The sequence below is a fragment of the Thainema salinarum CENA647 genome (genome assembly GCF_057732415.1).
This window is the reverse complement of the sequence record NZ_JBYJZJ010000002.1, coordinates 1-57,671: the sequence shown is the minus strand read 5'-3', so window position 1 is coordinate 57,671 and position 57,671 is coordinate 1. Positions and strand designations below refer to the sequence as shown.

The window sequence follows — 57,671 nt, the reverse complement described above, 5'->3', positions numbered from 1 at the left end:
GTCCGCGGGAAATAGAACGGCGGTTTTCACCAAAAATGCGCGAGTTGAACTGGAAATTGTTGGCGCTGACAACATTCGACGTTATGTAAACAATATTGAAGTAGATGCCAACATCAATGTGGAGTTCATTGATCTCACAAACACCGGCGAAGAACTTTATTTCACCAATGAAGTTGATTTGCATGTGGGTTCTAATTCGAATTTTACCATCAAAGGCAGGTTGCGTGGTCCTTCGGGACTGCTCAAACGAGGCCTGGGTACCTTGGTGTTGGCGCCGCTCGCCAACTACGTTAACTCATACCCAGGCACGACGGTCGTACAGCATGGTACGCTGGCATTGGATAACGCGTATGCCATGAGCGGCAGCGGCGCAGACGTGGCGGAAGGAGCAACGCTGGACCTTAGGTCTATAACCATTTCAAAGCCTGTTGTGTTGGCGGGGACGCTCTCAGGAAGCAACGCGAGTACCAGTGGGACTGTTAATCTATCCGGCTCGGCCAGTGAGCTTCGTTCAAATGGGTCTTTGACGCTCTCTGGAACAGTTACAGGCAGTGGGCCACTACATAAGGTGGGTTCAGGCACTGTTGTACTTTCGGGAAGTGCGAACAATTACTCAGGTCTTACCACTGTCACAGAGGGCGCACTTCGTGTGACCAGTTCCGCAGGTCTAGGGGCAACAAGTATGGGGACGGTGATTGCCTCTGGTGCCACGCTCGAACTGCCAAGTGTTTCACTCGCAGCGGAGCCGATTAGGCTCGATGGGGGCACGCTCTTGGCGAGTGGAACCTCATCAGCGCTTGGCCCCATCTCCCTTGGCGCAGACAGCGTCGTGCAGTCAACGGGAGCGTTGTACCTCGACGATATAGTGTCTGGAGACTTCACTCTTACAAAGACAGGCACCGGGATTCTCTACAAATCAGTAGGTGCGACCAATGCACCTGGTCCAAAAAAAATTGTGATATCGGGTGGTGAATTAATCGGTGCTAGCAGTCCTGAAGGATGGCCAATCAGCACAGCACTGTCTGTCGCGGCTGCGAGAACATATAACATGGGTTCCGGGATGACGGCTTGCCGATTCGCCTCAATCGAGGGGGCGGGTGCAGTTAACTGTGGTACTGCCACATTGACGCTTGGAGCGGTTCAAAGTGCCGCTTTGACTCCTGGTGTGGTTCCCCTTGCAGATTATCAAGGCACGCTGACTGCGGGGTCCATTCGCAAGACGGATAGCGGCATTCAATTGATCAGACTGGCTAGCACTTATAACAGTGCCACGGTTTCTGGCGGGACGCTGCGCCTTATGGGCACGGTGACCGCGCTTGGCAGTAATTCGGCACAGTTCACCGTTGAAGGCGGTGCAGCGCTCGACCTTTCTGCACTCGACGCAGGCACAGCCGCACGCCCGCTCGCGCTGAAAGGCGCGGGCGCTACATTCAGCGCGAGCAGCGGCACCAATTTTTGGTCCGGACCCGTTTCTATAGACCCAACGGCAACAAATGCGAAATTTGACGTGCCAGCGAGCGGAGTCAGCTTGACCATCTCGGGAGCTCTTTCCGGTTCGGTAAGTACTAGCAAAACCGGCGCTGGATCGCTTTGGCTGAATCATGCGTCCAGCAATTACAGCGGGACGCTGACTGTCGATGCGGGAACGGTGGGTGGTCTAGGCTTGCCCGATGGCAGCGCTGTTCTGAAAACCGGCACAACGCTGCAGCCCGGCGGACTTAGCACGGCAGGTACTTTCCGAGCTCACAATCTGACCCTCGAATCGGGAAGCACCGTTGCATTCCAGATGAGTGGGCCCGGCGAGGGTGGCACCAATGATCTTGTGACGGTCAATGGGAATCTGCAGCTGGCTACGGACACCAAGATTGTGGTGGCACCTGTTTCCGGAAGCCTGAGTACTGGCACATACACCTTGTTTACATTTTCCGGTGCGGCTCCAAGCGTACCGTCCAGTGAGGCGCCGAATCTGACATTACCTGCCGGGCTCAAGGGCACCATTGCAGTGGTGGGTAACAAGGTCACACTGGTTGTGGAGCAAGGTCCGCTGTACTGGACTAACAGCGCTTCCGTTTGCACCAGCTTGGGTGGAGCGGGTACGTGGAATACCACGTCTTCCAACTGGTGCAACAAAAGCTCGGGTGGCACTAACGTTCTGTGGGACGCCGGCAGGGATGTGAGTTTTCGCGGGGTAGGTGGATCGGTGAGCCTTTCACAAGTACATACCGTTGGCAACATGGAGTTTGCGCCTACAACCGCGCTGACCCTTGCCGGGGGCGGACTGAGTTTTTCCGCTCCTCGCACTTTGACGTCGTCTGGGTCAACTGTCGTAACGATCGTCTCGCCCATTAGTGGGGCCGGCAGTCTGACGAAGGCCGGGGGGGGCACGTTGCTGCTAAGCGGAAACAGTAGTACCTATGCGGGGTCGATCACCGTCAGCGAAGGGACGCTGGCAGTCGAGACGAGCTCGACCGCGCTGGGTACCTCTGCTGGTAGCACGACAATTATGGGAACGGGCACCCTTGATATACGAAGTCTTAGCATTGCTGAGCCCGTCACCCTGAGTGGTGATGGTACTTTGGTTGCGAGCACTGGCAGCAGTACTTTGACTAACGCATTGGCGATCACTGGGACAGAAAGCAAGATTTCTGTGCCCGGCACCCAGCTCACCATTTCAGGAGCGCTTTCGGGAAGCGGCGAGGTAACCAAGACGGGCACAGGCATCCTGTTGCTGAGCCCTTCTAGTACCACCTACGCAGGTACGCTAAATCTGAAAGAAGGCGAGCTGATAGGTGGCTCTCAGAGCAGCACGGCCGCTCCAAATGTCTCCCTGATTATCAACTCCGGCGCGAAGCTCTCCCCCGGGACCACTGCAGCAAACACCAATGCGACTTTTTACACCAAGAACCTCGCCGTTGAGAGCGGGGGCACGATTTCGCTCCAAGTTCCCGAGACCACGGAAGGCAGCGCCGCTAACGACTACGTGGTCGTGGACGGAAATCTTACCCTTAAGGCGGGTGCAAAACTCGCGCTGGATATTACGAAGGAAGGCACATTTCCCCTTTTCAAGTACACGGGCGACTACGTTGGGGGCATCCTAGATTCGGACATTACTTTGCCAACTGCGATCACGAACGCTGGCGTGGTGGCAACGTTGGTTCACGACGTTACTACCAAGAAGTTGAGCGTTTCTGTCCAATCAATCTTCTACTGGGCTCCTGGCGGCGGCAACCCTTGCAGTGCCACGGGCGGTACGGGCGCATGGGCGAACACATCATGGTGCACGAAGGCGTCAGGTGGAACCGCTAGAGTCTGGAAAGATGGTGCCTCCGCCGTCTTTGAAGGTCCAGGTGGCACTGTAATGATGCCCATGGCCACGCAGCAATTCCGCGAATTCAGGTTTGCGAATACGTCGCCCTTGACCTTTACGGGAGATGGGTTTTCAGTATCATCGCAGAGCACACTGACTTCGTCGTCGAGTCATGAGGTCCAATTTAATTCACAGATTGAAGGCTCCGGCACGTTAACAAAAGCGGGGCCGGGCACCGTTGTGCTGAACGCATCGGGCGGCTCGTTCAGCGGATCGATGGTCGTGAGTGGAGGCACTCTGGCAGTTTCAACTTCGACGTCCCTCGGTACCACGTTAAGCACCACCACCGTCCAGCTGGGCGGTACGCTGGAACTTCGAACTGCGCTGACCCAGAACAACCCCGGTACTATCGTTCTCGATGGCGGTACTGTACTTTCGAGTGTTAACGCGCAAGGGACGAACGTTATTGCTTCCCTCGTGAGAGTGGACCGAGACGCCACTCTGCGTGTAAATCATCCGACTTCATTGCGTGCCTTGTCTGGAGCGAACTCAATTCGGAAGTTGGGAACGGGTGCGCTTCAACTGATGCCGGTCGATAGATCGAACTACTCAGGCACATTGACTGTGGAGGAGGGTACATTGGCCGCAGTGGGAGCGGGGGCAATTAACGTCACGGTCGCTTCAGGTGCAAAGCTGGCACCAGGCCAAACCGAAGCGGCCACCCACGTTGGCACGCTACAGGCTAAGAAGCTCACTGTGAACGCCGGTGGGGTAGTTGAGTTTCACATTTTTAGCAACGCCGACGGACAATACGATCAGATTTCTGCCACGGATCTCGAGCTCGCGGCAGGCACCAAGATCAACATCAGCGCTGCAACGGGCGGGTCCTTGGCGCAAGGCACATATCACCTCTTCCAATATACGGGGTCGTTTAGTGGTGCGTTTCCTACTGCTGCAAACATTACCGTTCCGTCGGGATGGGAAGCCACGCTTCAACACGACCAGACAAACAAGCAAATTACGCTGACGTTGGCATCCAGACCACTTGTGTGGAGTGGGTCCGCAAACTGCAACGCGTTGGGTGGGTCTGGCAGCTGGACCGGAGGCGCTACATGGTGTACTTTGCCATCCGGCGGAGCTTTGACACCTTGGGTCCCAAACGCGGGCGCGAGTTTTACGGGTGCGGGCGGAATCGTAGATGTCAGCCAGAATGTGGCAGTCGGCAACATGACATTTGCGGCGACCGGTGCGTTGGCAATCACCGGTAGCGGAGGATTGAACCTGACCGCAGGGCGGACATGGACTTCGACAGGAAGCGATGAGGTGACGATCGGCACTACGCTGACAGGCAGCGGCGCGCTTACAAAGCGAGGCGGGGGCACCGGGGCGGTTGTACTGGCAAGTGACAACTCTTCGTACATGGGCGTGGTCACTCTTGACGAAGGGACGCTTGCCGTTAGCCACCTCGGTGGCCTGGGCGACTCCTCCCATGACACCGTGGTGAATCCAGGTGGCACGCTGGAATTGCGTGCTATCGCGGGACTAAGTGAGCCTGTCAATCTGGCAGGCGGGACATTGAGGGGCACCGGTGTCAGCAGCCTTGCTGTTGCGCTCACGATTTCCCAATCTAGCACCATTGAGGTGCCGTTGAATGGGCAGTTGACCTCGGCTATGCAGGGCTTAGGAACCGTTACAAAGACCGGCCCCGGCGGGTTGTGGCTTAACCCCGGTGTAGGCTTCACCGGGGCGCTGAACGTGGGGGCTGGTGCTGGCGTTCTCGGAGGGAGCGGGACCGCGGGCGCTGTGACCATCGGTGCATCCAGCAAGCTTGAGGTCGGTCTTGTTGATGCGGTGGGCGTTTTCGACACTGCCGAGTTGACGCTGGCGTCCAACAGCCTCGTAACATTCCATTTGGGTGAGCCCGGTATCGAAGGTGGGAGCAAGAACGACCTCGTACGCGTGGTCGGCGCACTCACTCTTGCCGCGGACACACAGATCAGCATCAACGCCTCTGCAGGAAACACGCTGAGCGTTGGGACTTACACGCTCTTCACTTACGGGAGTTTCTCAGGCGTCCTGCCAAGTGGCACCATTTCCGGACTTCCTCCTGGATACAAGGGAACGTTGCAGCACGCAGGGGGGAACAAAGTTCAGTTGGTTCTGAGCTTAGATCCAATTGTCAAAGTCGTTCGCAAGACGCTAACAGGCAGTGGAGCGGGCAATTTTGTGTTTGACTTGACTGGCCTGTCTGCAAGTCAGGTGACGGTGAATGTGCTGACCGCGGGCACTTCTGCCGAAAGCGCATCGCTGACAGGGACCGCTGGCGTACAAGTGTCGATCAATGAGACGCAGCGACCAGCCAATTGGCCTGTGGACAAGCCGCTTGTGGCGAGCTGTGAGGATACAAACGGATCGGTCAGTGGCAACGGGTCCACGGCTTTCGGTGTGTTGAGCGGGACGACACTGACGGTGCCGGCGGCCAACTTGCGCGCTCATTCGACGATCGTGTGTACGTTCGAAGAGCAAAGCGGAGCGACGATCACCGGCGTGCTTTTCAATGATGGCGGGGCACCCTCGGCAGGCGTTAACTCAGTTACGCCTAACGACGGACTGCGAGGCGCCGGGGAGGTCGGCCTGGGTAGCGCGACTGTTCGGCTGACCGACTGCGGCAGTAACGATCTGGTGGCGACCACGACTGCCTCAGATGGCGGCTGGCAACTGACAGTTCCTGCTGATCGAAGTGGCATGCCGGTGTGTGTGGTCGCAACGCCACCTACGGGCCATCTGGCAACCGGCGCGAGCGCAGGGGCGGCAATGGAAGGCATATCTCTGCCCGATGAAACGCCGACCACTGTGAACGCTTTAAGTTTGACATTCAGTCGCAACCAGAACCGGATCAGTTTTCTCGCCCCCGCCAGCGGCGGTGCGCTAATATTCAACTTTGGTGCTGTCCCTCACAGCAAACTGGAGCCCTTGGGTGCCTTGAACCAGTCGGGCGCGCCCGCCGGGTCCGTCTTTTACGCACAGAAGTTCATAGCTGGTACTGGCGGTACCGTGACCTTCGTGACAGGGGCAGGGGTGAACTCTGCACCTATGACAGGATGGAACGAAGTTCTTTTCCTTGACCAAGGATGCACCGGCACGCCGGCCGGTCAGCAGCCGCTTCCGAGCTCGAAAGCCATGGTTCAGGGCGAGGTGATATGTGTGCTGATGCGTCAGGACATTGCACCCGCCGCTCCAGATGCAACAACGCGTTCCGTGCCTGTGGAGGCGACCTTCACGTTCGTCACAACTCAAGTGGCTGAGACGTATGTTCTTACCCACACGACCACAGCCATGTCCTCGTTGGTGAGCGTCGAGAAGGAAGTTCGTATGGCCAACTCCAGCGGTGTGGGGAGCGGGGTATGGGAGAAGAACAATCAAGCAAAGCCTGGGTCTACTCTCGAGTATCGGATTAGGGTCACCAACAACGGCAATTCACCTGTGGGCAATCTGAAGTTGAGTGACCACACCCCGGCTTACACCACCTTCCGCAGCGCCAGCCTTGAGGGCGAGCTGCCGGCGGGATTGACCAGTTGTGTCAAGAACACCCCGTTGGCTGATAGCAGCGTGGATTGCACCTTGGCCCAAAATGCGGGAAGCACGCCAAAAACCGGCAATATCACATGGACCTTTAACGGGAAGCCTTTTTCCTGCCAAGACCGTAGAGCTTCGGTTTGTCGTGGATGTCGCGCCATGACAAATGCTCCGGAGAGCTTCAGCACCACGTCATTCGTTGGCATCGAGGGCGCCGAATTTTTCGACAAACACTTAAAGGAAGGTCCGGTGATCAACGTTGAACAGGAGACGCGCCGGAATGGGTCTGGACCACGCAAGGCACGCGGCGCACGCCGTGGATCGTCTGTTCCTGGAGTCGTGGAAGCGCTGCCATTCAATGTACCTGCGCAGGTCTTGGAACTGGCCATGTACGCATTTGGGGATTTGCCCTCCGCGCAGGCATGGCTCGACGAGCACCATCCTCGATTGCGTTCAAGCCCGACCAAGGCCTTAATGCGTACTGACGGCCTAGTCGTAGTTATGCAGATGTTGCAGGCGATCGCAGAAGGTTCCGAGCTGTGATGAGACGAGATGCATGGTGCTGGGCAGACTCATCTCCTGGGGGCCGTGACTTAACCGTTCGGCGGGCCCCGCAGAAAGCGAGCGCGCATGCGGTTCAAGCCTCTCGGCGGGAAGTGCGGCCCTCCCATGGGAACGAGGAGGGATTCTGTGATTAACGGTTATGCATGGCGCCTGGTGCGCCCTTTGCAAGGATTCAGCTACAAGCGATTGGTGCCTTCCTCGGTCGCAGGTCGTTTTCATGAAGTTGGCGACAAGGTGGCCTACGCTTGGTCTTCAAGTGAGATCGCGTTCCTGAACATGCTCGAGCTAACGGGCTCACATCCTCCTGCCCAACTCATACGGGAGAAGCTGCAGCTGCCATGTGGGAGCCGGATACCCACCTTGGACGCCTGTCTCGCAGATGGCACTCTGCGTCGTGCGGATGTATTTCCAACTTCGCAGCTCGTGGGGCGGCTCAGAAGAGCAAATCTTCCTGGTGTCTGGATCGAAAGTAACCTCGTTTCCGCTCAGCACATGCTGGTGCTCAACCTGGACCATTCTGAGGTTTCCCAGATCAGCCTCCTTAGCTCGCGAACGATGGACAGAAGAGAATTGTTCTAGTTCAGAGCAGTGCTCACAAGACTGGACTGCCCCTAGTCCGGTAGACAAACCCCGCCTATCCTTTGAGCATAGGAGGGAGTGCGATGAGCACCCAGAGGTTTACACCGGAATTCAAGGAAGAAGCAGTCAAGCAGGTTGTCGAGCGCGGATATACCGTGCCCGATGTTGCAGGCCGTTTGGGCGTCTCGGCGCACAGCTTGTACAAGTGGGTCAAGGCGGTGTCGCCGGACAAGTCTGAGCAGCAGTCCAAGGAGCTGCTCGAAGCCAAGAGCGAGATTCTTCGGCTGCGGGCCCAGATGCGCCGAGTTGAAGAGGAGCGCGACCTGCTAAAAAAAGCCGCGCGGTACTTTGCCAGGGAGCCCGAGTGAAGTACCGCTTCATGAACGAGCATCGCCATGAATATCCGCTGGCCCTGATGTGCAGGGTGCTACAGGTGGCACGCGCGGGCTTCTATGCCTGGCTGCAGTGCCCACTGTCCGAGCGGGCCAAGGACGATGCCAGGCTGCTGGAGCTCATTCGGCATTCCTACGCTGCCAGTCACGGCGTTTATGGCGCTCGGCGTGTCTTTGGCGACCTGCGTGAAGCGGGAGAGAGTTGCGGCCTGCATCGTGTGGAGCGGCTCATGCAGCGCCACAAAATCAAGGCCGTGCGTGGATACAAGAAGCCACGCGCGATTGCGGGAAGGCCGTCCATCATTGCGCCCAACCATCTACAGCGCGAGTTCACCGTGGACGCACCCAACAAGGTCTGGGTCACCGACATCACCTACATACGGACGTGGCAGGGCTGGCTGTATCTGGCGGTGGTGTTGGACCTCTACGCTCGTAAAGGTAGTGGGCTGGTCCATGAAGGCCTCGCTGAGCAGGGAGCTGGCGCTCGATGCCCTGTTGATGGCGGTGTGGCGCCGCAAGCCTGCAGGGCGCGTCCTGGTTCACAGCGACCAGGGCAGTCAATATGGGAATGATGACTTCAAGCGCTTCTGTGCAGCCCACAACCTCGAACCCAGCATGAGCCGGCGCGGCAACTGCTGGGACAATGCTGTTGCCGAGTCCTTCTTCAGCAGTCTGAAAAAGGAGCGCGTCCAGAAGCGCATCTACAAGACCCGGGACCTGGCGCGCGCCGATGTCTTCGACTACATCGAAGCGTTCTACAACCGTACCCGTCGCCACAGTCATCTGGGCGGCATCAGCCCCGAGGCGTTTGAACGCGCCTCGGCTTGAGGCGTGGGGGTGTCTACTAGACCGGGAGCAGTCCATCCACCTTAACAAGGTGTCGATGAAACCGGCAGCAGCCCACGAGTACCAATCACATGCATACTTAAATCGACGCCAGACATGCTGAACCACAGTTGCCGATGCTTTAGTTCGCGACGATGCCCGTGTGCCTCAATTCGCCGTCACGCGATGCCTAGTAATCAGTGTGGCTGTAGTCCAGCGTGTCAGTCCCCGCACCACCGGAAACGGTGTGGCTAACCATTTCGATGTCCTGCAGGATGTAATCGTCGCGCGCCCCACCGTCAAGTCGGTCAGCGCCCATGCCTGCGGCGAGGAGGTCGTTTCTATTCCCACCATACCAGGTGTCATTCCCATTGCCTCCGCCAAGGTACCAGTGCACTGGTGTGTCCATTGGGAAACATCTGCGTCGCTTTTTTTGGTTGGAACAGGGGTTGTTAATGATCGGAGGAGTGCAGATCGTAGAGCTGTTGCTGCAACTGGTGTCTTCGCGCCCCGGCTGCTGCGGACCTGACGCAGACTCGCATCACTCAAAAGTGGCTTCCACTTTTTTCTGCGAAGCCAACTGACCACTGTATGAGGGTGTTCCCGCCCTGGGAAAATTGCGAAGGATTAACTATGTCGTTGTTCTCAAGTATTGCCAAGGCGGTAAAGGCGGTCAAACAGACCGTGGTGAAGGCAGCGGTTGCGGTGACAACGTTCATGTCGCCCGTGACCAACGTGATCTCGAACGTGCTGAGCGAAATTCCTGTGGTGAGCACGGTAATGGATTGGTTTTCCAACGTGATGTCGGGGCTGACGCCGCTGTCGTCGCTCTCGCAAGCAAATTTCAACGAACTCAGCGCCTCCAAGCTCAACACCCTAGCGAGCAACATGGTTCTCAGCGTGAGACTATCGACGGCCACAGACATCCAATTGAGCGAATGGCTGCGAGCGAATGCAACGCAGGCCAGCTCCCTTGATGCGGCCTTGGGCTACATTTCGTCCAAAGCGATGAGTAACGCCAGCGATGCGCATGCAAAGATGGGCGAGAAGGCGCTTCTGTCATGGCTGAACGCCGAGCCAAACAAATACTCTGACTCTGCAGAAGAGACGCGGACCTTGAGCGCGATCAGTGAGGCGGGTGTGGCAACCTTCTCTCGGTCAACGATGCAGACGCTTTATAGCGAGGGCCGACTCGGGGAGCTCAGTGGTGAGCAGCTCCAAGCCTGGCTGATTGCGAGTGATACCAGAATTTCCGAGTTGCCCGATGAGTGGTTCTCCACGTGGTCTGTTTCTGTCATCAATGGACTGAGCCTAGAGAAGTTCCAGACACTTTCCGTCAGCCAGTTCAGGAACTTGAGCACGGAGACGTTTGGCGGCTTGCGGGCCGCGCTAGTGGAGTCGGTGGCGACAGATCCGGCAAAGATGGCGGTACTCAGTCAAGCAAAATTGCTTGCGATTTCGCCATCGACATTTGCAGGGCTTTCCGCCAAGTTCATGAGCGCTCTTCCCGAGAAGCTGCTGGCACAAGTGCAAGGTGCGCAGATCGAGCGCCTGAGCACGGGGGAGTTCGCCCAGCTTGGAGCTGCCTTCATCAATGGAATGCGCGCAGCCTGGGGTGGGATCACGGCAGAGCAGGTTGCGGCACTTGGCGATGCGCAGTTTGCCGGATTGAGCAGCCAGGTTCTTCAGGGTCTGGGCAAGCATGCAGGGGCCGGAATGAGTGTGGCTCGACTCCAGTCCATGCAACCAGAGCGGGTGGGTCAGCTGACCCAGGCGTTCAGCGGACTGACGGATTCGGTGGCTGCGAGCCTCAATCTGGCGCAATGGGGCGGGGCCACCAGGGAGCAGATCCGGCTGCTCAATGCACACCAGATCCAGACGTGGCTGACCGATGCGGTGATCATCAACCTGAGCGATGCGGTGGTGGGCGGCTTTACGGCGGCTCAGGCGCCGTCCTTCAGTGTGGAGCAGGTGTACAGCCTTGGCGCACGTATTGCGCTGCTCAGCAGCGAAGCGTTTGGACAGCTTAGTGGGACTGTGCTGAAAAGTCTGACCTTTGCTCAAGGCATGCTTTTGTCCAAAGATCAGATCCTTGCGCTTCCACAGGAAGGCATCAAGTACCTGTCTCTTGCAGTGTTCCTGACACTGAATGACGAAATCATTGGATCTTTGACGTCGGAGCAAGTCAAAAGCCTGACGGCGCCTCAATTGAAGGGGCTTTCTGACCGTTTCGCACTGCTGAGCCAGCAGGCCATTCAGGCACTTACCGCTGAGCAGAAATCATTGCTGACACAGGAGAATCTCGGCGCGTTGGCCGCCGAGCGGAAGGAGCTCCTGTTTGCTAGGCGAGGCGCGGCCGATGCGCTTGTATCAATTGACAAAGCGCTGTCAAAACAGTTGGTGGCCGGTTCGCTAATCTCGCAGTCGATCTCGGCATCCGTGAGTAGCCTTCCTACATTAATTGCGCAGCCTTTGCCGCCCGGCCGATGCGCAACAGTTGGTCCACAAAGCAGACATCTCTGCTGTGCAAAGTATTAAGGACGTCGAAATTCCAGGGAACAGCAAGCTGGTTGTTGCACATCTGTTGGCGCAGGAGAGGGCTATCAATATCGATGGCACGGGAGGAGCTGTGAGTATTTCGTCGGCATCCACACTTCAATTGAGCAGCTGGCGCGACGAGCGTCTCTTTGCAAATATTTCCCGGGATCTGTTGATCGAGGACGGAGGCACCGCGTCATCAATTGATCTGACGAAGTTGGTTACCGACGTTTGGCTTTACTCAAAGGAGCGAATTCAGAGCAAAGTTCTGCTATCTGCCGGCGGTGGAGACGATTCGGTGCTTATGGGCAATAGTACTGCGACGGTAAAAGGAGGAGCAGGGACTGATACGGTCAGCTATGCGGCACTTGGTGGCTCATTAGAGCTGTCCATAGACGATAATGGGACCGCAGAGGTAAGAAAGATCATTCTTTCTGGAACAGAATATGTCGGAAAGACGAAGACAGAGAGTGAGACGAGCAGCTATCTGTCTGTTAGTGCTGAACGCTGGAGTCAGTCGGGACTAGTGCGCGTCGATCAGCTGCAGGACGTGGAGAGGTTTATTGGAAGTTCAGGAGCCGACGTTCTTCAGGGTAACAAGGAAGGAAACGCACTTGCAGGGGGCGGCGGAAACGACAGGCTGATTGGAAATGCTGGTGATGACACTTTGATGGGAGGGGCTGGTAGTGATGATGTCAGGGGTGGCGACGGGGACGACTATGTTTTCCAAGACATCGAACTCATGGTCACCGACACGTTGTATGGTGGAAACGGAAACGATACGATCAACTACTCACTAACTGATCTGACGAAAGTTAGAAACAGTGGACTAGGGGTGCGTATCAGTCTAGCCCAAGGGCTGGCTTGGAAGCACTATGTAGAAACCAGTTCATCTGACCACGTTCTAGGTTTCGAAAACGCCGTTGGCACCAATGCTGCAGACTGGCTCGTCGGCGATGGACAATCCAATATCTTGATGGGTCTGGCGGGCTCCGATCTCCTTGATGGAGGTGAGGGAAATGACGCGCTCTTCGGCGGCGACGGCGATGACACACTAAATGGAGGTATGGGTAGCGACACCCTGTATGGCGGCAAAGGCGCGGATTGGGTGCTCGGGGGCAATGGCGATGACCACGTCATTCAAGAAATCGATGCTCACGACAGCACTTTGGTTGGAGGTCAGGGCAGGGACTTGCTTGACTACAGTTTGACAAACATCTTAGGAAGCGAGCGGTCCAACACCGGTGTTATGGTGGACCTTGAGAGCGGCAAGGTGAAGAAGTTCACTGATGGCAATGAATCCAAGGGAATCAAAGGCGGCGACACAGTCAGTGAGTTCGAGGATGTTGTCGGCACCCGTCTCAATGACGAGCTGCGAGGAGGGTTGGGCGCCAACTTGTTGTATGGGTTGGAGGGTGACGACATCCTCTTTGGTGGTGGTGGAAGCGATACGCTTGCCGGTGGGCAGGGTGCTGACAGGCTCAGCGGGGGTACGGGCAACGACATCATCTTGCAGGATTTTGATGTTGGCAATGACACACTGGTGGGTGGAGAAGGAAGCGATACGGTTGACTATCGAACAAGCGATGCCCTTGCAAAGGGCATCGTCGCAAACCTCTCTACTGGCACCGTGGACAAAGGGAATGGATGTCGCGACACGATCAATGAGATTGAGAACGTGATCGGGACTGCTCAGGCGGATGTGCTTATCGGTGACTCGGCTCACAACGCCTTGTACGGTCAAGGTGGCAGCGATGTATTGAGGGGCGGCGGCGGTAGCGATACGCTACATGGTGGACGAGGCGCTGACGAGGTGCGTGGCGAAGACGGCGACGACTGGATCGTGCAGGATGGAGATGCGGCGCGCGATACGTTGTATGGCGGCGAGGGCATGGATACCGTTGACTACAGCGCGCTGGTCTCGAAAGGTATCACCGTCGAGGTTGGGCAAGACTTTCGATGTAGACAAGGGCAACGGTTTCAAGGACAGGCTGGAAGAAATCGAGGGCATTGTGGGCACCACCGGCGGTGATTCACTCATGGGTGATGCGGTCGGCAACCTGCTCGATGGTTACGACGGAGATGACGTGCTTCGCGGTGGTGCTGGGAATGACACCCTCAAAGGCGGCAAGGGAGCGGATCGCCTGTGGGGTGATGAAGGCGATGACTGGATCGTGCAGGACGCCGATGCGAGCGGCGACACGATGTACGGTGGCGCAGGCGTGGACACCGTCGATTACAGACAGCGCTTTGGCGGTTCAGGTTCTGGTGCCAGGGGGATCAATGCGAATCTCCAGACTGGACGGGCATTGCAGGAGAGCGGCGCAGCAGATGAGTTGATCGAGATCGAGAACCTGTGGGGCTCGACGAAAGCGGACACACTCACCGGTGACGGTGCCGACAACATGCTCGTCGGGGCCGAAGGTGACGATGGACTGTTCGGCGGCGCCGGCAATGACACCCTGGCCGGGGGACATGGTGTGGATCGGGTCGATGGAGGAGACGGCGATGACTGGATCCTGCAGGACTTTGATGTTCATGAAGACACGCTGTTTGGCGGTGCAGGGATCGACACGGCGGACTACCAGCTGAGTTCTGACGCATTCGAGCGCAGCCTCTCAGTAGTTGAGCGCGAGACGATCGAGCAGATGGGTCGTGAGTCTATCCAACGCCAGGAAACTTATATCAAGAAGTTGCTTGAGCGCAAGGAAGGCGTCTACGTGGATCTCGCGCGGGGGATGGCCACGAAGTTTCTGGGCAACTCTGAGTATCGCGACAAGCTCTCCGGAATCGAGAACGTGGTGGGCACCGTGCTGCGTGACACGATCAAGGGCGATGCGCAGGACAACCTGCTGTTGGGCATGGCGGGCAACGATAGGCTCTACGGCGGCGCAGGGGCGGATACGCTTGATGGCGGAGCAAATCACGATGAGCTCATGGGTGGTGAAGGCGATGATGTGCTGGTGTTTGGCGCTGGCGGCGACGAGGTGAATGGCGAGGCGGGCGACGATTTGATCGTCCGCCAGCAAGACGGGCTGGATACGACGAGCAGTACGCTGCGGGGCGGTGAAGGGACGGACACGCTGGACTACAGTGCCCGCGGCCTGGGTGTTGCCATTGTGCTGGACCTGGCACAGGGCATGGTGGTGGAGCGGCTGTCCACACTTGGCGTGCCGTCCTACGGTGTCAATCATCAGCTCCAGGAGATCGAGAATGCGATTGGCACGGTGGTCAATGACATCCTCAAAGGAGATGGCCGCAGCAACCTGCTCAAAGGACATGCCGGGAACGACACGGTGCTGGGCATGGGGGGTGATGACGAGCTCTTCGGTGGCGATGGCGCTGACATGGTCGACGGTGGCGATGGCAATGACCGGATCCTGCAGGAGCTCGAGCGCGTGAGCGACACCCTGGAGGGTGGAGAGGGCGTGGACACGGTGGACTACAACGTCACGGCGTTTGCCAAGGCGCGCGACGGTGGGCTGGGCTACCGCGGCATTGTGGCCGATCTGGGTCAGGGCAAGGTGTACAAGTTTGGTGAAACGGATAGCAGAGGTGTTGACCGCCTCAGCGGGATCGAGAACCTGATCGGCAGCATGTTGAATGACACGATGACCGGTGATGCGCGCGGCAACCTGCTCTCGGGTGGCATGGGCGACGACCGGTTGTACGGAGCTGGCGGGGACGACGTTCTTGAAGGGGGTCTGGGAGCCGATCTGTTGGATGGCGGTGACGGGGACGACCGCTTTGTGCAGACTATCGATATTGCGAACGACACGCTGGCAGGCGGCGCCGGATCGGACACGGTTGACTACACCCGTCCGGACCTGAGCGGAATGAGTGAGGAGCGCAGGGCCTCGGGCATCGCTGCGGATCTTGCTGCGGGGACTGTGTACAAATACCGGGGCCTGAACAACAACATCTTCGACACGGTCTCGGACATCGAGAACGTGGTGGGCACGGCGCTGGATGACGAGCTCAGAGGCAACGCGCAGAGCAACCACTTGATCGGGGGCAATGGCAATGACTGGCTCGAAGGCCGGGATGGCGATGACGTGCTGGTTGGTGGCCTGGGCAATGACAGTCTGAGCGGTGGCCAAGGCAACGACACGCTGGAGGGCGGAGAGGGCGATGATCGATACATGTTCGACCGCCTTGATGGCGTTGACCAGATCGCTGACACAGGTGGATGGGACACGCTGTCGTTTGGAGATGTCTCCAAGAATGAGCTGTGGTTCAGTCGTGCGGGAGAGGATCTGAGTGTGCAGGTGATCGGTACGGACAACGGGGTGATGATAAAGGGCTGGTACAGGGCGGATGCAAGCGCAAAGATCGAAATGATGACGTTGAGCAATGGCGAGAGGCTGTCGGGTAACGCTGTGGAGAGCCTGGTGCAGGCCATGAGCCAGTTCTCTCCTGCACCCATGGGCAGTGTCAGCGGTGCACTCCTGTGCAGGAGCAGCAGATCGCCTCAGCAATCGCTGCCAACTGGCAGTGATCCATTCATACGCATCGTTGAATGAATGTAGACATGAAATGTCGACCACGCTGAGCTGACCTATGGAGTTGTGTTTATCAGGTCGAGCAAGAAGACGTCGATCCGATGCATGTTATGCAGAGGGATCAGTTGAAGGAACCAAAGCGACAAGCGCACGAGATCTGGTACAAACGTGTGAGGATGGTCGACGGTACTGCTGCGGTGCGCAGAGCAGCCACATACGACCGCTGACGCCTGCGGGCGCACTACTTTGTGATGTCGACAAAGGCATTGCCCGCTAGTAGAGACGAAAACTCAATGCGCTGCTGTGTGCGGTGACTCCGCTATCCGGTGGAAGTCGTGAAGGGTCAGCATGTCCGGCTCTAGGAAGGCACATAAGTCAGCACAGGTAGGTCTAGTGCTCCAACGGGCTTTTATTCTGCACACCTTGCTTCAGCTTCGCTTTCATGAGCGACGCTGCTCGCCACCCTAAGGTGCCAACCAAGGAAATATATGATCCGTAGCCGAGTGATGTGCGGAGTGGAACGGCTTCCCTTTGACAGAGAGATCCAACGTTTCCTGGAAAAGCATGCTCACCACCCATTTCCCGTCCGCGCTGAGAAGATCGCCTTGCTAAACCTCAAAGGGCAGCTATACCGGGTTGTGAACTTTGATGGCCCTAGCGCAGTTGTGTCGTTCATCCATGCATTCGCACCGTTCGGCCTTCACGACCGAACTACGTTGTCTGAAGATGGCTATGAAGTGATCGATTCGATCACCGGTGAACCATACTTTGGGAAGTTTGATGCCGTTATGCAAGTGGGATACAGCGCATACCCACTGCCAGAGCTTCCGCTGGAGCTTAGCCACGAAGTATGAGTCCAGCTGATGCGCCGTAGATATCTGTGGCGCAGATGTCAGCTGAAAACCTGGCAAGTATCGGATTCCGCCAAGCAGGCCAGAACGCCACGGACATTGCTGAATCTGGATTTCTTCATGTAGAGACGTCCTTTGGTGACGTTCTCCCGGAAAACCGCGACAGGTCAAAACTAGAGGTACGTGGGCTGCTGCCGGTCTCGTTGACACCGGCCTAAGCTTCTTGAGCTTGCTCGAACTGTACGGGACTGAGATAGCCGAGCGTCGAATGACGGCGCGTTGGGTTGTAGAAACATTCGATGTAATCGAACACGTCTGAGCGGGCCTGCCCTCGTGTGCGGTACACCTTCCTGGCCGTGCGCTCGGTCTTGAGCGAGCTGAAGAAGCTCTCCATGGCCGAGTTGTCCCAGACCTCGCCGGCCCGGCTCATGCTGCAAGTGATGCCCTGTTCATCCAGCAACTTCTGGAAGTGCTCGCTGGTGTACTGGGTGAGTTCAACCCATCGTTGCAACACGTCCTATTTGGAGGTGTTGATGAATGTGAAGACGAGGAAGAAGAGCGCGTCGTTGCGCGCAAAGTTGCGCTCGCCCGGACGACCTCCGGTCCCGCACCGTGCAGCGCGATGGCCGTTCTGGCAAGCAATCGCCCGTGGGCTCAGCAGCGAGGACGCGGCCGCCTTTGCCGGGGTGTCCATGGCCGTTGGTGCCCGGTGGTTCCGACAATGCGGCGGTATGCCACCTTCGCATCTAGCACCATCCGCGCCGCAGCCCACCGGCCGTGACCCTGTTCGTTCGCCGAGCGTGAGGAGATCGCGCTGGCGCGTGCCTGCGGCGAGGGCGTCCGGGAGATCGCCCGTCAACTTGGGCGTGCCCCCTCAACGATCTCGCGCGAGCTGCGGCGCAACGCGGCGACGCGGGGCGGCAAGCTGGAGTACCGTTCTCATACAGCGCAATGGCATGCTGATCGTGCAGCCAGAAGGCCCGAGGCAGGTCAAGCCGGCGGGCAACCAGGCGCTTCGCAAGTACGTGCAAGATCGTCTTGCGGGAAACATCGCTGACGCCGGGCGGGCGAGCGATGGCCGGCCCGCAAGTGCCACGGAGCGGTCGACGGCAGGGGCGTCGGCAGGCGCGCCGATGGTCGCGCGCTTGGAGCCCTCAACAGATCTCCAATAGGCTACCAATCGACTTCCCCGAGGACACTGCGATGCGCATCAGCCACGAGGCGATCTACCAAGCGTTGTACGTGCAGGGCCGCGGAGCGCTGCAGCGTGAGTTGACGGCGTGCCTGCGTACGGGCCGTGCTCTGCGCGTGCCCAGAGAGCGCGTAAGGGGTCGTGCGCTGCCCCCAAAATTTAGCCACACGACGGTTTGGAGTCCAATTCACCCTGAGAGGAAATTGGACGATGAAGAAGCGATTCACCGAGGAGCAGATCATTGGCTTCCTGCGCGAGGCCGATGCGGGCATGAAGGTCAAGGACCTGTGTCGCAAACACGGATTCAGTGAGCCGAGCTACTACGCCTGGAAGGCGAAGTTCGGCGGGATGAACGTATCGGACGCGCAGCGCCTGAAGGGCTTGGAGGCGGAGAACACGAAGCTCAAGAAGCTGCTGGCGAACTCGATGCTGGAGATCGATGCGATGCGGGAGGTGCTCAAGGGAAAGTAATGGCCGTGGCGGCGAAGCGCGATTGCGTGCGGCAGCTGCAGGCCAAGGGCCTGAGCGAGCGGCAGGCATGCCGGTTGGTAGGCATCAGCACGAGCGTGCTGCGTTACCAGCCGCGCGAGGACGGCAATGAGCCCTTGCGCGAGCGCCTGAAGGAGTTGGCCGGCCAGCACCGCCGCCACGGCTACCGAATGCTGCACAGCCGCCTTCGCAACGATGGCTGGTCGATCAACGTCAAGCGCACCTACCGGATCTACCGAGAGGAAGGCCTGATGGTGCGCAAGCGCCGCCGCAAGAAGCTGCCGGTGCCGCACAGGCAGCCGCTGCTGCGACCCCTGCAACCCAACGAGGTATGGAGCATGGACTTCGTGTTCGACGAGCTGGCCAATGGTCGCAAGGTCAAGACGTTGACGGTGGTGGACGACTGCACGAAGGAAGCCGTGCAGATCGCGGCCGACACGTCGATCCCGGCGCTGTACGTCACGCGCGTGCTCGATGCCGTGAAGGCCGAGCGGGGCCTGCCCAAGGTGCTGCGCACCGACAACGGCCCGGAGTTCGCTGGCCGCACGATGCAGGACTGGGCGGCGAGAAACCAGGTGGAGCTGCGATTCATCCAGCCGGGCAAGCCGGTGCAAAACGCCTACATCGAGAGCTTCAACAGCAGGTTCCGCGACGAGTGCCTGTCGCAGCACTGGTTTGCCAGCCTGGGGCACATGCGCAGCGTCATCGACAACTGGCGCGACGACTACAACCACCACCTGGCCGCACAGCACGCTTGGCTACGTGCCCCCGGCTGTGTTCGCCGCTCGATGCCGGCAGCATGCTGCCGGCATCGAGCAACACGATCCATCGACTACGATGACAACCCCGGACTCTGGATCAGCGTGTTGCTAAAGCTGGGGGCAGCGCAGTCGCGGGAAGTCGTTTGTCACCCCGGAGATCATGATCAGCGAGCGACCGGCCAGCGTTGAAGATCGAGCGGTACCTGGCCACTGGGAAGGTGATCTCATCCTTGGACTGGATAGCTCGGCAATTGGAACGCTGGTTGAGAGGACGACGCGCTTCACGATGTTGCTGCACCTGCCGCCTCTGCCTGGCCATCGTCAGCAGCCACGAGACAAGCACGGCCCCGCATTGGCTGGTCACGGCGCTGAGGCGGTCAGAGAGGCGATCACCAAAGCCATGAGTTCGCTGCCGAAGCAGCTGAAGAAGTCCCTTACATGGGACCAGGGCACCGAGATGGCCCAACACGCGCAACTCTCAATGCACACTGGCCTGCAGATCTACTTCTGCGATCCACAGAGTCCTTGGCAGAGAGGCACCAACGAGAACACCAACGGGCTGTTGCGCCAATACTTTCCAAAGGGCACGGACCTCAGCGCGCATCGAGCAAGCGATCTACATGCAGTGGCGCTGGCCTTGAACACGAGACCACGCAAGACGCTCGACTGGCACACGCCCGCAGAGGCCTTCAATGAGCTGATACGCTCGACCAGCAGACGCAGTGTTGCGACGACTCGTTGAATGCGGGCTGACTGCCCTGGTCCGAGTGGTGCAGCAGGGCCACTGGTTTGCCCCGGCGCCACACGGCCATCATGAGCGCGTCCACCACGAGCTGCGAGGTCATGCTCTCCTGCATCGACCAGCCCACGATGCGCCGCGAGTACAGGTCCAGCACCGCCGCCACGTATAGCCAGCCTTCGGCCGTCCAGATATAGGTGAAGTCGGCCACCCACTTCTGGTTCGGGCCATCAGCCTGGAACTGGCGGTCCAGCACGTTGTCGGCCACCGCACTTCGCGCACCTCGGTCCTTGGGCAGTCCACGCCGTCGGGGTCTGGCTCGCAGCGCCTGCTCACGCATGAGCCGCTCGATGCGGTGCAGCCCACAGGTCTGACCTTGCTCCAGCATGTCGTGCCACACGCGGCGGGCGCCGTATGTACGGTCACTGCGCACAAAGCTCTGACGCACCTGCGCGCCCAGGACCTCATCGCTGAGGCTGCGCCAGCTCCTGGGTCGCGTGAGCCAGGCGTAGAAGCCGCCCCGCGAGACACCGAGCGCCTCGCACATCAGATTGACCGGCCAGGCCCCTCGGTGTTTCGCCACGAAGCCGAACTTCATATCGACTCCTTCGCGAAGTAGGCCGCGGCTTTTTTCAGGATGTCACGCTCCATCTTGAGCTTGGCCACTTCCTTGCGCAGCCGCGCTATCTCCGCATCCTGGGCCTTTTGCTTGCCATTGCCGGGGAACGCCTCCTGGGGCTCATCCCGAAGCTCACGCACCCACTTGCGCAGCACGTTCTCGTGAACGTCCAGGTCCTTGGCCGCCTGGGCCACAGACACACCACGCTCGCTGACCAGCTTGACCGCCTCGAGCTTGAACTCTCGGCTGAATGTCCTTCTTCTCTCCATGAACCACCTCCGGTTTCATCTTCCACCTTAACAAGGTGTCGATGAAACCGGCAGCAGCCCAAAACTCGCACGCTTGGCGTAAAGGGGCTCTTCATCGCCCGCCCGCAGGTACTTCTTAATGGTGTTGCGAGCCAGGCCTGTACGCCTGGAGGGAAACCTTGCACATAGGCCTTGTATATAGGTTCGAGGCGGGCCTTGGCATCGCCGGCGCCCTCAGCCTTTTAGCCGAAGATAGCGCTCGGCCACATGCCCCAATTTCGAGGTGGACATGAGCCAATTCGTTCTTGTTTTTCGTCACTTAGTGAAAAAGTGACCGTGTTCTACGAGAGGCTCCTACTGTGTGCATCGTAGCGTAAGGAGAAAAAGTGACACTCCAAGTAGAAGTCATTTCTCATATTTACTTCGGTAAACATGCCGTTGTAGCATTGAAATTTCACGCCTTATTAACGGGATCATCACGCCGTGTGAAAAGCACATTGGTCTCGCTTCTAGAAGACGACGTATCTGGCTTGGGCAGTGCTATGCCACTAGTGCCATGCCACTTTTGGTCGCCAAGCGCAGTGCCTTAGCGCCCCAGCGTTGCACATAACGCATTTCGTTACCCCGCCATTCGGTTAATCAAAGCTGGAGCCATGGGCTTACTGGCTTGGCTGAGTATAGCTGTTTAATTTTTAATCGGGAAACCAATTTATGGTTGCATTTGGCAAAATGCATTGACTATTGCCGCCTGATTGTTAATTAGAAAAAGGCAAGACAACAATGGCATCGATTAAACTCAACACAACTTCTCAAGAAAAATTTAACAAGCTGACGGTGGCTCAGCTCAACGAGTACGCTACACACGTTCAGGGCTCAGGTCTCTCGACGGCGAGTGAAAGCCAGCTCGTGGGTTGGCTTAAAGCAAACGCCAGCACGACTGCGACACTTAGTAAAGCGTGGGCATATTTCACGCCCCGCATGATTTCTAGTGCTTCAGAGATACATGCGCAGATTCCTCAAGCAGCGTGGGTCGAGTGGTTACGCACCCCTGCCAGTTCTTTGTCCTTGTCTTCTGCTCCCCATTTGATGTCGGACATCAGTGCGAGCGCGGTCAGTCAGTTTTCCAAGCAGACTTTGGATGCGATTTTTGCGGTTGGAAAACTATCGGGCATGAGCGGCTCGCAACTGCAGAGCTGGACTTCGCGCAATTCCGTCGCGTCATTGTCCGAGACATGGATAGGAGCTCTGTCTGCAACTGCAATTAATGGTCTTGCTTTGAGCGGCTTTCAGGCGCTTTCCACCGCCCAGCTCAGAGCCATCAGCACTCAAGCTTTCGGAGGATTGAACGGAATTCTTATCAATAGTCTGTCGAGTTCAATTGCAAGGATGTCTACCCTGACGGCCGAGAAGTTGCGGATGATATTGCCCACGGCATTTGCGGAGTTGACTGGTCAGTTTATTGCCCTGCTTTCTTCATCCATGCTGCAGGAGATTCAGTCTGCTCAGCTGACAAATCTACCGGGGGCCGAGTTTGGGAAGTTGAGCAAGACCACACTGTTGTCTTTGACCAATAGCTGGAGTGGCGTTACGGCCAATCAGATGAGTTCATGGTTGCAGGGCGCAAGCAACACGATTGATCAGCTAGGATCCAAGATTATTGCTGCTTTGCCAAAGGAGGCATTTGCAGGTGTTCAGGCTGACGACGCCAAGCTGCTGACTGCGGAGCAAGCAAAGGTGCTTAGCGCGTCCCAGGTTCAATATCTCGGCACCGCTATCGCGGGCTTTTCCACCACTGCTTTGGCTGCCATTACCGATGATGCGAGCAAAGGCTTATCGGCCGAGCAGGTCGGCTCGCTCAGCGATGTTCAGTTCAGGGCTCTAAGTGCGGCCGCGCTCGGTGGCTTGAGCCAACAAGCAGGCTCTGGGCTGACCGCCGCTCAGATTGCAGGGCTCACGACAGCCCGCTTCGTCAGCTTGAGCCTGCCTGCGATTGCCGGGCTCACCAAGGGGGCAGCGTCAGGAATCACTGACAGCCAAGTCAAAGTCATGTCTACCAGGCAGGTCGCTCAACTTGGCGCCGTGCTGGATGGCATCCGGCCTGAGACGATCTCGAAGATGACCAATGTGCAGTGGGCTGCACTAACCGCGACCGCAATCTCCAGCCTGTCGTTTGATCAGGCGGCGGGCATTGACAAGGAACAAATCGCTGCTCTTACACCTGATGCCGTTGCTGGCTTCTCGCCTCTCGCACTGATGGGTTTACGACCTGAGGCAGTCAGCGCGTTTACCGTGGAGCAGGTAGCGCGGATGAGCAGTGTTCAAACGGCGGCTCTGGAAAGCAAAGTTGGCTCTTTGAGTTCGGAGGTACTCGAGACGCTCTCCGAGCAGCAATGGCAAAGCATGTCTATTCAAGCGATTAGTTCACTTTCGGTTGAGCTGTGGGAGCAGCCGCTGGGGTACACGCGTGAAATGCCTGCTTTGCCAGATCCAATGAGCGGCGTTCCTTCCAATCCTGATTATGGAATTGAAAGCCCGGCTTGGAAATTACTTGAAAAATTCCGCCAACCGATGAGTCCATATTCAGCGTACAACGTGGAAGATCGAATGCTCGGTGCAGTCTATCGCTATTGGGCGCTGAACAATCGCGTGTATCAAAAGAGCTTGACAACACAAGGGGTCGGGAAGCTTACCGAAAGTCAGGGCGCATACCAGCGGAATTTGCAGTCTCAATACGAAGCTCAAACAACGCTGATTTCCCAGTATCACTGGATGTCCACTGCGGTCTTGGGTATTGGCTACCTGATAAACCATCCAGGGATGTACGGGCCGGACGGCGATGCCAAAACGAAGCTGGGGCGGTTAAACCTTGCCCGTGCAATTATCGGGGCAGGTCTTGAGTCTATTTTGTACGTAGGAAATGCCTTTCGTTATTCCCCTTCCGCGCAAACTGATCCGGAATACGGAAGCAAGGTCAAGCTTGCGCGGCAGTGGGTAGGTGCCACGGCAGGCGTGGGATTGACTTTGAACGCAATCGTCGGTTTGGGCGGATCCATCAAGAATCTGATTCTTGCAATCGACTCAAACAATACGACGGACATTGGAGTTGCCGCCGTATCCGTGGCTGGTAGTGCGGCAGGTTTTGCGACCAACTTGACCAAAACAATTGCTGCCATTGGGACATTAAGCAATTGGAGTGATGACTCCCTCAATTTGTTCAACGTCGCAGGGTCTGCGTTTGGCGTAGCCAACGGGCTTTTGGGCGCGATCGCAACAGGTGTATCCCTAAAAAATAGTGCGTTGACACGCGGACAAAGGGCTGTTATTGCCGCGGAAATGAGCACGCAATTAGGGGGCGGTATTATTCAGGGCATATCCAGCTATGTGTTGGCAGCAAATCTTGCGCGCAATGCCAGCAGCGGCGCAAGCATCGTGGGTCCCGCGCTTGGTGCCACGCTGGGAGCCCTCATGCTTGCGCTCTCTCCGATGGAAGTGCGCGCGATCGTCGAAACATCCAAGTACGCCGACCGCCTCGACGAGCTTGATAAAAAAATGAGCGCATATGGGTATGAAGGAGATGGACTGCTACGCGATTTGTACCTGGACAAGGTCAAGATTGATGGTGGAAGTCTGAGTAGTCAATCGCTGTTGACTCTAGTGGGTTCAACAACTCTTACGGTGATGTCTGCCATGGGTATGGCTGCCGGGCCTGTGGGTACGATAGTCGGTTTCGTGGTTGGATTTATCCAGATGATTGTAAAAAGCATCCAGCAAAAACTCTTGGAGGAGCTCGCCGAAGATTACGCCAAGAAGATCATGGCTAGGGGGGGGGGCCGTGAATTCTTCGGGGCGAATCATGACGCACAATACAAAATTGTGCTTGACGATCCTTCAACGGTTGAACAATTGAAGAAGTTGCAAGAAGCCTTCTCCGTGGACAGCGTTGTAGCACTGACGACCACTAAAACTTCTCCCACGGCCCACGAACTGGCAGCCATTACCGACTTCGCGGATGATTTTAATACCGCGAAAGTTTTCATTGATAGATTCGTCGATGGGCTTGTGATCGCTGACAGCACGATCGAGGTCACCATGGAACAGGGCACTGTGCGAATTGGAGAACCTCCGCTAGGCAAAGATCGTCAGCTGATTTCCTTCCTTAGCCCCTTGCTCGCGCCGGGCTCGGAAGAACGGACCACCGTGTCTCAAGGCAAGAAGGCCAACAAGATCGTGTTGGACATTAAGGGGGAGCGCACTGGCGCTTTGTCGATGGAAGTGCACACACGACCATTGACTTCTCTAAGGTGGTCACCAAAATTAAAGATGGAGATCAACTGCACGACATCACGCTGCAGATCGAGGGTGGCCATGGCGATGATGTCGTGATTGCAAACACTGGCAAGATGCAGTTCGACGGAGGTGGGGGCTGGGACGCCGTAAGCTATTACGCACTCGCCGAGGACTCGAAGATTGTGGTAACTGCCACAACCACCGGATTCGAGGTGCAGAAGATGCCGGGCAGTACCAACTATTACCAAGAAGTTTCCAACAGTCAGACTGTCGTCTACGGCACGGATCAGACTATTACAGAGTACCGGGATTATGAGTTGATTTCGGCGCCAGACTACCGTGTGCGCACCGACGTGCTGATCAACGTCGAGAATATCCACGGCGCGAGAGGCGCTGACTACATGCAGGGCAACAGCTGGTCAAACATCTTCACCGGCGACGCTGGTAACGACACTCTTTTTGGGGGTGGGGGTAACGACACTCTTTTGGGTGGCGAAGGGCTTGACTCATTACACGGTGGGGATGGTAACGATTCGCTGGTGATCGATTCGCTTTATTTCGATAGCGTAGATGGCGGAGCAGACTTTGACACCGTGGATTTCAGCCTGTTTAGCTCGCCTAACGGCGTGGATGTAAATCTTTTGGAAGGGAAGATGGGGTCCCTCGGAGGAGGTAAGAACCAAAGTATCGTTAGTGTTGAAAGCGTTACAGGCACCTCGAAGAGCGACAAAATCGTCGGAGGGAACGGCGCAAACGTGTTGGCCGGGGGTGCGGGTCTGGACACGCTTCACGGTGGAGATGGCAGTGACACTCTGCTGGGTGGTGCCGCGGCCGACAGCATCTATGGTGAGGCGGGGCACGACTACATTCTTCAAGAGATTGAAAGTGCCACGGATTTCATTTACGGGGGTGAGGGGGTTGATACGGTCGATTACAGCGGCCCTATTGGCAAGGCTGCCGAGGCGAAGATGGGTGGCCTTGGAATCGTCGCGGCCCTTGGCGAGAACGATGTAGGAACAGTCAGGAAGGGCAGCAATCCCGTCGACTGGACCAATTCAATCGAGAACATCGTTGGGACGTCGTTGTCTGACAGCATCTCCGGCAATGAACGCGGCAATCATTTTTCCGGCGGTGAAGGCGAAGACACTCTTGTAGGCGGCGGCGGAGACGACCTGTTGTTTGGCCAAGTCGGGGACGACGCGGTGCTCGGCGGCACCGGTAACGACCTTCTCTCGGGCGGATCAGGCGCGGACACGCTTTGTGGTGAAGAAGGCGACGACATCCTCTTTCAGGATCTGGAAGCCGCCAACGACAATCTTGATGGAGGCGCTGGCACAGACACCCTCGACTATAGCGTTACACAGTTTGGGACCGTGTTCGCGCAAAGTTTTGATGGGTTTGTCGCATGGGATAGTGAATATGCGCGCAAAGAGGGAGATAACTGGCTAACTAGTCTCCTGCCTGGACAGGTGCAGATTGTGGATGAGGTGACGGATGGATATCGCATCAAGAGCGGAGGTTCAGGTGCAAATGGCGACACGTTTCTTTATGTACAGGACGCTGGGACCAATGACGCGTTTTGGAAGCAAAGCATCGAGTTGATCCAGGGAGAAACTTATTCTTTCAGCTTCCAAGCACGTTCTGGCGAGAGTGAAATTGTTGAGCTCTATGTTGACGGCACTGTCGTCAAGAATTCTATCAATGTTAACTCGCCAAGTTCATGGACCTGGCACACCTACACTTTCACTGCACAGAGATCTGGTGTTCAATTCATTGAGTTGGGGAGTGCCAACGTTAACAACGTCAATAGCCGATTGGCCTTTGACAACATGGTGCTCAAAAATGCACGGACTACTGGCGTCAAGATTGACCTTGTATCGGGCACTGTGGACAAAGGGAACGGCGGCATCGATGTTTTGAAAGGGGTCGAAAACGTGATCGGCACTGAGTGGGCCGACGTACTGAAGGGCGATAGTTCTAACAACGTATTGACAGGTGAATCCGGCAATGACGTGCTACTGGGAGGCGACGGCGCGGACATTTTGAGAGGGGGGCAAGGCTCCGACACCATCGACGCAGGATCTGGCGATGATCAGATCCTTCAAAATATCGAACGGGTGAGGGACGTGATCAACGGCGGAGATGGAATTGACACGGTCGACTGACAGCCTGACTCAGTTTGATGGCAGGAGAGATCTAATGGAGCAACAGGGCATCCAGGTTGATCTTTCCAGCGCGGTCGTTACGGTCAAGAAGTTCGGCAAGGTTGATTCGACGGCCGTGGATGAGCTGATTGGCATTGAGAACATCGTTGGGACTTCACTCGATGATGACATCAGAGGTAGCAACGAAGACAACGCATTTTTCGGAGGTGATGGCGCGGACTTCCTGAGCGGGAGTGGTGGCGATGATGTGCTTGGTGGTGGTCGTGGAGACGACCTACTGGACGGAGGTACGGGCGACGACACATTGATGGCGGGTCACGGAGCAGATAGCAGCAAAGGGGGCGAGGGCAATGACAACTTCATGCAGGATGTTGAGGGAGTAAATGACACCCTCGATGGAGGCGCTGGCACCGACACAGTGGACTACAGCATCAGCACGTTCGGAACTGTGTTCAAGCAGACATTTGATAGGTCCACTCCATTCGAGACGGACTACGCCTATGTCGAAGAGGGCAATGTCGCCGGATCCTTCAAGATGATGGGGATGACGGCTACGTCTGACTTGTTCTTTGTTGTCTCAGGTAAGCCGCATGCCTCCGAAAAACTCGAGTTGTGGAGGCAGAGTGCCATCTGGCGTCAGCAGGCCGTTCTGGCTAAGGGTGAGTCTTTTACCCTAAGTTTCGAGGTGCAGTCGGGCGCAGCTACGCCCGCAAAGTTCCAACTCTTCATCGATGGCCAAGCGGTCGGTAGTCCTTCTGCGGTCAGCGCTGCAACGGGGACCAGAACGGTGCTGTTCTCGTTTAAGGCGGCCAACTCCGGCCCCAGCTCAATTGAGCTGAGGGATTTGAATGCAGGGCAGGGCGGCGCTGACTACGGCTTGGACAACATCACTCTGACTAACGTGCGCAGCTTCGGCATTGAAGCCAATCTGTCCGACTCCATGAAGCAAACTGTGAAGAAGTCCAACGGATATGTCGACAAGCTTGTTGGATTTGAGAACCTGGTCGGCAGCTCTCTCGGAGACACGATCACGGGTAGCAGTGCTGACAACCTGCTCCAGGGTGGTCTAGGCAATGACGTCATTCGAGGCGACGACGGTAACGACATCCTGGCCGGAGAAGAAGGGTCTGACACCCTTGAAGGCGGCGCTGGCGAAGATCTCATTCTGCAAGACCTGAATTCCAGTGATGTAGACCTCCTGGATGGCGGCGCTGGTGTCGACACGTTGGACTACAGCGTTACTTCACTCTCGCAGCTGGGTAAAGGCTTGGCAAAGGGTGTCAATGTGGACCTCGCTGCTGGCACAGTCAAAAAACTTGAATCCGCTGTGGACAGAATCTCGAGTATTGAGTTCGTAGTTGGTAGCCATTTGAATGACACGATCGGGGGCGACAGTCAGGACAATATGCTCTCAGGGGGAAATGGTGACGATGACCTGCGCGGGGGAAGCGGTGCGGACACCCTGTATGGTGGCGATGGTTCGGACACCCTGCTCGGAGGCGTCGGAGACGATCTGCTCACTGGTGGTGCTGACAGGGACAGCATCAATGCTGGCGAAGGCGATGACATCCTTCTCCAGGACATCGAATACGTCGACGACACGCCTGTTCAGGAGATCAAATTCGTCAGTGACACCATCGATGGTGGAGTCGGTGTGGACACCGTGGACTACAGCTTGACCACCTTCTATGGGCCTCGGCAAGGGGTCCTGGGAATGACGGGCATCGTGGCAGATCTGGCCCTGTCAAAAGGTCACGTGAAAAAATACCACAGGTTGTCCGTGGAAGGCGCCGACGATCTTCTAAACATCGAAAACATTATCGGTACCTCGTTGAATGATGCTATCGCCGGCAACGCAGTCGGCAATGTGTTCAACGGAGGCGCTGGCGTGGACAGGCTTTCGGGCCGCGACGGGGACGATGTGCTGGAGGGCGGCGCTGGAAACGACTATCTTTACGGGGGAAATGGCCGGGATCTTCTCGTTGGTGGTTTGGGATGGGATGTTGTCGACGGGGAAGCAGGCGATGATCACATCCTGCAGGACATAGAGAGCGTCAACGATGAAATCAATGGAGGGGCGGGAGTCGACACCCTCGACTACAGTGTGACAGATCTGTCTGGCCGTAGCGCAGAGCGAAACGGCTCGGGCATCGTTGCCGACCTAACCCGCGGTAAGGTGTGGAAGTACGGAGGTCTTGGTGAGGCCGTGTTCGATACCGTGCTGCAGGTGGAGAACGTAGTAGGCACAGCTCTCAACGACACACTGTTCGGCGATGGCGTCGCAAATCTGCTTTCCGGTGGGGCAGGCGACGATTCGATCAACGGTGGACAAGGCAACGACACGTTGATGGGAGGCTTGGGCAAGGATGCCCTGCATGGTGGCGATGGGTTCGATACGGCGAATTTTGGTGGTCGAGGATCTCCGCTGCTCACCCAAACATTCTCTGACATGGCAGGCTGGACATCCGACTATGTACTGCAGGCTCAGCAAGTTACCGGCGCGGGCCAGGCCGGTCTTACCTCGCAAGCACCTGATTGGGGATTTACAACCCGCACTGGTCGAAACGGCGGGTCAGACCAGTTCCTGATGGTCGACGGTGCCAGTGCCGCCAGCAAAGCCTTCTGGAAACAAAGCGTGACGCTGATAAAGGATGCAACCTATCAACTGACTTTCGCAGTGAACTCTGCTGGGGGGGCAAAGCCTGCTCGGCTGCAGGCCCACCTGGGTACGTCGGCTGTGGGAACCCTAGTGGACGTGGGTGGTGCACAAGGCTGGCAGCTGATGACCATCAGCTTTAAGGCGACGTCCTCCGAAAACCTCGCTTTTGCTCTAAGGGATCTTGAGACTGCGGTTGACTCCAATGACTTTGCTATCGACGATATGAGCCTTGAGATGATCAGCGGACCCGGTTTCAATATCGACCTGTCTCAGGGCATGGCCAAGAACCTGGCAACCGGGGAGATCGACACTCTGACCAGCATTGAAAACGTGGTTGGCAGTGATTTTGATGATTCGATTGTCGGAACCTTTGGGGCCAACACCCTCAATGGTGGCGCAGGTAGAGATACGCTTGCTGGTGGCAGCGGCGATGATCGCTACGAGTTCAACCGCGGTGACTCGGCCGATTCCATTGTGGAGTCGGCGGGTTCGGATGCGCTCGCGTTTGGAGAGGGCATTGCGTCCAATCAGTTGTGGTTCTCCAAAGCAAGCGTGGATCTGAACATTCAGATCATCGGAACCGGCGACATGGTTACCATCAAAAACTGGTACTCCGGTAGCAGCTCTAAGATCGAGACCATGAAGCTTGCTGATGGCAAAGCGCTTACAGCAACCAAGGTGGATGCGCTCGTTCAGGCAATGGCGGCGTTTCAGCCTCCGCCTATGGGCCAGAATAGTTTATCCAGCGAGCACCAGCAGCTGAGCCCAGTCCTTGCAGCCAGCTGGCAATAGTCGGGGTCCAGGTAAAGGGGCGTCGTCTATGACGACCCCCTTCCGCGTCCCCCCACGGACTTCTCGAACGGGGTTGCCCCAAAGTAGATGCACCCGCAGATGTTTGTTTCAGCAAAGCTGCGATTTGCGGTGATTGGGCTGCAGTTGGTTCCAATTGAAGTCCCCTCGATTTCCTGAGCCAGTCAGAAGTAGAGGTTGGGGAACAGTTTGATGACCTGCCCCCCACCAGCCGTAGCAGTCTGAAGTTCAGTGAAGTCCGTCAACCACCAGGAGAATGACGGACATGAAGAAGAGCAGATTCAGCGAGGAACAGATCATTGGTTTCCTCAAGCAGGCCGAGGCCGGCATGCCGATCAAGGAGCTGTGCCGCAACGGCGGTTTCAGCGACGCGACGTTCTACAAGTGGCGCGCCAAGTTCGGCGGCATGCAGGTCTCTGAAGCACAGCGCCTGCGCGAGCTCGAATCTGAGAACGCCAAGCTCAAACGACTGCTGGCCGAGGCTCACCTGGACATGCACGCGCTCAAGAGCGTTCTGGGGGTAAAGCGCTAGCCCCACAGGCCAGGCGCGAGGCGATTGGGCGTATGGTGGCGGACGATTTCAGCCACGAGAGTGTGGATATCGTGGTGGACTTCGGCATCTCAGGCCAGTACGTCACCCGCGCTCTGGATCAGGCTGCGCTGTTTCGTGGGTACCCACAGGCAGTGCGCACCGACAACGGTCCGGAGTTCACCAGCCGGGCCTTCATGGCATGGGCGCAGGCTCATGGAATTCGCCACATCCTGATCCAGCCTGGGCGTCCCATGCAGAACGGCTACATCGAGAGCTTCAACGGCAAGTTCCGTGACGAACATCTGAACGAATGCTGGTTCGAGACCCTGCATCAGGCCAGGGTGGCCGTGGCAGCCTGGCGAACGGACTACAACGAGGTCAGGCCGCACAGTAGCCTGGGACGTATGCCACCGGCTCGCTTCGCCGAGCTGCATCGCCAGCGCACTGGCGATGCAGCTCAATTCCCTTCAACCAAGAACCCCATCGAGTAATCTTGAATCCGGACTTCCACTTTTGATTGGTACTGCGCTGCCCCCAGCTTTAGCAACACGCTGATCCAGAGTCCGGGGTTGTCATCGTAGTCGATGGATCGTGTTGCTCGATGCCGGCAGCATGCTGCCGGCATCGAGCGGCGAACACAGCCGGGGGCACGTAGCCAAGCGTGCTGTGCGGCCGGTGGTGGTTGTAGTCGTCGCGCCAGTTGTCGATGACGCTGCGCATGTGCCCCAGGCTGGCAAACCAGTGCTGCGACAGGCACTCGTCGCGGAACCTGCTGTTGAAGCTCTCGATGTAGGCGTTTTGCACCGGCTTGCCCGGCTGGATGAATCGCAGCTCCACCTGGTTTCTCGCCGCCCAGTCCTGCATCGTGCGGCCAGCGAACTCCGGGCCGTTGTCGGTGCGCAGCACCTTGGGCAGGCCCCGCTCGGCCTTCACGGCATCGAGCACGCGCGTGACGTACAGCGCCGGGATCGACGTGTCGGCCGCGATCTGCACGGCTTCCTTCGTGCAGTCGTCCACCACCGTCAACGTCTTGACCTTGCGACCATTGGCCAGCTCGTCGAACACGAAGTCCATGCTCCATACCTCGTTGGGTTGCAGGGGTCGCAGCAGCGGCTGCCTGTGCGGCACCGGCAGCTTCTTGCGGCGGCGCTTGCGCACCATCAGGCCTTCCTCTCGGTAGATCCGGTAGGTGCGCTTGACGTTGATCGACCAGCCATCGTTGCGAAGGCGGCTGTGCAGCATTCGGTAGCCGTGGCGGCGGTGCTGGCCGGCCAACTCCTTCAGGCGCTCGCGCAAGGGCTCATTGCCGTCCTCGCGCGGCTGGTAACGCAGCACGCTCGTGCTGATGCCTACCAACCGGCATGCCTGCCGCTCGCTCAGGCCCTTGGCCTGCAGCTGCCGCACGCAATCGCGCTTCGCCGCCACGGCCATTACTTTCCCTTGAGCACCTCCCGCATCGCATCGATCTCCAGCATCGAGTTCGCCAGCAGCTTCTTGAGCTTCGTGTTCTCCGCCTCCAAGCCCTTCAGGCGCTGCGCGTCCGATACGTTCATCCCGCCGAACTTCGCCTTCCAGGCGTAGTAGCTCGGCTCACTGAATCCGTGTTTGCGACACAGGTCCTTGACCTTCATGCCCGCATCGGCCTCGCGCAGGAAGCCAATGATCTGCTCCTCGGTGAATCGCTTCTTCATCGTCCAATTTCCTCTCAGGGTGAATTGGACTCCAAACCGTCGTGTGGCTAAATTTTGGGGGCAGCGCACCACTGCTATACAGATGGTGAAGTTTTTCGGTCGTTTGGGTGCACAAAACGGTGTATTGATCCTCAGCTACGCTTGAAACGTAGCTTTTTTCGTAACCTTCGTATTTCTCAATTCTTTTGCTGCCGGTCGTATGCAACCAACTTCACTTGTGACCACTGACGCCGATGCCCTCAAGCTTTTCGACGATCTCATTAGAACTACCTGTGAGCTAGTTCAGCTTGCGGAAAGAGAGGTGTGGGTAAAGACTGAGACGCCGGACTGTCGCGTGGCCTGCTTTGGCATTGCTGATGTCGAATGCATAGTGAGCCATCGAATTGAAGCACCTGCTCGCGTGTTCGTGCACTGCAAGTTTGGCCATCTTCCTGATAAGGCTAGCTCAGAAGCAATGCTCTCTCTGCTCACAGCCAACCTCTTGATGTATAGCGAGCAAGCACCTAGTTTTGGACTGGATTTAGAAAGAAATGTGGTCCTTTGTATGAGCGTCACACTGTCCGAAGTAGCGGGACCGAACCTCGTGCAGCTTCTTGAAAAGCTAACTGAACAGGCGCTCGCATGGAGGGATTCGCATGTTGACAAGGTGGAGTGCTAGGGAAGGTCTGCACAACACCCGCCGCAGCGCGAGTTGAGGCACTCGATTTCGGATGACGGCGATTTCAGGCATTCGAGGTCGGTTTGAAGGCCGATTTCGCCCTGTTCTGCGGCCCTCTGACCGCCTGCAGGCGCACTCATCCCCACATCTCCTGCAGCAGCGTGCGCCGCACCATCCACAGGTTGGACAGCGCAAACAACGTGTGCGGTTGCGCCGTGTTCTTGGCAAGGCCTCGATAGCGCACCTTCGCATGCCCGAACTGGCGCTTGATCACCCGCAACGGATGTTCGACCTTGGCCCTCATGCGCGCTTTGACCTGTTCCAGTTGATCCAGGATCGCGCCCATCGGCGTGCTCTTGTCTAGCGCCTTGCGCTTGCCCGGTCGCATGGCCACATGCCAGTTGACATTGATGTCTTGGGTCTCTTCTCGCTTGCCCACACCCTGGTAGCCCGAGTCGGCAAAGACATCGGCTTCTTCACCATGCACCAGCCCATGCGCCTGCGTCACGTCGTTGACGTTGGCCGCTGTGCCCACCACCGTGTGCACCAGGCCCGAGTCGGCATCGACCCCAATGTGCGCCTTCATCCCGAAGTGCCATTGGTTGCCCTTCTTGGTCTGGTGCATCTCGGGGTCGCGCTCGCCGCTGCTGTTCTTGGTCGAACTTGGCGCGGCAATCAGCGTGGCATCGACCACGGTGCCGCTCTTGAGCAACAGCCCCTTGGGCCAGCGTGGCGTTGACTGTGGCCAGGATCTGCAAGCTCAGGTTGTGGGCTTCGAGCAGGTGGCGGAACCGAAGAATCGTGCTCTCGTCAGGCAGGTTGTCTTCACCGGCATCCAGGCCCACGAACTCACGGAACAGCGCCATGTCGTATAGGGTCTCTTCCATGGCCGGGTCCGAGAGGTTGAACCACTGCTGGATGAAGTGAATGTGACCTGCCCCCCACCAGCCGTAGCAGTCTGAAGTTAGTGAAGTCCGTCAACCACCAGGAGAATGACGGACATGAAGAAGAGCAGATTCAGCGAGGAACAGATCATTGGTTTCCTCAAGCAGGCCGAGGCCGGCATGCCGATCAAGGAGCTGTGCCGCAACGGCGGTTTCAGCGACGCGACGTTCTACAAGTGGCGCGCCAAGTTCGGCGGCATGCAGGTCTCTGAAGCACAGCGCCTGCGCGAGCTCGAATCTGAGAACGCCAAGCTCAAACGACTGCTGGCCGAGGCTCACCTGGACATGCACGCGCTCAAGAGCGTTCTGGGGGTAAAGCGCTAGCCCCACAGGCCAGGCGCGAGGCGATTGGGCGTATGGTGAGCGAACACCATTTGTCCGAGCGCCGAGCGTGCCGTCTTGTGGGGCTCTCCCGCGACAGCTACCGCCACCCACCACAGGCCAATCAAGCCACTATGGAACTGCACGAGAGGATCGTGGAGATCGCCCATGTGCGCCGCCGCTTTGGCTACCGGCGCATCCACGATCTGCTGCGTCCGCAGTTTCCCGGGATCAATCACAAGCGCGTATACCGCCTCTACCGGCAGGCCAACCTGGCCGTGCGCCGACGCAAGAAGGGCAAACGGCCCGTCAACGAGCGCGTGCCGCTGCAACTGGCGCGCACGGTCAACGAGGTGTGGAGCATGGATTTTGTCAGCGACAGCCTCTCGGGCGGGCGGCGTTTGAAGTACCTCACGGTGGCGGACGATTTCAGCCACGAGAGTGTGGATATCGTGGTGGACTTCGGCATCTCAGGCCAGTACGTCACCCGCGCTCTGGATCAGGCTGCGCTGTTTCGTGGGTACCCACAGGCAGTGCGCACCGACAACGGTCCGGAATTCACCAGCCGGGCCTTCATGGCATGGGCGCAGGCTCATGGAATTCGCCACATCCTGATCCAGCCTGGGCGTCCCATGCAGAACGGCTACATCGAGAGCTTCAACGGCAAGTTCCGTGACGAACATCTGAACGAATGCTGGTTCGAGACCCTGCATCAGGCCAGGGTGGCCGTGGCAGCCTGGCGAACGGACTACAACGAGGTCAGGCCGCACAGTAGCCTGGGACGTATGCCACCGGCTCGCTTCGCCGAGCTGCATCGCCAGCGCACTGGCGATGCAGCTCAATTCCCTTCAACCAAGAACCCCATCGAGTAATCTTGAATCCGGACTTCCACTTTTGATTGGTACGTCTACAGGGGGCAGGTCAAATGCGCAGCATGGTCTCGACGGCGAACGGTGGGCGTCCGCCCTTGGCGCTAGGGACTGGTGCGTGCGGTGCGATCAACGAGACCAATTCGGCCCAGGGCACCACCAGGTTCATCTCATCAAGGAACTCGCGCTTGCGCGTCCTCTTGGTCTTGCGCTCCTATCCGCTTTCGCCCAGGCTCATCTGTTTCATGCCGTCAATGTCTCACATCAGGCCAAGGGTGCCGAGGTTTTGCAGACCTTCCCGAGGGCTATTCGACTGGGATGAGGTGAACGTGGGGCCTGAAACCGTGAATACGTGGATGCTACGGTAAAGGTAGCACCATTCTCAAGCTGGGGCGGAGCCTTGCAAGACATCGAAAAACGATTCAGCTTACGAACATTCCCCTACTCGAAAGTACTGCTTTTCGATTTGGCGGGACGAAAAGGCACCTATAGTTGCGGGCTATGATGTATCTCACCCAAGGCTTGCGCCGAGCTTGTACAGCGTTCCCCCAACGCACCGCAATTGTTTTTGAGGGCCGAACGACCACTTATCGGCAGCTGCATGATCGAGTGGCGCGGCTTGCCGCGGCACTTACCGTTCACGGTGTTAGGCCCGGTGATCGCGTGGCCATGTTGTCTAACAACCAAGCCAGGTATGTCGAGTACTTTCTTGCAGTTTACTGGTGTGGGGGTGTGGTCAACCCTGTTAATACACGATGGAACGCAAAGGAAATCGCATATTCACTTGCCGATTCTGACACACGTCATTTGATAGTTGACAAGGCAAATCTTCATCTGGTCACTGGCATCTCGGAGTGCGGCGCTCGCCTGGACTGGGTCATGGGAGCGGCGGACGAGCCCATTCCTGAGCTCGATCTTGACTTCGAACAGCTTGTTGATTCGGCGGCGCCGATTGATGATGTCCTGCGAGGAGGTTCCGACATCGCGGGAATTTTCTACACAGGGGGCACTACGGGCTTTCCTAAGGGTGTCGTTCTCTCGCATCAAAACTTATATGTGAATGCAATGGCGATGGCGGGTCATGGCCTTGTGTCCTCTAACCCGGTGGCACTGCATGTGGCACCGATGTTTCACCTGGCGGGCAGTGCGTTCATGAATGCGGTGCTGGGCGTCGCGGGAACGCAAGTGATTTGTCCACAATTTTCTCCCGTTGCGGTCTTTGATCTCATTGAATCGGCCCGCTGCACCGAAACGTTACTCGTTCCTACAATCGTCCAAATGTTGGTGGATACTTACGATCCTGCTCGCCACGATGTAGGGAGTCTTCAGAGTATTGCCTATGGGGCATCGCCCATAAGTGAATCGGTGCTAACTCGAGTCATGTCCAAATGGCCTCACGTGCGCCTGTATCAGGCCTATGGACAAACCGAGCTCGGGCCGCTTGCGACAGTGCTGCAACCGCGTGACCACACGCTGGATGGATCTGCCAAGTTGAAGTCCGCAGGAACTCCCGCAATGCTTGCTGAGGTGAAGATTGTTGATTCCGTCATGTGCGAGCTGCCGGTAGGCCAGGTTGGCGAGATTGTGGTTAAGGGGCCTGGTGTCATGCTTGGATACTGGAACAAGCCGGACGAAACTGCGGAAGTCTTGGTAGATGGCTGGATGCATACGGGTGACGCAGGAAGAGCGGACGCTGACGGATATATCTATGTGGTTGACCGCCTCAAAGACATGATCATCAGCGGTGGTGAGAACGTGTATAGCGCAGAGGTTGAAAACGCTCTGATGAGTCATGAGGCAGTGGCAGCCTGCGCAGTGATTGGCATCCCAAGCGCGACATGGGGTGAAAGCGTGCATGCCATCGTTGTGCTTCGTCCGGATAGCAACCCGTCTTTGACCACACTTCAAAATCATTGCAAAGGACTGATCGCGAGCTACAAAGTGCCCCGCACGGTCGACTTTGTTGACTCTCTACCCATTTCAGGTGCGGGGAAGATTCTCAAAACTGAGCTCAGGATCCCCTTTTGGGAAAAGGCAGGAAGCGCGATTGCGTAAATTGCGCACGCTGGCAAGTACGCGCTTCCACGATTCCGCGGCATTTCTCCCATGATGGTGGTACTTCATTCCATCCGGCGTCAGTTCGTGCCTGCGTGAATGCAGTTGGTGGCGGGCCGACCACGACCACGAATAGCGCGGGTAGAGTTCTCCGGCACAGCTGTAGCTTGTTTCTGGAGAGATGAATGATCCGATCCCCACTCGCGGCCCTCACACTGTTGGCGGCTCTGCTTGTGGCGTGCGGTGGGGGTGGCGGGGGCCAAGCTTTCGTTGAGAGCACGCCAACGTCACCCATGCCAGAACGAGCGCAGATTTATGATGGAGTATGGGTGTCGGCCTGCGACGTAATGACGCCTGCGGGCGTCGATCCGCAGCTTCCTCAAGGCCTTTCCCAAAACGAGGTGCTAACCATTGTTAGGACTGGTCCGTCGCAGTTTAAGCTGGAGAGCGCCGGGTCGATCTACAACAATGCCCTTTGCTCAACGGTTACCTCTTACACTCAAGCTTTTCCTACGACAAATTCTGTAGAGGTTGTGGGGGAGCGTGTAGAGCTGGTCGGGCAGGTTGACCTTCTGATGCTGACGCCTGCGATAGGAGCGCCAGTTCGAGCGCTGGCGCGGATACAGGGGGGCGCGCTCTTCTTCTCCCGATCGACAGATATTGGTGTCACTCTTGATGCGCAGGGTTATCCACAGCAGCTCGACCTGACAAAGCCTTTCGTTCATCAGCCCAGGTAGGAGTCCGGCGCATTGTGATCGGGGGATTCGGTGCGATTCGCAACTACGCGCGCGCGTAGCAGCGAACTCCACGCGCTGCACTTGACAACTCATATAGTTGGTCGAGTGGCCCTTATGTGTATATCTCCGCTTCGTCAGAAGGTGGCGAAGGATTTCTCGCCGCGGTGCAAAACACGTGCGGGGATTGGTGCCAAATTGCGGTAGACGCGGAGGCCGGATCGTATGTCTTCTCTGGACAGCGCATTGCTCCTCAGGACGTCATCACTTTTTGGGATCTCTCCAGGTGCACCTAGCTAGTGCCAAGGACATCTTCCTCCTCGCCGAGTATGCACAAGAGAAGCGCTGAAACACTTTCGGTGTTCTCCGCTAAAGCGGCTTCTAGGCCAATGCTATTCGAGGATCGTCATGCGCACGGTCCTGAACGCAGCCAATCCGTACATTGATTTCGAGACTGCTCTCCGTAGATAACGGTGGTGCGCTGCCCCCAGCTTTAGCAACACGCTGATCCAGAGTCCGGGGTTGTCATCGTAGTCGATGGATCGTGTTGCTCGATGCCGGCAGCATGCTGCCGGCATCGAGCGGCGAACACAGCCGGGGGCACGTAGCCAAGCGTGCTGTGCGGCCGGTGGTGGTTGTAGTCGTCGCGCCAGTTGTCGATGACGCTGCGCATGTGCCCCAGGCTGGCAAACCAGTGCTGCGACAGGCACTCGTCGCGGAACCTGCTGTTGAAGCTCTCGATGTAGGCGTTTTGCACCGGCTTGCCCGGCTGGATGAATCGCAGCTCCACCTGGTTTCTCGCCGCCCAGTCCTGCATCGTGCGGCCAGCGAACTCCGGGCCGTTGTCGGTGCGCAGCACCTTGGGCAGGCCCCGCTCGGCCTTCACGGCATCGAGCACGCGCGTGACGTACAGCGCCGGGATCGACGTGTCGGCCGCGATCTGCACGGCTTCCTTCGTGCAGTCGTCCACCACCGTCAACGTCTTGACCTTGCGACCATTGGCCAGCTCGTCGAACACGAAGTCCATGCTCCATACCTCGTTGGGTTGCAGGGGTCGCAGCAGCGGCTGCCTGTGCGGCACCGGCAGCTTCTTGCGGCGGCGCTTGCGCACCATCAGGCCTTCCTCTCGGTAGATCCGGTAGGTGCGCTTGACGTTGATCGACCAGCCATCGTTGCGAAGGCGGCTGTGCAGCATTCGGTAGCCGTGGCGGCGGTGCTGGCCGGCCAACTCCTTCAGGCGCTCGCGCAAGGGCTCATTGCCGTCCTCGCGCGGCTGGTAACGCAGCACGCTCGTGCTGATGCCTACCAACCGGCATGCCTGCCGCTCGCTCAGGCCCTTGGCCTGCAGCTGCCGCACGCAATCGCGCTTCGCCGCCACGGCCATTACTTTCCCTTGAGCACCTCCCGCATCGCATCGATCTCCAGCATCGAGTTCGCCAGCAGCTTCTTGAGCTTCGTGTTCTCCGCCTCCAAGCCCTTCAGGCGCTGCGCGTCCGATACGTTCATCCCGCCGAACTTCGCCTTCCAGGCGTAGTAGCTCGGCTCACTGAATCCGTGTTTGCGACACAGGTCCTTGACCTTCATGCCCGCATCGGCCTCGCGCAGGAAGCCAATGATCTGCTCCTCGGTGAATCGCTTCTTCATCGTCCAATTTCCTCTCAGGGTGAATTGGACTCCAAACCGTCGTGTGGCTAAATTTTGGGGGCAGCGCAGGTTCACTCTACTGACAGGTGCGGCAAATAGGCGCGTTGACCAGCATCGCCACACGCCGGTGAGTCGGAACGAATTGCACTATTTTTGGTGCGAAGCAAAATTTTGAGGCCATGAGTCGCATAATAGACGCGTCACCAAGTACGTCGATATTTTGTTAACGCTATGGCATCTAGTCTTATCAATCCCTCTACAGTCGAGGGTAAGTCTGCCGCTGAACTGCGTGAAATGGCAGCTGCTTTGCTCAAGCATGCCGAAGAAATCTCCCGACGAGAGTTCGAAAGTACCATCAATTTCTTGAACGAAAAGCTCGCCAAGATGGGCAAGACGAAGAAAGACGCGGTCGTAGCGCTTTGTCTTCTGATGAAGCCATCAAGAGCTCGTCGAGACTGTTGAGTCTGTTGAGACGATCGCAGGCGAGCCTTCTACTAAACAGCGGTTGTCTGCCAGCGATGTCGATTCCACGGGCGAGCGCCCGGAGCCCGGTGTGAGTTATCGGCTGCCTGGCGGTGAAACATGGACTAAACAACGCACCGGAGCGTCCAAAAAGGAATTTGTCGCTCATGCGCAAACAGGCTCGTGGAAGGCAATGAAGGTCTAGGGAAGGTCTGCGTAAATCGCGCCGCGATGTGCTGATGGACGCGGGAGCGCACGGACATCGACGCCATGAAGCAAGCCGAGCTGGGCCTGAATCTGACGACCAAGCGCACGCGCAAGCGCGAGTTCCTGGCAGAGATGGAGCGCGTGGTGCCTTGGGCAGCCTTGGTTGCCCTGATCACGCCGTATGCGCCTGAAGGCAGACGCGGTCGCCCACCGTTTGCGGTGGAGACGATGCTGCGCATCCACTTCATGCAGCAATGGTTCACGTTGAGCGATCCGGCGATGGAAGAGTCGCTGCATGACGTACCGCTGTTCCGCGAATTCGCGGGCCTGAACTGGGACACGCCGGTGCCCGACGAGACAACGATCCTGCGGTTCCGCCGGCTGTTGGAAGAGCACAAGCTGGCCCCGCAGATCCTGGCGCTGGTCAACGAACTGCTGGGTGCCAAGGGCTTGATGCTGCGTGCGGGCACGGTGGTCGATGCCACGCTGATTGCGGCCCCGAGCTCCACCAAGAACGCCTCGGGCGAACGAGACCCGCAGATGACGCAGAGCAAGAAAGGCAACCAGTGGTACTTCGGCATGAAGGCCCACATCGGCGTGGATGCGGACTCGGGCCTGGTGCACACAGTGCGCGGCACGGCCGGCAGCGTCAACGACGTGGTCGAGGCCAACACGCTGCTGCATGGCGAGGAAACCGAGGCGTGGGGCGACGCCGGCTACCAGGGGGCTGACAAGCGCCCCGACGCCAAAGCCGGTGTGCGCTGGAACATCGCGATGCGTCCTGGCAAACGACGCGAGCTGGACAAGAGCAGGCTCGCCGACGATCTGACCGACCAACTCGAACGCCTGAAGGCCAGCATCCGGGCGAAGGTGGAGCACCCGTTCCGGGTCATCAAGCGCCAGTTCGGCCACGTCAAGGTGCGCTACCGTGGCCTGGCCAAGAACACCGCGCAACTGCACACCCTGTTCGCTCTGTCCAACCTGTGGATGGTGCGGCGAACTTTGATGGGTGTGCGGGCATGAGTGCGCCCGCAAATGACCAAAGGGCCGGGAAATGGGCCGAAAACGGCCTGATGCCGAACCCTGACGATGCTGACGCAGCAAATTGGCTTGGCAGTTCGACATCAGCACATCTCTCAGCGCATTGCGCAGACCATCCCTAGCGACATCAATTGTTCAGTAGGCTTTCCCAGGTCCCCGGATGTTTTGCCAAAAGTCGACTGGGCCTAGCTGACCTGCCCCCTGTAGACGTACCAATCAAAAGTGGAAGTCCGGATTCAAGATTACTCGATGGGGTTCTTGGTTGAAGGGAATTGAGCTGCATCGCCAGTGCGCTGGCGATGCAGCTCGGCGAAGCGAGCCGGTGGCATACGTCCCAGGCTACTGTGCGGCCTGACCTCGTTGTAGTCCGTTCGCCAGGCTGCCACGGCCACCCTGGCCTGATGCAGGGTCTCGAACCAGCATTCGTTCAGATGTTCGTCACGGAACTTGCCGTTGAAGCTCTCGATGTAGCCGTTCTGCATGGGACGCCCAGGCTGGATCAGGATGTGGCGAATTCCATGAGCCTGCGCCCATGCCATGAAGGCCCGGCTGGTGAACTCCGGACCGTTGTCGGTGCGCACTGCCTGTGGGTACCCACGAAACAGCGCAGCCTGATCCAGAGCGCGGGTGACGTACTGGCCTGAGATGCCGAAGTCCACCACGATATCCACACTCTCGTGGCTGAAATCGTCCGCCACCGTGAGGTACTTCAAACGCCGCCCGCCCGAGGCTGTCGCTGACAAAATCCATGCTCCACACCTCGTTGACCGTGCGCGCCAGTTGCAGCGGCACGCGCTCGTTGACGGGCCGTTTGCCCTTCTTGCGTCGGCGCACGGCCAGGTTGGCCTGCCGGTAGAGGCGGTATACGCGCTTGTGATTGATCCCGGGAAACTGCGGACGCAGCAGATCGTGGATGCGCCGGTAGCCAAAGCGGCGGCGCACATGGGCGATCTCCACGATCCTCTCGTGCAGTTCCATAGTGGCTTGATTGGCCTGTGGTGGGTGGCGGTAGCTGTCGCGGGAGAGCCCCACAAGACGGCACGCTCGGCGCTCGGACAAATGGTGTTCGCTCACCATACGCCCAATCGCCTCGCGCCTGGCCTGTGGGGCTAGCGCTTTACCCCCAGAACGCTCTTGAGCGCGTGCATGTCCAGGTGAGCCTCGGCCAGCAGTCGTTTGAGCTTGGCGTTCTCAGATTCGAGCTCGCGCAGGCGCTGTGCTTCAGAGACCTGCATGCCGCCGAACTTGGCGCGCCACTTGTAGAACGTCGCGTCGCTGAAACCGCCGTTGCGGCACAGCTCCTTGATCGGCATGCCGGCCTCGGCCTGCTTGAGGAAACCAATGATCTGTTCCTCGCTGAATCTGCTCTTCTTCATGTCCGTCATTCTCCTGGTGGTTGACGGACTTCACTAACTTCAGACTGCTACGGCTGGTGGGGGGGCAGGTCATAGCAAGCCTAGTTTTGAGTTCGCCGGGAGGTGTAGAAGCGGTCAATGCAGTCGACACCTCGGACCTGGCTTCTCCCTTGTTCCGTACGCCTTGCGGCTGAGATGTTCGATGCTCATCCAGAAGCGAGGCTCACTATCCCTGCGTTGTCCCCGCCTCGCCTCGACACTCATAGTGGTAGGAGATGTCTTGTGGTTTAAGACGATGCTCGAAACTCCGCTGGTCTAGTGAATCGCCCCGGGATTCGCGGAGGCTGTTTGGTTTAAGTCAGGCCATCACCGCAGTGGCCTGATTGGCGAGATGCCGGTAGTAGTTTGCCTCAGCCTCTGCAGGCGGTATGTACCCGATGGGTTCGAGCAGGCGATGGTGGTTGAACCAGGACACCCATTCGAGCGTCGCGAACTCCACCGCTTCCTTGGTCTTCCATGAAGCTCGAGGGTGAATGAGCTCGGCTCTTGTAGAGCCCGTTGATGGTCTCTGCCAAGGCGTTGTCGTAGCTGTCGCCCTTGCTGCCCACGGACGGCTCGATGCTGGCCTCGGCGAGCCGCTCGGTGTAGCGAATGCTGACGTACGGAGAGCCCCCTATCCGAGTGACAGACCAAGCTGCCGTCGCGCTCGGGCTGGCGGGCATACAGAGCTTGCTCCAGCGCATCGAGCACGAAGTCCGTGCGCATCGAACTGCTTAGGCGCCATCCCACGATGCGTCGGGCGAACACGTCAACAACGAAGGCCACGTAGAGCCAGCCCTGCCAGGTCGAGACGTAGGTGAAGTCGCTCACCCACGGCTGGTTGGGTCGCTCGGCCCGGAACTGCCGGTTCACCCGGTCCAACGGGCATGGCGTCTTGGCATCGCTGATGGTGGTGCGCACGACCTTGCCTCGCATCACACCGCGCAGCCCGAGCTTGCGCATCAAGCGCTCGACCGCGCAGCGGGCCACGACAACGCCTTCGCGTGCCAGCTGCCGCCACACTTTGTCAGCGCCGTAGACCTGCATGTTGGCCTGTCAGACGCGTTCAATCTGTGGGACCAGCACCTCGTCGCGATGCGCTCGGGCGCAGCGCCTGTGAGGCTCCGTGCGTAGCGCCGCATGCCTGCGGTATGCCGACCGGGGCGACCTGCAAGGCATTGCAGAGCGGCTCGACCCCGAAGACATCGCGATGCTTGTCGATGAAGTCCCTCAGGACTTCAGGCGGCGGTCGAGCTCCGCCTGGGCGAAAAACGCGCTGGCCAGCTTCAATATCTCGTTGGCTCGACGCAGCTCTTTGTTCTCGCGTTCCAGCTCCTTGAACCGCTGCGCCTCACTGGTCGTGACGCCTTCACGCACGCCAGCATCAACCTCGGCGCGTTTGACCCATTCGTTCAGCGTCTGCGGCACGCAGCCAATCTTGGGTGCTATGGACTCGATGGCCGCCCACAACGACGGGTACTCACCGCGATGCTCTTTCACCATCCTCACCGCCCGCTCAAGTACCTCGGGCGAGAACTTGTTCGACTTGCTCATGGCTCAATCCTCTCAGAGTGTTGAGCCTCCTCAAAACCCGGGGCGATTCAAGTGACTGCGTCGTTCTGATCGATGCATTCATTTAGCTGGGTTTGTCGCGCCGCCGCGCTACGGCCAGCTCAAGCTTGGTGAACACGCGAGTTCTATGAGCTTGAACCGCGACGCAATGCATCCATTTTTCGACGCACCGCCCTGCAGTCAAACTCACCTTTTGCAAGTCGGTTGGAAACTGGAAGAAGAACCTTGCTGTGAGATTGTGGTCCTCTACCTCTTCCAAGAGAGAATTGAACGGAGCAGGTCCGTGCACGACTCCGACCCCCGAGCGTGCTGTGTCTCTGTCGAAGGGGTGCTTCGGTAGCGGTCAGTGCCCGTGAATCGACTCTATCAGTGCCACTTGTCTGGGGAGACAGTGGCGTTTCAGGTCATACAGATCGCATGCCACCTGTCGAGCTCGAATGCCGAGGCGCGTGCGCAGTTTGCTGTCCGTGGTTAAACGCTCAATCGCACCCACTAGTGCTTGCGGGCTAAAGAAGTCAACCAGCAGACCTTGTTCCCCGTCTTCTATCACCTCACGCACTGGCGCAGTGTCACTCGCCACAATAGCGCACCCAATGCTCATGGACTCCAACAGGCTCCAGCTCAGAACAAATGGATATGTAAGGTAGATGTGGACCGCTGAGAGCTGAAGTACGCGGGTAAACGCATCGCGTTGGAGACGTCCCAAGAAGTGCACGCGTGAGATGTCTTTGGCTTCAATCTGAGAGCCCATCTCGGCGAGCATGAACTCTCGCCAGTTCCGGTGATGCTTGGGCAGCTGACCATAGCTAACTCCATCTTCGCCCACGATCACGACGTGCGCCTTAGGCCGTACGCGAAGTATCCCGGGTAGAGAGCGCATGAATGTATGGAATCCACGGTATGGCTCCAGGTGTCGTGCGACAAATGTGATGACTTCATCGTCGCGGCTAAGCTCTAGATCGTCTTGAATTCGTAGGCGTACTGAGTGATCAGGCTTTAGAGATTCGGTGTCCAAGCCGTCGTGCACGACGGCGATGCGCTCTCGCCAGGGCGAAGGAAAACGACTGGCCTGCCAACGTGTGGGACTGATCACCATGTCGGCTTGTGCAAGATGCGCGAAGTTATTCAAATTCTTCATCTGAAGACGGCAGCGCTGCCCGTCATCACCATCGACAGCCGTGGTGGAAAATTCTGGATCAAATCCTGTGTCTGCCCCTTCCGCAGTGTAGAAGAACTCTCCGTAGAGAATCAACTTTGCGGCAGGCCATAGCTGTTTTAGAAACAGTGACTCACCCCAGCCCGGGTGGGCATAGATGACATCGGGCACCAGCCCCTCACGACACAGCTGCTTCGCCTTTCGCCAGCACGCTTCCGCACGGATGGTCTTGGTTTCGATGTCTGCGACCCAAGGATGGATTTTGGGTGAGCTCCGGCCCGCAGGGAGGTAGTTGTGAACGGTAACTCGCCTCCAGGATATCTGCTCGGTGGCATTCGACACCCGCAGAGCAACTACGTCGTGTCCGCGTGCCGCCAATGCAGGTGCCAAGTGTAGGAATTGTCCGGGGAAGTTCTGATGAACAAACAGGATTTTCAAGGTACGACTTCTATTGGCTCACATGAAATTCTGACGTGCGCGTACGAGTGTTGGTCGGCCAGTCGCCTTGTGGTTTCCGGCTTGCGCTGATCACGCTGCCGTAGCTGATAGCCGCTAGCAGCGGCAAGCACGAAAGAGGGCGCGCAACCACTGTGCGGGGTTGTCGCCGGTGTCGTGTGATCACGCCACAGCGACAACTGAGATCGCGCGTCTGGCAGCTTACGTGGCGTACTCGCTATTCGTGCGCTTGCGGAACAGGCGTCGGAATTCCGGCCTCCAGTAGCACACAGCAGGGGTCGAATTGCATGAGGAGCCCGCCCTACTGCACGCCCTTCAACTCCTTATTCCGAAGATGCGAATGGAAGATGCGGCGCTGTTTCGACAGTCGGCGGTGACCTCGGGAAGGTCTGCAAAACCTCGGCACCCTTGGCCTGATGTGAGACATTGACGGCATGAAACAGATGAGCCTGGGCGAAAGCGGATAGGAGCGCAAGACCAAGAGGACGCGCAAGCGCGAGTTCCTTGATGAGATGAACCTGGTGGTGCCCTGGGCCGAATTGGTCTCGTTGATCGCACCGCACGCACCAGCCCCTAGCGCCAAGGGCGGACGCCCACCGTTCGCCGTCGAGACCATGCTGCGCATTCACTTCATCCAGCAGTGGTTCAACCTCTCGGACCCGGCCATGGAAGAGACCCTATACGACATGGCGCTGTTCCGTGAGTTCGTGGGCCTGGATGCCGGTGAAGACAACCTGCCTGACGAGAGCACGATTCTTCGGTTCCGCCACCTGCTCGAAGCCCACAACCTGAGCTTGCAGATCCTGGCCACAGTCAACGCCACGCTGGCCCAAGGGGCTGTTGCTCAAGAGCGGCACCGTGGTCGATGCCACGCTGATTGCCGCGCCAAGTTCGACCAAGAACAGCAGCGGCGAGCGCGACCCCGAGATGCACCAGACCAAGAAGGGCAACCAATGGCACTTCGGGATGAAGGCGCACATTGGGGTCGATGCCGACTCGGGCCTGGTGCACACGGTGGTGGGCACAGCGGCCAACGTCAACGATGTGACGCAGGCGCACGCTCTGGTGCACGGAGAGGAAACCAATGTTCTTGCAGACGCTGGTTATCAGGGCGTGGGCAAGCGTGAAGAGACCCAGGACATCAAAGCTCATTGGCACGTGGCGATGCGACCGGGCAAACGCAAGGTGCTGGACAAGAGCACGCCGCTGGGCGCGATCCTGGATCAACTGGAACAGGTCAAAGCGCGCATGAGGGCCAAGGTCGAACATCCGTTGCGGGTGATCAAGCGCCAGTTCGGGCATGCGAAGGTGCGCTATCGAGGCCTTGCCAAGAACACGGCGCAACCGCACACGTTGTTTGCGCTGTCCAACCTGTGGATGGTGCGGCGCACGCTGCTGCAGGAGATGTGGGGATGAGTGCGCCTGCAGGCGGTCAGAGGGCCGCAGAACAGGGCGAAATCGGCCTTCAAACCGACCTCGAATGCCTGAAATCGCCGTCATCCGAAATCGAGTGCCTCAACTCGCGCTGCGGCGGGTGTTGTGCAGACCTTCTCTAGGTTTTTTTGCTGGCATGGTCTTGCTTAGCACACACGAAACTCCGCCGATCCCACTATCTGTCGCGCTCACGACAGGTCGGTCTGAGCGCGCGCCAATTCGAGTTCCGCTCTTGTCGTGATTCTGGCTTTCCGTGCTGACCGACCCTTTTCCGCGCGTGCGCCGATTCGGACAATTGGTGGCTTGAGTCTCGCAGCTGGTGATGTAGCCATGCACTCACGAGATCGAAAGCGCAATATGAACCGCATGACGTTCTGTAACTAATAAAACATACTTGGAGATGGCATGGGCTTGTTTTCGTTTGTTTCGTCGGCGGTGAAGGCGGTCAAGCAGACCGTGGTGAAGGCGGTGATTGCGGTGTCGACGTTTGTGTCGCCGGTGACCAGTGTGATCTCAAACGTGGTCAGTGCGATCCCCGTGGTGGGGGCGGTGGTCAATGCGGTATCGAACTTTCTCGCGGGCCTGACTTCGCTCTCGGCGCTCAGTCCAGAGAACTTCAACAAGCTCACGGCGGCACAGCTCAATGACTTTGCGAGCAACTCGCTGTCGGCGGTGCGCCTGTCCAGCGCCACCACTGGGCAGCTGAGCGGCTGGCTAAGCGCCAACGCCCCCAGGCCACGCAGCTCAAGGAAGCGTGGGCGTACGTGACGCCCCAGGCCATGGCAGCGACCTCTGAGGCGGTGCAGGTGAAGATCGGAGCGGCTGCTCTGCTGGAGTGGCTGCGTGCGGCACCCAGCGCCTATGCACAGGCTGCGGCTGTGCACACGATGGACGCGTTGCAAGCGGGTGCGGTGGCCACGTTCTCCAAGGCCACGCTGCAGGCGATTTACGACATGGGCAAGCTCGACGGCATCAGCACGCAGCAGCTGCAGAGCTGGCTGGACAAGAACAACGCGAAGCTGGCTGATATCCCCGATGCGTGGTTCTCGGTGTTAAGCGCCGAGGTCATCAACGGGCTGAGCGTGGAGAAGTTCCAGAGTCTCTCGGTGAGCCAGCTCAGGAGCCTGAGCGCATCGACCTTTGGCAGCCTGTATGCCAGCCTGATCAACAGCCTGTGCAGCGATGCTGCCAAGATGGCCGCCCTTAGCCAGGACAAGATCCAGGCGATCTCCACCCAAACGTTTTCGGGCCTCAGCGGCAAATTCGTGAGCGCCCTCTCAGCCACCTTGCTGGCCTCGGTGCGCAGCGAGCAACTCAAGAGCCTGAACGCGTCGGAGTTTGGCACCCTGGGCGTGCCCACGCTCAACGCGCTGAGCTCGGCCTGGGAGGGGATCACGGCGGGCCAGCTGGCCGCGGTGGGAGAGCCCGTCTTCCAGGGTCTGAGCCTTGCGCTGCTCAACCGCCTGAGCAAGCAGGCGGGGGCAGGCATCAGCGCGGCTCGCATCCAGGCGATGTCGGCGCAGCGGGTGGGGCAGCTCACGAATGCGCTGAGCGGGTTGAGCGATGCCGCGGCAGCAGCGCTCAATGGCGGGCAGTGGGCAGCAGTCAGGGGGGTGCAGATCGGCTCGCTGAGCGAGCAGCAGGTGAGGACATGGCTCGCGCCTGCGGTGATGGGGCACCTAAGCAAGGACGCTGTGGGCGGCTTCACGGCCAGCCAGGTCAGTGTGTGGAGCGCTGCTCAGGTGCAGGGCCTGGGGGCGCAGGTGGCCGCGCTGGGCAGGAGCGCGCTGGGCGGTCTGTCTGCCACGGGCGCCTCGGGGTTGAGCACAGCTCAGGTGGGGTTGTTCAGCGCGGCGCAGCTGTCCTCTCTGAGCACCCAGGCGTTCAGTGGTCTGATCGAAGAGGCTGTGGCAGGCATCACGGTCACTCAGATCAAGGCCATCTCGGCTGCACAGCTGGGGCAGCTGAAGTACTTTGCCGCGCTTCGCACGGCCAGCGTTGAGGCGCTGACGCTGGCGCAATGGCAGGGGGTCACGCAGAACCAGATCAAGAGCCTGAGCGCCAGCCAGGTCGCAACATGGCTCAAGCCCGAGATCCTCCACGCGCTTGGCGCGGACGCCCTCTCTGGGCTGACGTTCGCTCAGGCCTATGGGCTGACAGCGGAACAAATCGCTGCGATGGAGCCCGATCGAATCAGCGCGCTGTCGGTGGCCGCGCTGATGGCGCTGAGTGCTCAGGCGGTGGCTGGCTTCACGCCTGAGCAAATCGCGCGCCTCTCCCCACAACAGGTTGCTGCGCTGGGCAGCAAGCTGAGCTCCCTGCGCAGTGACACCCTCGCCGCCATCGACGAACAGCAGTGGCTGGGGTTTCAGAAAGACCAGAGCATCGCCCTCTCTCGCGAGCAGATCGATAAGTTCGTGCCGGCTGCAGCTGTAAAAAAGTCGGTGGATATTCCGGAGTTCGATAATCGCGGTCTCAGCGCAGGTCTTCAAGAAGTCGAAGTCTTGGATGGAGATGCTGAGTGGCAAGTGTATAAACGGTTTAAGTCACCGACCAATACCTATGGGGCGTACAACACGGCAGACCGGATTGCCAATGGTGCCATTCGATATTGGGCGCACAATGACAGATTAGCCGGCCAGACCAATAAACAAGATAAATTTGTGCATGATCGATTGGCGGGGTTCGCTCAGTCAGTGTGGACAATGACGGCGCTAATGGGCGTCGGATATGCTATCAATGGAGATCTGGGTGCAAAAAAAGGGAGCTGGGCACACATGCAGGCCCAAGCTCAATTGGGCCGTGCAATTGTAAGTGCTGGCTTTGAATCAATGCTTCTGATGGGGAATCTGTATAGGTACTCGAGCTGGATGTCGAGAAACACGGACCCTGCGGCGGCGGCTCTTGCCGAGGCCGCCAGGTACAACAAGATCAAGGCGCAGCGCGATTGGATTGGATTGGTTGGTGGAGCTGGGTTCACTCTCAGTGGCATAGTTGGATTGGGATTTGCTTCCAAGAATCTGGAAAAGGTACTTAGTAATCCAGACAGCACAGAAAATCAAAAAATTGTCGCAGGGCTCTCGCTCGCTGGCAGCATCAGCAGCATCTTGACAAACACTTCAAAAACGATTGCTAGTGCAGCAACAATCCTGGGCAAAACTGCTGCGGCCCAAAACTGGAATATTGCGGGCACAGCCTTTGGTGTTGCAAATGGACTGATTGGCGCCATTGGCGTTTTGGCATTGGCGTTCGAGATGATGCGCTATCGGGGGGGCAAAAGGCAGCAATCGCTACCGAAATGTCGCTGCAAATTGCCGGGGGTCTGATTCAGGCATATTCTTACTATAAGCTTGCCAGTGCATTTGCCACTGGAACGAGGCAAAACTGTTGCCTTTGCTCGGGATGGCCTTATCTGCGATTATGTTGATGGTCTCTCCAATAGCAATTCAGGCAATACGAGACCAATATGAATATGCTGATGAACTTGCCGAGTTGGGAGAGATCATGTCTGCCAATGGATATGTGGGAGACACCATGCTCTCTGAGTTGTGGAACGAAAAAACCGACAGCGAGAGCGAACTTTCTCATCGGTCCGACAGCGGCATCTGCCGCAGGTATCGCTATGTCGATCATCTCCTACGCTACTGGTGTGGGGGCGGCAGTTGGAGCTGCGGTGTCGCTGGTAACGGGCGCGATAGGCATGGCACTTAGCTGGGGTGAGCAGCGTAGATTGGAAAAGCTCGTAGGAGAATATGCCGCCAAGATTGACGAGGCAGGAGGTCCACGGGTATTTTTCAATGCCAATCTTGACGCTCAACAGCGGTTGTACGAAGCGCTGGACGACGTAAAAACCTACGTAAGCCAGTTGCAAGTCGAGCAGATATGACTGACAGTGGTGGTCGGCAGTCAACGTTTAAACTTCTCAGCCCTTCAGCCATGGTACTTGCCTCGGTCACTCGTAATGCCGACCAGGTCGTGTCAAGGACGGCTTACGCCAAGCGCTATGTGGATGGCAGTGTGATTCATGACGAGACGCTGACGATCGATCCTTTCAAGGGGCTTATTAATCTGGGGGGTGGCGAATCTGGCAAAGCGCAGTTTGTGGAATTCCTTACTCCGCTAATGTTTCCCGGTGAAGATAAGGTCGAGCGAGTGAAGACCGGGAAGTCGACGTATACGGCATCTTTGGATATTGTAACCGATGGAAAATGGACGATTAAGGATGGTTTGACAGATACCACGATGGATCTCAGGCCGATAGTTACCACGCTGAGCATTACCGTCGACGATTGGGTTGTTAAAAATAACAGAAGTCTTCGCTTTAACGGGATCACGCACCAGATAACGAAGACTGCCGTTGTTGAAGTCTGAAGGTGGTGCAGGCGATGACTACGTGATTGCAGGCGCGCATCAGATGACATTTGACGGAGGAGATGGGGCTGATGTAGTTACCCACGGTGGACTGGACGTTTCATCGGGAATTGTTATCCGCGCCACGGAGAAGGGACTCGAAGTCACCAAGCGCACGCATTCCCGGATCTACAAGGATGTGACTGAGACCAATGAGACTCAATACGGAGATCGAACGGAAGAGTTGCAGTACAGAAAAATTGTATTGAGCGACGAGGCTGTGAGCGCGACATACACCGACCAGCTGATAGGTGTTGAACATGTTCAAGGCACCAGTCTCAATGACGATATGCGTGGCAATGCCGGAAGCAATATTTTTGACGGAGGCGAAGGGAACGATCTTCTGATGGGGGGTGGGGGCAATGACATTCTCATCGGTGGGGCGGGTGTAGACGTCGTCGATGGGATGGAGGGAGACGACTACATCATCCAGGATGCACCGATGTCATACGTTGGGTCGCGCCACACACTTTTTGGTGGGTCCGGCATCGACGCCTTGGATTACTCGCGCAATCTCACTGGATCCTACGCACTCATCGCAGATCTCACCTTGGGCGTGGTGGTGAGCCAAACATTCATCAGTTCGGAAGGCGTCACCAGGCCGGCTGTGAACGATATCGTGCACGGCTTCGAGAACTTTGTCGGTACGGCTTCCGATGATCACATCACTGGGACCGTTGATGCAAACAAACTCGTGGGTATGGCGGGCAACGACACCATCATCGGTGGAGACGGCCAATGACACCCTGCACGGAGGAGCAAGGGAGTGATAGCTTGAGCGGAGGTGCCGGTGACGACTACCTGCTGCAAGATGTGGAGCCTCACGGCGATACTATAAATGGTGGTGACGGACTCGACACTGTGGACTACAGCATCACTGTGTTCAGTACGGCTCGCGGGGGAATGGAAAGCCGAGGCATTGAGGCCGACCTAGTCAAGCAGAAGGTCACGAAGTACACAAACCTCAGACGAAAGTCTCGAAGACAGTTTGATCTCGATTGAACACGTTGTCGGCACCGCTCTGGACGACAGAGTATGGGGAGATGAGCACAACAACGTGGTTATCGGTGGTAATGGGCGCGACAGCTTGCAAGGAGCTGGCGGGGACGATCTACTTTTGGGCGAGAGCGGAGTCGATTCGATTTCCGGCGGCAGCGGGGCCGACACGGTGTCGGGTGGTCAGGGAGCGGATATTGTTGACGGGGGCGATGGCGACGACCTGTTGCTACAAGACATTGAAGCCTTTAGCGACATGCTGAGCGGAGGCGATGGCCTCGACACTGTTGACTACAGCATGACGAGCTTTGCTAAGCTTCAGCGAAGTGTTCGAAGTTCCACGGCAAGCTGCTTTGTACACGCTAGGTTTGTGGTCTAAACAGCTCGACTTAATCAAAGGGGAAAAATACGAGTTCACTGTTCAAATCGGTACCCCTGATGTGCAGGAGTGGGGACTCCGATTTGCGATTAACGGCACCCCGTGTCGAGATTTGAAAAGCCAAGATGGTATGTTGTTCACCTTTGTCTTTGCTGCTGAAAGCACGGGCGCCGAGCTACTTGGCTTTAGAGGACTACAGGTGGCGTGTGCCGGAGTGCACGGTACATCAGTCTTCACAAGCGTCGATACTCAAACTGACGAGAAGCTACGGGATTAAAAGTGATCTCGCGGTCGGCAAGGTCGACAAGGGTAACGGCCATTGGGATCAGCTCACAGGAATAGAGAACCTGATTGGCACTTCATTGAACGATGAAATAAGTGGCACAGTGGAAGCCAATGATCTTCGCGGAGGCGACGGCAATGACACATTGGAGGGGAAAGCAGGAGATGACCTTCTGGTGGGCGAGCGTGGTGCGGACTCAATCTACGGTGATGATGGCAATGATGTCATCCTTCAAGACATTGAACGCAGCAATGATTGGATAGATGGCGGGAGTCGGGTGTCGACACCATCGACTACAGCTTCTCAGAAGGAAGGTCGGTAGGCACCCAGAGATGCATCAACGCAGATCTCGCGCGAGGCAGCGTTATCAAGTTCTTGAATGGAGGGCCGGACGAATCGAATCCCGTCGACAAGGTTTTGGGTATAGAAAACATTGTGGGGACAAGCCGCGAAGACATGCTTGCGGGTGACGCCGAGGACAACGGGTTCCACGGCGGCGGGGCGCGGGACGTGCTAGATGGTCGTGCAGGAAATGATCTGCTGTTTGGCGGGGATGGGGATGATGAGCTGATCGGCGGAACGGGCAACGACACTTTGATCGGAGGTACAGGCAAGGACCTGCTTCGCGCAGGCGAAGGCAATGACCAGATTTTGCAAGACTTGGAGAATGAAAACGAAACGATCGAAGGCGGCGCTGGTGTGGACACTGTTGACTACAGCTTGAACCCCTTCGGAAGCGTATTCAAGCAGACATTCGATGACTCTCTTCCTTGGAGAACCGATTACGTTCTTACTTAGCAAGGCCAATGCAGCAGGCCGGGTCGCGTTGGCGGGAGACATCGAGGGTGAGGGTGGCGCACGTACTGAGGTGGTCACTGCGGGCACTTGGGTTAGCGCATTCTGGAAACAAGATATCGAAATTTCCAAGGGCGAATCGTATGTGCTCAGCGTAGAGGTCTTCCATTCAGAAGGGGCGCCGGAAGTTTGCGCTTTATAGCGGAGAAAAACAGCTTAGCGCTGGACACTCACAAGAATCCGAGCCTGGGCGCGCAACGATCATGTTCATGTTTGAGGCGGCCGTTGGCGGCATGCAGGTCCTGTCGCTCAGGGATCTGGACGACGAAACTGTAGGAGTCGTGTACACGATAGACAACATCGAGCTTGTGACCAATCGCTATGAAGGCATTCAAGCTAGCCTGGAGACCGGTGTAGTGAAGAAAGGGAATGGCGGAACCGACTCCTTGCGAGACATCGAGAACCTGGTGGGCACCGCCTTCAAAGATGTTCTGCACGGTGACGGATCGGCAACCTTCTGCGTGGAGAGGCCGGCGACGACACCATTCGAGGTGGCCAGGGTAACGATATTCTTGCGGGGGAGGCGGGCTTGGACCGGGTGTGTGGAGATGAAGGCGATGACCTTGTGCTGCAGGACTTCAGCAAGGGTTCCGACACTCTCATCGGCGGAGCGGATGTTGACACCGTGGATTACAGCGTTACGGCCGATACGCTGGAGCGAAGCCTGACCGACCAAGAGCGCGCAATTGGATCGATGGGCGAACGAGCTTGATACCGAAATCAATGATCCTGCGCTGAAAGCTGAAGGGCAGTCTGAATGGGCCAAGGCGAAAATTCAGCAGTTGCAAGACAGCTTCAAGGCCCGCGTGGACGCATACCTCGCTGAGTTGCGGCAGACGAAGGTGGGCATCGTCGCTGATCTTGGCCTTGGGACGAGCAGTAAATACCTTGAGGGTGTCTATGTAAGCTCGAATAGCGACGTGCTAGAAAGTATCGAAAACCTTGTCGGCACCATTCTCAATGACTCGATGACGGGGCGATCCGACAATGTGCTCTCTGGAATCGGCGCTGACAGCCTGTCGGTGCTGGCGGAGATGATATGTTGAACGGCGGCAACGGGAATGACGCTTGTGATGGGACAGTCTGGGGACGATGTTCTTTCTGGAGGAGCGGGAGCCGACCGGATCAACGGGGGCGCCGGTAATGATTACATCCTGCAGGATGTTGAACGACTGGTCGACTCAATCGATGGCGGCGATGGCGATGACACGCTGGACTACAGCGTCACCGAGTTCGAGTACCCGCGAAGGCATGGGAACTACGGGCATTGTCGTTGACGTCGGGTTGGGAAAGGTGTTCAAGTTCAGCGGTGTTGACGACAGCATTTTTGACCGCATCAGTGGCATTGAGGAGTTCATCGGCACTTCTCTGGATGATCTTTTTAAAGGAGACAGCAGCGACAACATCTTTACTGGAGGCGCTGGTAGCGACAGGCTGATTGGCGAGGCGGGAAAGGACGGGCTGAGTGGTGGGCTTGGCGATGACACTCTGATCGGGGGAGCTGACGACGATCTGCTGATTGGCGGACTGGGGTCGGACCTCATGGATGGAGGCGATGGCGACGACCACTTTGTCAGGATATCGAAGTCGACCGTGACACGTTGATAGGGGGTGCCGGGTCAGACACCATTGACTACAGCGCAGCGGACCTCAATGTGACTAAAGAGTTGCGAGGAACCTAGGCATCGTCGCCAACCTCGCCCCGAAGGCCGTGTCTATAAATTCGGTAGCCTTAGCAGTGACATCTATGACACCGTGCAAGGCATTGAGCACGTGATGGCTACGTACTTAAACGATGTCTTGCACGGGGATGCCGGCAAACCGCTTCCATGGCGGGGAGGGCGACGATCGGCTGGAGGGATACGGTGGCAACGATACGCTTGAAGGCGGCGCCGGCGCCGACACCTTAATGGGTAGTAGGAGATGACTGCTACATTTTCACCAGAGGTGATGGCGCGGATCAGATTCGGGAGACGTCCGGCTTCGATGTACTGGCATTCCAAGAGGCGTTCCTGTTCGATCAAGCTGTGGTTCAGCCGCAGCGGGCAGGACATGAATGTGCAGGTGGTGGGGACGTGACATCATTGCTCTCACAGACTGGTATGTGAATACAGATGCCAAACTTGAACGATTCTTGCTCGCTGACGGCAAAACGTTGACCGTGGTAGAGATGGAGGCCTTGGTCGAGGCAATGGCTGCATTTTCACCGCCGGATGCGGGCTCCAGTGGGGCATCGCATGCTCAGCACCTTGTAGCCCTGAATCCGGTGCTGGCGGCGAACTGGCAATAGCTCCGGTGCTGACCCTTGACCAGCATAGTGTTGCGCGCGACTGTGTGTGTTGGGCGGCGAGGGATGGAGCCAGATTCTTGCCACCTTCTTAGTGGCGAGAGAGCTTTTCAACTACCGCTGCTTCAGCAGCGGTAGTTGAAATCGATCAAGCTCTCACATGATCGAGCGTTGCGGATTGGACAGTA

General features: G+C 57.7%; 34 protein-coding genes, 13 pseudogenes and 1 other annotated feature (1 of these 48 running past the window's edge). Of the genes and pseudogenes, 37 read left to right on the top strand and 10 right to left on the bottom strand.

Translation table 11 applies throughout. The annotated features are described in order from the left end of the window. From AC286M_RS00345 to AC286M_RS00335, 3 genes and pseudogenes are all read left to right on the top strand, one after another. Positions 1-7,426, top strand: partial view of an autotransporter-associated beta strand repeat-containing protein gene (locus tag AC286M_RS00345; protein WP_488202481.1) — the 3' portion only. 218 nt of this gene lie to the left of the window's left edge; only the last 7,426 of its 7,644 coding nucleotides appear in the window; its start codon lies off the left edge, out of view; its stop codon occupies positions 7,424-7,426. A gap of 147 nt (positions 7,427-7,573) precedes the next feature. Further along, the gene (locus AC286M_RS00340; protein ID WP_488202480.1) at positions 7,574-8,026 is read left to right on the top strand and encodes a hypothetical protein; all 453 of its coding nucleotides are present in this window, start codon (positions 7,574-7,576) and stop codon (positions 8,024-8,026) included. Between the two features lie 83 nt (positions 8,027-8,109). Then, a pseudogene (locus AC286M_RS00335) lies at positions 8,110-9,246 on the top strand (IS3 family transposase). A gap of 187 nt (positions 9,247-9,433) precedes the next feature. On the opposite strand, the gene AC286M_RS00330 reads toward AC286M_RS00335, so the two are convergent. Beyond that, on the bottom strand, positions 9,434-9,652 hold the full coding sequence (locus tag AC286M_RS00330) for a hypothetical protein (RefSeq protein WP_488202479.1): 219 nt from the start codon (positions 9,650-9,652) through the stop codon (positions 9,434-9,436). Positions 9,653-9,876: 224 nt separating this feature from the next. Between AC286M_RS00330 and AC286M_RS00325 the strand changes: the two genes are divergently transcribed. The 4 genes from AC286M_RS00325 to AC286M_RS00310 all read left to right on the top strand — a co-directional run bounded on the left by AC286M_RS00325 (position 9,877) and on the right by AC286M_RS00310 (position 17,137). Next, the gene (locus AC286M_RS00325; RefSeq protein ID WP_488202478.1) at positions 9,877-11,781 is read left to right on the top strand and encodes a hypothetical protein; all 1,905 of its coding nucleotides are present in this window, start codon (positions 9,877-9,879) and stop codon (positions 11,779-11,781) included. Then, positions 11,768-13,813 (top strand): calcium-binding protein, encoded by a 2,046-nt coding sequence (locus AC286M_RS00320; protein ID WP_488202477.1) that lies wholly within the window; start codon positions 11,768-11,770, stop codon positions 13,811-13,813. The genes AC286M_RS00325 and AC286M_RS00320 overlap by 14 nt, the downstream gene beginning before the upstream one ends. Continuing rightward, positions 13,725-16,304, top strand: a complete 2,580-nt coding sequence (locus AC286M_RS00315; RefSeq protein ID WP_488202476.1) for a calcium-binding protein — start codon at positions 13,725-13,727, stop codon at positions 16,302-16,304. The genes AC286M_RS00320 and AC286M_RS00315 overlap by 89 nt, the downstream gene beginning before the upstream one ends. 494 nt (positions 16,305-16,798) lie before the next feature. Further along, the gene (locus tag AC286M_RS00310; RefSeq protein WP_488202475.1) at positions 16,799-17,137 is read left to right on the top strand and encodes a hypothetical protein; all 339 of its coding nucleotides are present in this window, start codon (positions 16,799-16,801) and stop codon (positions 17,135-17,137) included. A 211-nt stretch (positions 17,138-17,348) separates the two neighbouring features. Here AC286M_RS00310 and AC286M_RS00305 read toward each other — a convergent pair. Continuing rightward, positions 17,349-17,624 (bottom strand): annotated as a pseudogene (locus tag AC286M_RS00305) (IS3 family transposase); the annotation flags it as partial. Between the two features lie 43 nt (positions 17,625-17,667). Between AC286M_RS00305 and AC286M_RS00300 the strand changes: the two are divergent. From AC286M_RS00300 to AC286M_RS00290, 3 pseudogenes are all read left to right on the top strand, one after another. Next, positions 17,668-18,469 (top strand): annotated as a pseudogene (locus AC286M_RS00300) (transposase); the annotation flags it as partial. A 67-nt stretch (positions 18,470-18,536) separates the two neighbouring features. Then, positions 18,537-19,688: pseudogene (locus AC286M_RS00295) on the top strand (IS3 family transposase). 18 nt (positions 19,689-19,706) lie between these two features. Then, a pseudogene (locus AC286M_RS00290) lies at positions 19,707-20,318 on the top strand (IS30 family transposase); the annotation flags it as partial. A gap of 7 nt (positions 20,319-20,325) precedes the next feature. Here the strand turns inward: AC286M_RS00290 and AC286M_RS00285 are convergent. Further along, a pseudogene (locus AC286M_RS00285) lies at positions 20,326-21,203 on the bottom strand (IS3 family transposase); the annotation flags it as partial. A gap of 759 nt (positions 21,204-21,962) precedes the next feature. On the opposite strand from AC286M_RS00285, the gene AC286M_RS00280 reads away from it, so the two are divergent. From AC286M_RS00280 to AC286M_RS00265, 4 genes and pseudogenes are all read left to right on the top strand, one after another. Next, positions 21,963-25,565 carry a hypothetical protein gene (locus tag AC286M_RS00280; protein ID WP_488202474.1) on the top strand — a complete coding sequence of 1,201 codons (3,603 nt, stop codon included), beginning with the start codon at positions 21,963-21,965 and terminating at the stop codon, positions 25,563-25,565. After that, positions 25,484-27,634: a calcium-binding protein gene (locus AC286M_RS00275; RefSeq protein ID WP_488202473.1), complete on the top strand. Its 2,151-nt coding sequence runs from the start codon at positions 25,484-25,486 to the stop codon at positions 27,632-27,634. The genes AC286M_RS00280 and AC286M_RS00275 overlap by 82 nt, the downstream gene beginning before the upstream one ends. Positions 27,635-27,668: 34 nt before the next feature. Then, positions 27,669-31,085: a calcium-binding protein gene (locus AC286M_RS00270; protein ID WP_488202472.1), complete on the top strand. Its 3,417-nt coding sequence runs from the start codon at positions 27,669-27,671 to the stop codon at positions 31,083-31,085. A gap of 283 nt (positions 31,086-31,368) precedes the next feature. Beyond that, positions 31,369-32,126: pseudogene (locus AC286M_RS00265) on the top strand (integrase core domain-containing protein). 49 nt (positions 32,127-32,175) lie between these two features. Here the strand turns inward: AC286M_RS00265 and AC286M_RS00260 are convergent. Beyond that, positions 32,176-33,326 (bottom strand): IS3 family transposase gene (locus AC286M_RS00260; RefSeq protein ID WP_488202467.1). Its coding sequence is split into 2 segments (ribosomal slippage): positions 32,176-33,074 and positions 33,074-33,326, totalling 1,152 coding nucleotides; the frame shifts between segments, so codons are not numbered across the junction. A gap of 217 nt (positions 33,327-33,543) precedes the next feature. Between AC286M_RS00260 and AC286M_RS00255 the strand changes: the two genes are divergently transcribed. Continuing rightward, positions 33,544-33,984 (top strand): CesT family type III secretion system chaperone, encoded by a 441-nt coding sequence (locus AC286M_RS00255; RefSeq protein ID WP_488202471.1) that lies wholly within the window; start codon positions 33,544-33,546, stop codon positions 33,982-33,984. Positions 33,985-34,120: 136 nt separating this feature from the next. Here the strand turns inward: AC286M_RS00255 and AC286M_RS00250 are convergent. Beyond that, positions 34,121-34,913, bottom strand: a pseudogene (locus AC286M_RS00250) (IS5 family transposase); the annotation flags it as partial. 72 nt (positions 34,914-34,985) lie between these two features. Here AC286M_RS00250 and AC286M_RS00245 point away from each other — a divergent pair. After that, positions 34,986-36,121 (top strand): IS3 family transposase gene (locus AC286M_RS00245; RefSeq protein WP_488202470.1). Its coding sequence is split into 2 segments (ribosomal slippage): positions 34,986-35,241 and positions 35,241-36,121, totalling 1,137 coding nucleotides; the frame shifts between segments, so codons are not numbered across the junction. 52 nt (positions 36,122-36,173) lie between these two features. Here AC286M_RS00245 and AC286M_RS00240 read toward each other — a convergent pair. Continuing rightward, a pseudogene (locus tag AC286M_RS00240) lies at positions 36,174-36,323 on the bottom strand (transposase); the annotation flags it as partial. A gap of 296 nt (positions 36,324-36,619) precedes the next feature. On the opposite strand from AC286M_RS00240, the gene AC286M_RS00235 reads away from it, so the two are divergent. Together AC286M_RS00235 and AC286M_RS00230 are read left to right on the top strand one after the other, a co-directional pair. Beyond that, the gene (locus AC286M_RS00235; RefSeq protein ID WP_488202469.1) at positions 36,620-38,173 is read left to right on the top strand and encodes a long-chain-fatty-acid--CoA ligase; all 1,554 of its coding nucleotides are present in this window, start codon (positions 36,620-36,622) and stop codon (positions 38,171-38,173) included. Between the two features lie 233 nt (positions 38,174-38,406). Further along, entirely contained in the window at positions 38,407-38,910 is a 504-nt protein-coding gene (locus AC286M_RS00230; protein ID WP_488202468.1) for a hypothetical protein, read from the top strand. Between the two features lie 490 nt (positions 38,911-39,400). Here the strand turns inward: AC286M_RS00230 and AC286M_RS00225 are convergent. Continuing rightward, positions 39,401-40,551, bottom strand: a protein-coding gene (locus AC286M_RS00225; RefSeq protein WP_488202467.1) for an IS3 family transposase whose coding sequence is annotated in 2 segments (ribosomal slippage) — positions 39,401-40,299 and positions 40,299-40,551 — 1,152 coding nt in all. Because the reading frame shifts where the segments join, the coding sequence is not laid out codon by codon here. A gap of 231 nt (positions 40,552-40,782) precedes the next feature. On the opposite strand from AC286M_RS00225, the gene AC286M_RS00220 reads away from it, so the two are divergent. After that, positions 40,783-41,013, top strand: coding sequence for a hypothetical protein (locus AC286M_RS00220; RefSeq protein WP_488202466.1), 231 nt, complete (start codon positions 40,783-40,785; stop codon positions 41,011-41,013). A gap of 270 nt (positions 41,014-41,283) precedes the next feature. Next, on the top strand, positions 41,284-42,243 hold the full coding sequence (locus AC286M_RS00215; protein ID WP_488202465.1) for an IS5 family transposase: 960 nt from the start codon (positions 41,284-41,286) through the stop codon (positions 42,241-42,243). Between the two features lie 260 nt (positions 42,244-42,503). Here the strand turns inward: AC286M_RS00215 and AC286M_RS00210 are convergent. The 3 genes and pseudogenes from AC286M_RS00210 to AC286M_RS00200 all read right to left on the bottom strand — a co-directional run bounded on the left by AC286M_RS00210 (position 42,504) and on the right by AC286M_RS00200 (position 46,821). Continuing rightward, positions 42,504-43,637, bottom strand: a pseudogene (locus tag AC286M_RS00210) (IS3 family transposase). Between the two features lie 337 nt (positions 43,638-43,974). Then, positions 43,975-45,209, bottom strand: a pseudogene (locus AC286M_RS00205) (IS3 family transposase). Continuing rightward, positions 44,815-44,931: a sequence feature (AL1L pseudoknot), on the bottom strand. Its footprint overlaps the pseudogene before it by 117 nt. A 361-nt stretch (positions 45,210-45,570) precedes the next feature. Next, the gene (locus tag AC286M_RS00200) at positions 45,571-46,821 is read right to left on the bottom strand and encodes a glycosyltransferase (protein WP_488202464.1); all 1,251 of its coding nucleotides are present in this window, start codon (positions 46,819-46,821) and stop codon (positions 45,571-45,573) included. 494 nt (positions 46,822-47,315) lie between these two features. Here AC286M_RS00200 and AC286M_RS00195 point away from each other — a divergent pair. From AC286M_RS00195 to AC286M_RS00115, 17 genes and pseudogenes are all read left to right on the top strand, one after another. Continuing rightward, positions 47,316-48,255 (top strand): annotated as a pseudogene (locus AC286M_RS00195) (IS5 family transposase); the annotation flags it as partial. A gap of 423 nt (positions 48,256-48,678) precedes the next feature. Next, positions 48,679-49,041: a hypothetical protein gene (locus AC286M_RS00190; protein WP_488202463.1), complete on the top strand. Its 363-nt coding sequence runs from the start codon at positions 48,679-48,681 to the stop codon at positions 49,039-49,041. Positions 49,042-49,052: 11 nt separating this feature from the next. Continuing rightward, positions 49,053-51,599, top strand: a complete 2,547-nt coding sequence (locus tag AC286M_RS00185) for a hypothetical protein (RefSeq protein WP_488202462.1) — start codon at positions 49,053-49,055, stop codon at positions 51,597-51,599. A 76-nt stretch (positions 51,600-51,675) separates the two neighbouring features. Beyond that, positions 51,676-51,984 carry a hypothetical protein gene (locus AC286M_RS00180; RefSeq protein WP_488202547.1) on the top strand — a complete coding sequence of 103 codons (309 nt, stop codon included), beginning with the start codon at positions 51,676-51,678 and terminating at the stop codon, positions 51,982-51,984. Beyond that, positions 51,896-52,159 (top strand): hypothetical protein, encoded by a 264-nt coding sequence (locus AC286M_RS00175; protein WP_488202461.1) that lies wholly within the window; start codon positions 51,896-51,898, stop codon positions 52,157-52,159. Before AC286M_RS00180 ends, AC286M_RS00175 begins: the two co-directional genes overlap by 89 nt. Beyond that, complete coding sequence (locus AC286M_RS00170; protein WP_488202460.1) at positions 52,156-52,644, top strand: hypothetical protein; 489 nt, start codon at positions 52,156-52,158, stop codon at positions 52,642-52,644. The genes AC286M_RS00175 and AC286M_RS00170 overlap by 4 nt, the downstream gene beginning before the upstream one ends. Continuing rightward, the gene (locus tag AC286M_RS00165; protein WP_488202459.1) at positions 52,631-53,425 is read left to right on the top strand and encodes a calcium-binding protein; all 795 of its coding nucleotides are present in this window, start codon (positions 52,631-52,633) and stop codon (positions 53,423-53,425) included. The genes AC286M_RS00170 and AC286M_RS00165 overlap by 14 nt, the downstream gene beginning before the upstream one ends. Further along, entirely contained in the window at positions 53,422-53,685 is a 264-nt protein-coding gene (locus AC286M_RS00160) for a hypothetical protein (protein ID WP_488202458.1), read from the top strand. Before AC286M_RS00165 ends, AC286M_RS00160 begins: the two co-directional genes overlap by 4 nt. Continuing rightward, positions 53,672-54,058: a calcium-binding protein gene (locus AC286M_RS00155; RefSeq protein ID WP_488202457.1), complete on the top strand. Its 387-nt coding sequence runs from the start codon at positions 53,672-53,674 to the stop codon at positions 54,056-54,058. The genes AC286M_RS00160 and AC286M_RS00155 overlap by 14 nt, the downstream gene beginning before the upstream one ends. 149 nt (positions 54,059-54,207) lie before the next feature. Beyond that, a complete protein-coding gene (locus AC286M_RS00150; RefSeq protein WP_488202456.1) occupies positions 54,208-54,663 on the top strand; it encodes a calcium-binding protein in 456 nt (151 codons plus the stop codon). 53 nt (positions 54,664-54,716) lie between these two features. After that, positions 54,717-55,139, top strand: a complete 423-nt coding sequence (locus tag AC286M_RS00145; protein WP_488202455.1) for a calcium-binding protein — start codon at positions 54,717-54,719, stop codon at positions 55,137-55,139. Positions 55,140-55,641: 502 nt separating this feature from the next. Continuing rightward, positions 55,642-55,908, top strand: coding sequence for a calcium-binding protein (locus AC286M_RS00140; RefSeq protein ID WP_488202546.1), 267 nt, complete (start codon positions 55,642-55,644; stop codon positions 55,906-55,908). After that, positions 55,883-56,242 carry a hypothetical protein gene (locus tag AC286M_RS00135; protein ID WP_488202454.1) on the top strand — a complete coding sequence of 120 codons (360 nt, stop codon included), beginning with the start codon at positions 55,883-55,885 and terminating at the stop codon, positions 56,240-56,242. Before AC286M_RS00140 ends, AC286M_RS00135 begins: the two co-directional genes overlap by 26 nt. Before the next feature lie 15 nt (positions 56,243-56,257). Continuing rightward, positions 56,258-56,338: pseudogene (locus AC286M_RS00130) on the top strand (hypothetical protein); the annotation flags it as partial. Positions 56,339-56,357: 19 nt separating this feature from the next. Then, on the top strand, positions 56,358-56,801 hold the full coding sequence (locus AC286M_RS00125) for a calcium-binding protein (protein WP_488202453.1): 444 nt from the start codon (positions 56,358-56,360) through the stop codon (positions 56,799-56,801). A 190-nt stretch (positions 56,802-56,991) separates the two neighbouring features. Then, complete coding sequence (locus tag AC286M_RS00120; RefSeq protein ID WP_488202452.1) at positions 56,992-57,123, top strand: hypothetical protein; 132 nt, start codon at positions 56,992-56,994, stop codon at positions 57,121-57,123. Between the two features lie 129 nt (positions 57,124-57,252). After that, on the top strand, positions 57,253-57,486 hold the full coding sequence (locus AC286M_RS00115) for a hypothetical protein (RefSeq protein ID WP_488202451.1): 234 nt from the start codon (positions 57,253-57,255) through the stop codon (positions 57,484-57,486). Positions 57,487-57,671: the final 185 nt, after the last annotated feature.

What these genes read in the sequence shown, in the direction of transcription:
- AC286M_RS00160 (WP_488202458.1), top strand. Translation starts at nt 53,422, where the DNA reads ATGACACCCTGCACGGAGGAGCAAGGGAGTGATAGCTTGAGCGGAGGT.
- AC286M_RS00170 (WP_488202460.1), top strand. Translation starts at nt 52,156, where the DNA reads ATGACTGACAGTGGTGGTCGGCAGTCAACGTTTAAACTTCTCAGCCCT.
- AC286M_RS00235 (WP_488202469.1), top strand. Translation starts at nt 36,620, where the DNA reads ATGATGTATCTCACCCAAGGCTTGCGCCGAGCTTGTACAGCGTTCCCC.
- AC286M_RS00330 (WP_488202479.1), bottom strand. Translation starts at nt 9,652, where the DNA reads ATGGACACACCAGTGCACTGGTACCTTGGCGGAGGCAATGGGAATGAC.
- AC286M_RS00125 (WP_488202453.1), top strand. Translation starts at nt 56,358, where the DNA reads ATGTTGAACGACTGGTCGACTCAATCGATGGCGGCGATGGCGATGACA.
- AC286M_RS00185 (WP_488202462.1), top strand. Translation starts at nt 49,053, where the DNA reads ATGGCAGCGACCTCTGAGGCGGTGCAGGTGAAGATCGGAGCGGCTGCT.
- AC286M_RS00120 (WP_488202452.1), top strand. Translation starts at nt 56,992, where the DNA reads ATGTCTTGCACGGGGATGCCGGCAAACCGCTTCCATGGCGGGGAGGGC.
- AC286M_RS00175 (WP_488202461.1), top strand. Translation starts at nt 51,896, where the DNA reads ATGTCGATCATCTCCTACGCTACTGGTGTGGGGGCGGCAGTTGGAGCT.
- AC286M_RS00115 (WP_488202451.1), top strand. Translation starts at nt 57,253, where the DNA reads ATGTGCAGGTGGTGGGGACGTGACATCATTGCTCTCACAGACTGGTAT.
- AC286M_RS00215 (WP_488202465.1), top strand. Translation starts at nt 41,284, where the DNA reads ATGAAGCAAGCCGAGCTGGGCCTGAATCTGACGACCAAGCGCACGCGC.
- AC286M_RS00220 (WP_488202466.1), top strand. Translation starts at nt 40,783, where the DNA reads ATGGCATCTAGTCTTATCAATCCCTCTACAGTCGAGGGTAAGTCTGCC.
- AC286M_RS00180 (WP_488202547.1), top strand. Translation starts at nt 51,676, where the DNA reads ATGGCCTTATCTGCGATTATGTTGATGGTCTCTCCAATAGCAATTCAG.
- AC286M_RS00270 (WP_488202472.1), top strand. Translation starts at nt 27,669, where the DNA reads ATGGAGCAACAGGGCATCCAGGTTGATCTTTCCAGCGCGGTCGTTACG.
- AC286M_RS00280 (WP_488202474.1), top strand. Translation starts at nt 21,963, where the DNA reads ATGGCATCGATTAAACTCAACACAACTTCTCAAGAAAAATTTAACAAG.
- AC286M_RS00190 (WP_488202463.1), top strand. Translation starts at nt 48,679, where the DNA reads ATGGGCTTGTTTTCGTTTGTTTCGTCGGCGGTGAAGGCGGTCAAGCAG.
- AC286M_RS00325 (WP_488202478.1), top strand. Translation starts at nt 9,877, where the DNA reads ATGTCGTTGTTCTCAAGTATTGCCAAGGCGGTAAAGGCGGTCAAACAG.